Source organism: Flavobacterium cheonhonense, assembly GCF_035671315.1.
GTDB lineage: Bacteria > Bacteroidota > Bacteroidia > Flavobacteriales > Flavobacteriaceae > Flavobacterium > Flavobacterium cheonhonense.
In genome coordinates this window covers 230687-288357 of record NZ_JAXAVY010000001.1, presented here as the reverse complement: position 1 = coordinate 288357, position 57671 = coordinate 230687, and the positions used below count along the sequence as shown (strand labels likewise).

Below are 57671 nucleotides of genomic sequence, written 5' to 3'. Positions count from 1 at the left end.
CTTTCAATCAAAGCCGTTTCTTCACCACAGATGTAAGCACCGCCTCCGATTTGAACGTACAGGTCTAAGTCGTAACCCGAACCTAATATATTTTTACCCAACCAACCGGCAGCTTTGGCCTCGGCTATGGCTCTTTCTAAAATTTTGTACACCCACATGTATTCGCCGCGGATGTAGATGTAAGACAAATTAGCACCTAAGGCATAACTTGATACAATCATGCCTTCTATTAACAAGTGCGGAATGTATTCCATCAGGAAACGGTCTTTGAAGGTGCCCGGTTCCGATTCGTCGGCATTGCATACCAAATGTCTTGGCTTGCCTGATTTCTTATCGATGAAACTCCATTTCATTCCGGCAGGGAAACCCGCACCACCACGACCGCGCAATCCGGAAGTTTTCACTTCTTCCACTACGTCATCGGGCGTCATTTTTTTCAAGGCTTTTTCTACTGAAGCATAACCGCCTTCACGACGATATACTTCATAGGTTTTAATCCCCGGAACATTGATTTTGTCTAATAATATTTTTCTTCCCATGATATTATTTATCGTGTAAAGTGATTTTTCCGTCTTTGCAATCTTGAATCAATTGATCCACTTTTTCTTGGGTCAAATGCTCTTGGTAGAAGTCGCCCAATTGCATCATTGGCGCGTAACCGCAAGCCCCTAAACATTCTACGCCGCGCACTTCAAACAAGCCGTCGGCGGTAGGTTCGCCCACTTTCACCCCTAATTTAGAGCAAGTATAATCCATTAAATCTTCTACACCGTTTTGGCAACAAGGAGCCGTTTGACAAAACTCAAACATATACTTTCCTATAGGTCTTTGGTTGAACATGGTGTAAAAGGTAACCACTTCGTATACTTCTATAGGTAATATCTCTAAAATCTCGGCAACCTTGTTTTGCAACTCGATACTCAACCAATTGTCGTGGGCATCTTGTACTTCATGCAAAACCGGTAACAAAGCAGATTTCTTTTTATCGGCAGGATAATGACTGATGAGTTCATTGATGCGAGCCATCAACGGTTCAGTAATATTAATCTCTTGTTTGATATGTGATCTTTCCATTTTTAATGTTAGATATTAAATTTTAGATATTAGATATTTCCAATCTGCTTTCTAAAATCTGGATTCTGCAATCTTATTTCTTTAGGCGTCTAATTCGCCGGCAATTACATTTAAACTTGATAAAATAACGATAGCATCCGATAGCATGCCGCCTTTAATCATTTCAGTATAAGCTTGGTAATAGATATAACAAGGTCTTCTGAATTTAAGGCGGTATGGAGTTCGGCTACCGTCGGAAATTAAATAGAAACCTAATTCACCGTTTCCGCCTTCTACAGCGTGGTAAATTTCATCTACCGGAACCGGTACTTCACCCATCACAATTTTAAAGTGATAGATTAAGCTTTCCATATTAGTATATACGTCTTCTTTTGGAGGCAAGTAATAATCCGGAACGTCGGCATGAATTGGTCCTTCCGGCAATTTGGCTAACGCTTGTTTGATGATGCTTAAACTTTCCCAAACTTCGGCATTACGAACGCAAAAACGGTCGTAAGTATCACCCGATTTTCCAACCGGAATATCGAATTCAAAATCGTCATAAGAAGAATACGGTGCGGCTTTACGAACATCGTAGTCAATTCCGGCTGCACGTAAATTGGGACCGGTTAATCCGTATTGCATTGCTTTTTCAGCGGAAATCGGACCTACGTTAACGGTTCTATCGATGAAAATTCTGTTTCTTTCGAATAGGTTTTCGAATTCTTTCCAAGCTACCGGGAACTCTTCTAAAAAAGTATTTAATTTTTTGAAGGCTTCGTCAGACCATTCTCTTTCGAAACCGCCAATTCTTCCCATGTTGGTAGTTAAACGAGCGCCACAAATTTCTTCGTAGATTTCGTATACTTTTTCTCTGAATTGGAATACGTATAAAAATCCGGTATAAGCTCCGGTATCAACTCCCAAAATCGAATTGCAAATCAAGTGGTCTGTGATTCTGGCCAATTCCATCACGATAACTCTTAAATACTGTGCGCGTTTCGGTACTTCAATATTTAATAATTTCTCCACAGTCATCCACCAAGCCATATTGTTGATTGGCGAAGAACAATAGTTCATACGGTCGGTCAATACGTTGATTTGGTAGAAGGGACGGTTTTCGGCAATTTTTTCAAAAGCCCTGTGGATGTAACCCACGGTTGGTTCGGCATCTAGAATTCTTTCACCATCCATCAATAAGATGTTTTGGAAAATACCGTGTGTAGCCGGGTGTGTTGGTCCAAGGTTTAGTATAGAGAGTTCGCTTCCGTCTTCGTTGCGAGTCTGTTCGATAATTTTAGCATAACGATGCTCCGGTGATAGTAATAAATCGGACATTGGAAATGTGTATTGATTTAACAATTAGCTGGTGTTCTTCCGAAGAAGCGGTCGTCTTTGTCGGTTCTTCCGCTGTCTTCCATCGGGAACTCTTTTCGCATCGGGTGAGAAACCATCTCTTCCATATTCAATATGCGTTTCAACTGTGGATGACCTTTAAAATTGATTCCGAAGAAATCCCAGGCTTCTCTTTCCATCCAGTTGGCACACAAAAACAAGTCGGTTACCGTTGCTACTTCTGCCGGATCCGGCAAAAATGTTTTCACGCGGATGCGAACGTTTTCAATCCAATTGTGCATTTGGTATACTACAGCGAATTGGTGTTCGGCATCGTTGTCCGGGAAGTGGATTCCGGTTAAATCGGTTAAAAAGTGAAAGTTTAAATCTTCTTGTTCTTTCAAAAAGCGAATCACTTCGTGTATGGTGTTTGGCGTAGCTTCGAAAGTGAAAATATCGCGTTTCATTTCAAAATTCAGTACATTGTTACCGAAAGCTTGCGCCAATTTGTCTTGTATGTAAGCCGTTTCTAAAGCCATGTTATAGGTTATAAGAAGCTAATAATTCTTTGTATTCCGGTGAATTTCTTCGGCGAACCGATTCGTTTTTCACCAATTCTTGCAATTGCATAACGCCATCTACAATTTGCTCCGGTCTTGGGGGACAACCCGGCACGTAAACGTCAACCGGAATTACTTTGTCAATGCCTTGCAATACAGAGTAAGTATCGAAAACACCGCCTGATGAAGCACAAGCGCCAACAGCAATTACCCATCTTGGTTCCGACATTTGCTCGTAAACTTGGCGTAAAATAGGTGCCATTTTTTTAGAGATAGTGCCCATTACCATTAACATATCGGCTTGACGTGGAGAGAAACTTACTCTTTCCGAACCAAAGCGCGCCAAATCGTAATGAGAAGCCATCGTAGCCATGAATTCAATTCCGCAACATGAAGTAGCGAACGGTAATGGCCAAAGCGAGTTGGCTCTGGCTAAACCTACAACATCATTCAGCTTAGTAGCAAAGAATCCTTCACCAACTACTCCTTCCGGTGGAGCAACCATATTTGTTTTATTTTCCATTTCAGATATAAGATATTAAATATCAAATATTATTTTTAACAGACATTGATCCAAGATTTCAAAACATTTCAAATATTTGAAATCTAAAATTTAATAGTAATTATTCCCACTCCAATGCTTTCTTCTTGATGATGTAGAAGAAACCTACCAGTAAAAGCGACATGAAGATGACCATTTTGATCATGCCTTCCATGCCTAAATCTTTGAAATTGATGGCCCAAGGGTATAAGAAAATCACCTCTACATCAAAAAGAACGAAGAGGATAGCCACCAAGAAATATTTTACAGAGAACGGAATCCTGGCGTTACCTACAGATTCGATACCACATTCGAAGTTTTTGTCTTTGCTTTTGGAGTGTCTTTTCGGTCCTAAAAAACTGGAGCCGATAATGGTTAACACCACGAATCCTACGGCTAAACCTGCTTGCATCAGGATTGGTAAATAATCTAATTGATTAGACTGCATAAGGCTAAAATTTAGGTGTATTTAAAATAGCCACAAATATACGTTGCAATATTGAATTCGCAAAAATGAATGGCTAAACGTTTGTTATTTATTCCTTTAAAAATGTTTATTTAAACTGATTTTAAATAAGGACGTAAAAGACCAAAAAAAAGCGCTCCGAATTTCGGAGCGCTAAACCTAGGTAATCAAAAAATAATATATATTAGTCTTCGATAGCTACTACTTGAGCGGCTACTTTACCTTTTCTTCCTTCTTCTTCTTCGTAAGATACTTTGTCACCTTCGCTCAAACCTTCTGATTTGATTCCGGTAGCATGTACGAAAATGTCTTTTCCTGATTCGTCATCAGTAATAAAACCGTAACCTTTTGATTCGTTAAAGAATTTTACTTTACCTGTGCGCATTTTGTAATAAAAAAAAATTAATAATGCTCAAAGATATACTTATTTGCAACATAGCCAACAAATTGTCTTAAAAAAAATAAAAAAACAACAATAAATTAAAATTTTAATTGAATGATTTTCAATGAAATATTTGAAACATTCTAAAAATGCAAATAAAAACGCCATCATTTATAAACTTTTAAATGATGGCGCTCTGTTAAAATGAGAATATGATATTTATTCCGATAGATTCAATTTGATGTGTAATTCTTGTAATTGAGCTTCGTCAATTGATGATGGTGCATCAATCATCACATCGCGTCCGGAATTGTTTTTAGGGAAAGCGATAAAGTCGCGGATGGTTTCTTGTCCGCCCAAAATAGCCACCAATCGATCTAAACCAAAAGCCAATCCACCGTGTGGCGGGGCGCCAAATTGGAACGCATTCATCAGGAATCCGAATTGGGCTTCGGCTTGTTCCGGTGTAAATCCTAACAAGCTGAACATTCTGCTTTGTAATGCTTTATCGTGTATACGAATTGAACCACCACCAATTTCATTTCCGTTCAACACCATATCGTAAGCGTTGGCACGTACTTTACCCGGTTCGGTTTCAATAAGGCTCATGTCTTCCGGCTTAGGTGAAGTAAACGGATGGTGCATAGCGTGGTAACGACCGCTTTCTTCGTCCCATTCCAACAAAGGAAAATCCACTACCCAAAGTGGAGCAAATTCGTCCGGTTTGCGCAAGCCTAAACGAGTGGCTACTTCCATACGCAAAGCAGAAAGTTGGGTTCTGGTTTTATGCGCGTTACCGGATAATACCAAGATAAGGTCACCGGCTTTGGCGTTGGTGGCTTCGGCCCATTTTTTCAAATCGCTTTGGTCGTAAAATTTATCTACCGAAGATTTGAACGTTCCGTCTTCTTCACATTTTACATACACCATTCCTGAAGCACCTACTTGCGGACGTTTTATCCAATCAATCAAGGCGTCAATTTCTTTGCGCGTGTAGGAAGCACAGCCTGGTGCTGCAATTCCAACGACCAATTCGGCTGAATTAAACACACCGAAATCTTTGTGTTGGGCCACAGCGTTTAACTCTCCGAATTTCATTTCAAAACGAATATCCGGTTTGTCATTACCGTAAGTTTTCATGGCGTAATCGTAGGTCATTCGAGGGAATTGGGCTACGTCAACACCTTTTAATTCTTTTAATAAATGACGGGTTAAGCCTTCAAAAACGTTTAAAATATCTTCTTGCTCAACAAAAGCCATTTCACAATCGATTTGGGTAAATTCCGGCTGTCTGTCGGCTCTTAAATCTTCATCACGGAAACATTTCACAATTTGGAAATATTTGTCCATGCCACCAACCATCAATAATTGTTTGAAAGTTTGAGGCGATTGAGGTAAGGCGTAAAATTGGCCTTCGTTCATTCGGCTTGGCACCACGAAATCGCGTGCGCCTTCCGGAGTTGATTTGATGAGATATGGTGTTTCTACTTCACAAAAATCTAAGTCGGATAAATACTTGCGTACTTCCATCGCAACTTTATGACGGAACAATAAGGAGTTTTTTACCGGATTTCTTCGGATGTCCAAATAGCGGTATTTCATGCGAATGTCTTCGCCACCGTCGGTTTCGTCTTCTATGGTAAAAGGAGGAAGTAAAGCTTCATTTAAGATGTTTAATTCGGATACCAATATCTCAATATCACCGGTAGCCATATTTGGGTTTTTGGACTCGCGTTCAATCACGGTACCTTTCACCTGAATGACAAATTCTCTACCCAAAGATTTGGCTTTGTCGAAAACAGCTTTGTCCGTTCTCTGCTCATCGAAAATGAGTTGGGTAATACCGTAACGATCGCGCAAATCCACCCAAATCATGAATCCTTTGTCACGAGATTTTTGTACCCAACCGGCCAGGGTAACTTCTTTATTGATATCAGCGCTGTTGAGCGCACCGCAGTTATGACTTCTATACATCTAAATAGCTGTTTTTTTGTTCCTAAAATTTGACCTTTGGGTCACGGTTGCAAAAGTAAAAAACTAAAATCAATTACAGAGTCTAAAATGGACTCGAAATTTTTGGCAGTAAATTCAGCAATAGATTTTAAAAAAGCTATATTTGATTCTTCTAAAATTAAAATCAATTACTATGAAAAATTGGATTTCAGCAGCTTTGTTGTTTTTTGTTTCGATGACTGTTTTCGCACAGGAAACCTTGACGATTCAAGTTGATATTACCAACCGTAAAGGCGATGTGGTTTATTTGCGTGAAGGCAGAAAAAACATCCAGGAAATTAAGGCCGATGACAAAGGGGTATTCAAATCAACTTTTGCCATCAAAGAAGGCATGTATACTTTTTTTGACGGAAACGAATATGCGCAGTTGTTTTTAAAACCGGGATACGATTTAAAAATGACTTTAGATGCTACTAAGTTTGACGCAACTTTGCAGTTTTCGGGCACCGGTGCTAAAGAAAATAATTTCTTGGCCGCACAAACTTTGATAGATCAAAAAATCGATTTTGACAGCCTATTGGCTCTGGATGAAACCAATTTCAACAAAGCCATTGAAGAGAAAAGAAATGCTGATACCGCTCGGTTAGAAAAAGCGGCTCTAGAAGCCAATTTTGCGACCTTATTTAAGAATAGCCTGGAAGCCAATTTGAACGGATTAAAGCAATACCATACTCAAATTATGGCCAACAAAAAGCTTAACAATACAGCGGCCCCCAATTTTGTATATGAAAATCACAAAGGCGGCACTACGTCTTTGGAAAGCTTAAAAGGAAAATATGTTTATGTAGACGTTTGGGCGACTTGGTGTGGACCGTGTAGAGCAGAGATTCCGTTTTTGAAAGAGTTGGAAAAAAGTTACCACGGGAAAAACATCGAGTTTGTGAGCATTTCTGTAGATGTGGATAAAGACCATGAAAAATGGAAAACCTTTGTAACCGAAAAGGAATTGGGTGGTACCCAATTGTTTGCTGATAAAAACTGGAATTCTGATTTTATCAAAGCTTTCGGGATTGAATCAATTCCGCGTTTTATCTTGATTGATCCCAAAGGAGTAGTTATTGATGCCGATGCAGCGCGTCCGTCAAATCCTAAATTAAAAACTCAATTGGATGGTTTGGTGAAATAATTACCTCATTATCTGATCGATATAGAGCCTCGTTTTTTGCGGGGCTTTTTTGCGAGCCAATGTTAAATTTTCTCCAATGTTACCAAATTGTTAAGCAAAAGTTTGTTTAATGTAAAATAATATCTATATTTGTTTCTGTAATGTAAACAATTAAAACCTACGATTATGAAAAAGATATTGATTTTGGGAGCGTTTTTACTGGTTGGAGTTGGTTTTGCCCAAACCACTAAGCCGGTTTTAGAACAAGAAGGAAATTTGGTTAAGGCTACTTATTATTACGATAATGGTAAAGTACAACAACAAGGATATTTTAAAGACGGTAAACTAACTGGTCAGTGGATTGCGTTTGATGAGCAAGGCAATAAAAAATCTATTGGAGAGTATGTAAACGGTGCCAAATCCGGAAAATGGTTTTTCTGGAATGATAAAGCTTTGAGCGAAGTAGATTATTCAGATAGTCGTGTAGCTGCGGTTAAGTCTTGGGCGCAACAAGCGATAGTGAACAAATAAATTGCTTTTACGGCAATCAAAAAAAGGACTTCAATTGAAGTCCTTTTTTTATTGTCCTTTGTATAATTTATCGTGTCGGATTAATTCCTTGAAAGAATTGATGGATTGGTTCATGGTTTCTAAATACGACTCGCCTTTCTTTTGTTCGGTCCATAACATGATTTGGTAATATTCTTTTTTGCCTTCTACTAAAGCATAGCGATAAAAAATATCATAGCCTTCAACATTTCCGGTGACAGAAAATATTTTAGCTTTTCTGCCATTGATTTCAGTGTTTTTTTCATTAAAGATTTTGATGTTCTTGATGGCATTTTTCAAATTCAGTTGGATGGCTTTATAATAACCTTCTAAATCCGGAGTCATATCTACGTCATTGGTAGTGACTGCTGTATCGAAAGTTTCTTTGGGTTCGTCCATTACAATCACATAAAACTCCTTAAAGGCATTTTGATATTGTAACGAGGCATCATCATTAAGATTGTCTACCTTTTCAAAACTATCCGGGATATCAAGCGAATATTTATCGGCTATGGTAATCGTTTTAAATTCTTCTTTAACATCGCAGGAAATGACTACTAAAGCCATTAGGAAGAGTATTTTTTTCATCAGATAAATTTTGCGCAATATAAAAAAAGGAACCCAAATCGGGTTCCTTTTTCATTTTAAAAATCTGAAATTAAGCTTCTAAAGCTTTACGCGCCAATCTACGATCGCGCAACCAATATTTGGTTCGTTTTACTAAGAAGAACATTACCGGTACCATTACTAAGGTTAGGATAGTAGCATAAGTCAATCCGAAGATGATGGTCCAAGCCAATGGTCCCCAGAAAATTACATTGTCTCCACCCATATATAAGTGCGGGTTCAAATCGGTTACCAAGCCAAAGAAGTCAAAGTTCAATCCGATAGCCAACGGAATCAACCCTAATACTGCCGTTAAAGCGGTTAACAGTACCGGACGTAAACGCGATTTTCCACTTTCGATAATCACTTCTTTAATTTCGTCTAAGTTCAAATCGTCATGCGATTCCACTTCTTTCTCACGCACTTTTTGGTCTAAAAGCAAGACGAAGAAGTCCATTAATACGATACCGTTCTTCACCACAATTCCCGCCAATGAGATGATTCCCATCATGGTCATCAGGATTACAAAATCCATATTGGCAATCACGTAGCCGTAGAATACACCACTGAAACTGAGCAATACGGTGAACAAAATCACTATGGTTTTCGAAACCGAGTTGAACTGTAATACAATGATAATGGTGATTCCGGCCATGGCCAAGAACAAGGCATACATCAAGAAGCTTTGGTTTTTACCTTGCTCTTCCTGAACTCCCGAGAACGAGTAGGTGATGCCTTTCGGCAAATTGTACCCTTTCAATTCGGTAGCGATTTGCTTGGTGATTTCGTCTCCGTTGTATCCGGTCAATACGTTAGAATACACCGTCATGATGCGTTTGTATCCTTTGCGTTTGATTTGGTTATAAGTATATGTTTTCTCTGTTTTGGAAACCGCAGAAATCGGCACTTGCATCATCTGACCGTTGTTTTGATTTCTAAAGGTCAGCGATTGGTTGAACAAGATGTTTTCATTTTTGCGTTGGTCTTCCTGCATACGCACTACGATGTTGTAGTCGTCATCGCCTTCTTTGTAAGTCGATATCTCTTGTCCGTAAACCGAACGACGCAAATTGAATCCTAATTGACCTGTAGAAACTCCGGTACTTCCGGCGTTAACACGGTCGACAATCACTTCTAATTCCGGACTTTGTTTGTTTACATCCACACTCAATTTCTCGATACCCGGAATGTTTTTACTATTGATAAAGGCCATCATTTTGTCGGCTTCCACTAACATCTGGTCGTAATTAGAACCGGTTAATTGGATACTGATCGGATAACCTGCCGGCGGACCATTAGAGTCTTTTTCAACGGTTACTATAGCTCCGGCGATGCCTTTTACTTTGCTTCTAATTTCTTCTAAAACATCAGAAGTATTTACGCCGCGACGGAATTTAAACTCCGAGAAGTTTACCGTTACTTTTCCTTTGAAAGGAGTTTCCGAAGCGGAACCGGCATCTACATTCGGATTTCCGGCACCAACACCCACTTGTGAAACGATACTTTCGGCCAAGTAGTTTTCGTTAGGATTTTTTTCGTCTATGTATTTACTTAAGATGTTGATTACTTGTTTTTCTACAAACAAGGTCGCCTTGTTGGTTTTTTCAATATCGGTTCCTTGCGGATATTCAATATATACGATAGCTTGATTCGGGATATTATCCGGGAAGAACAATACCTTTCTCGGGAAAATACCTAATAGTATAAACGACAAGAATAACATCGCAATGATACCACCAAGGGCATACCAAGCATTTCTTCCGGTTAGTATTTTGGCTAAGAAAGCTTTGTATTTTTCTTCCATTCTCGGGAAGAAATCGTGTTGGAAGTCTTGTGTCCATTGGTACAGTTTCCATTTGTACAACCACATTAAGCCTAAAGCGATTATGGCTAAATGTCCGATACCACGACCTAATTTAGAATCGTATACATTCCCAAGAATCACAAATAGGATTCCTATTGCTCCGAAGATGATAGAGTACGTTTTTGCCGAACGATTGGTTACATTTCTATCTTCAATATCCATAGAACCACCGGTCATGGCAGCGTTTACAATCATCGCTACAAATAACGAAGCGCCCAAAGTAACCGAAAGCGTTAACGGGAAGTAAATCATAAATTTACCCATAGTGCCCGGCCATAAGGCGAATGGTAAAAACGCCATTAAGGTTGTAGCGGTTGAGGAGATTACCGGCCAGGCGATTTCCCCGATACCGATTTTCGAGGCTTGTACACGCGGCATGCCTTTCTTCATATTGGCAAATACGTTGTCTACAACCACAATACCGTCGTCAACCAACATTCCCAATCCCATAACCAAACCAAACAACACCATAGTGTTCAAGGTCATACCAAATGCTGATAAAATGGTGAAAGCCATCAACATGGATAACGGAATAGCAGCACCAACAAACAACGAGTTGCGCAATCCCATAGTAAACATCAATACAATCATTACCAATACAATTCCGAAAATAATATGGTTGGAAAGCTCGTCAACTTGGTGTTCAACGCGCGATGATTGATCGTTGGTCAAGTCGATTTTCAAATCTTTCGGCAAGTAATTTTCTTGTGCTAATTTGATTCGTTCTTTGACTTGCTCAATAGCCGAAATCATGTTTTGACCCGAACGTTTCTTTACGTTCAACATTACCACTTCTTTTCCTTTTTCACGGGCGTAAGTGGTTTTTTCTTTTTCTTTAAAACTTACTTTGGCGATGTCTTTTAAGTATACTGAACCGCCGTATGATTTTACGATTACATTTTCCAGTTCTTTCGGATCTTTAATTTCTCCTACGATTCGGATATTATTACGCGAACCTTGAGAAATTAAGTTTCCGCCCGAAAGCGTCATGTTTTCGTATTTCACTGCATTTTGGATGTCGTCGAAAGAGACTTGAGCAGCGGTCATTTTGAAGATATCAACCGCAATTTCCACTTCTTTGTCGTCAACCCCTAAGATGTCCACTTTTTTCACCTCGGCAATTTCTTCAATATCGTCTTGAAGCAATTCGCCGTATTTTTTAAGTTGTTGCGTGGTGTAGTTTCCTTTTAAGTTGATGTTCAAAATTGGCACTTCTTCCGAAATATTCAACTCAAAAACACTCGGTTCTACTTTACTGCCGTTGTCTAAGTTCGGCCAATCGGTATCGGCTTTTACAATATCAACCTTGTCTTTGATTTTGGTTTTGGCTTCTTCAATGCCCACTTTATCACCAAATTCCACTATAATCATTCCGTAATCTTGGAAAGAGCTGGCGGTGATTTTTTCAATTCCACTGATGTTTTTGAATTCTTTTTCCAGTGGCTTAACGATGAGCTTTTCAACGTCTTCTGCCGAGTTACCCGGGAAAACAGAAGAAACATATATTTTATTTTCGATGATTTCAGGGAAATCTTCACGAGGCATAGTTACATAGGCAATCAAACCGGTAACCACAATCAGCAAGGTGAAAATGTACACCGTTACTCTGTTGTCTATCGCCCAACTCGAAATTCCGAATTCTTTATTTTGATGTGACATATAGTTTAGTTATAAGTTATGAGTTATAAGTTATAAGTTAAAGATTGAGAACAACCCAGAACTTAAAACTTAGAACCTATAACGATTTTAGAAATTTAGTTTCATTCCGTCAGAGATGTTGTTGATACCATCTGTAACAATAATGGCATTAGGCGCAAGACCGCTTAGGATTTCGGTTACGTTATCCGAAGATTTTCCGGTAGTAACGATTACTTTTTTAGCCGTTCCGGTTTTGCCGTTGCTGTTTTCTACAGTGTAAATGAATTTGGCTCCGTCTCCGTCTTCTTGGATGATTCCGGTTGGCACTACAGTAGCTTCTTTGCTTACATAATCGATGATTTTTAACTTCGCTACCTGATTCGGTCTCAATAAGTTTTCCGGATTTGGCACGCTAACTTCAATGCCGAAACTACGGTTGTTCGGGTTGATAAAGTTACCAACCTGACGCACTTTTCCTTTGTAGGTTTTTCCTAAAGAAGACAAGAATACATCTACTTCGGTACCGATTTTTAGTTTGCCGATGTACGTTTCAGGAACGCTGGTAGAAACATACATATTGCTTAAGTTAACAATACGCATTAAACCTTGTTGGCTTGGCGCTACTACTTCACCTTTTTCTACAAATACTTCGTCGATGGTTCCGGTAAATGGCGCGCGGATAACCGTTTTAGCCAATTGGGCTTTGATTTGTGCTACGGCTTTTTGGGCAGAAACCATTTGCGTTTGCGCTTGCAAGTACTGAATTTCAGAACCGATTTTTTTATCCCAAAGGTTTTTCTGTCTTTCAAAAGTAGTTTTGGCTAAGGCGTATTGGTTTTCGGCGCTGGCCAATTGCTGACTCATACCGGCATCGTCTACGCGACCTAAGATTTGTCCTTTGGCTACTTTTTGTCCGGCTTTAACCGTTAAAGACGTTAAAGTTCCGCTGTATTCCGGTTGGATTATGATGTTTTCTTTGGTGTCCACACTTCCTTGGATGTCAAGATAGTGCGTAAATACTGTGTCTTTAACCGTTTGTACGGCTACTAAGGCTTCTTCTTTTTTCACGTCTAAAGTAGCCAATGCTTCTTCAATTTTAGCAATTTCTCCCTGTAAAGCTGTTTTTTTAGCTTGTAAAGCCGTTACGTTTTTCGCTGCAATCAGTTCGTCTACGTTTTGGGCGTTTTCTTTGTTCCCGCAAGCGTAAAGGATTACGGCCAAAAGGGAAAGTATAAGTGTCTTTTTACTCATGCTGTAAATATTTTTTATTGGGTATTCGTGAATCTTCGATTTCATGTTGGTATGGATTAGTTTTTATTGATGATTTTTTCTAAAGTTGCTTTTTTGTTAATGATGTCCACCATCGATTGTAAGTAAGTTTGTTGGGCCGTGTACAACTGTCTTTGAGCTTCACTGAAGTCGAAACTGGAGGACAAACCTTCGGTAAATTTGATTTGTTGTTTTTTCTCGATGCGTTCCGCCAAGTTCAAATTACTTTTGGATGTGGCATATTCTTCGATGCTGAATTCAAACTCGCTTTTGGCTTTTTCGTATTGTAATTTCAGTTGCTGCTCGGTAGCAGTAAGTTGTGTTTTGGCTTGTTCCAAGGCGATTTTGGCTTGTTGCGTTCTGGCGCTTCTACCAAAGCTGCTGAAAATCGGCACATTTAAACTAATGCCTAAATTTGAGTAGTTTAACCATTTTTGGTCTTTTTGGAAAAATTTAAACTGGTCGTTAAAAGCGTTGTATCCAAAATTTAAATTGGCAGCCAACGACGGCAAGGCTTTACTTCTTTCCAATTTTAACTCTAATGTTTTTTGTTCTTGGAAGTTGGACGCCATCAAGTAATCGATGTTGTTGGTTACTGCAAATTCACTCTGACCGAAAGCCAAGTCCAAATTAGAGCTTGAAAGACTGTCTAATTTATCGGTTAATGTAAGTTCTGCATTGATGTCGATGCCTAAGGTAAACTTCAACATTTTATGAGCTACCTCCAATAATCTTTTGGTATTGTTCAAATTGCTGTTGATGGTTGCCAAAGTAATTTGAAGTTGCTCTACATTTTCTTCTTCGATTAAACCGTTTTTGTAGGTTTGCTCGGTATCGAACAAAGTTTTGGTTAAGGTAGCCTTGTTTTTTTCTAAAATACTAATACTTTCTTGGGCTAACAATACGTTGCCATAAGCATTGATAACCAATTCTCTGATTTCGGAGTTGGTTTTAACTTTGGCATTTTCGTAGTACTTCAAATAGGTTTTTGAAGCCTGAAGCGCTACTATATAAGAACCGTCAAAAATAAGTTGGCTTAAAGTTGAACGCGCTGTCATGTTGTGTTTGGTGCCGAAAGCGACTGTGGCAAATTCACCCGGATTTCCCCCGAATAACTCGGCCGGCACGACTGATTTTTGCAGTTCAAAGTTGTTTTGGTAGTCAACACCCGCATTAATTTGCGGCAAACCGCTGGCTGTAGTTTCCCACTTTTTTTGTTTGGCCGCTTCAATATCTCTATTGGCATTGATAGCCGAATAGTTGTGTTGAATAGCGTGCTCGATAGCCTGTTGTAAGCTGAACGAATAGCTTTCTGTTTTGTCTTGGGCCAGTACGCTATTCACGAGCAAGAGCAAAGTAATAATGATGTTCTGTTTCATGGATTGATGATTATGTAAATAATTGTAAATGTTTTTCAAGTTCTGTAATGCCTTTTGGAGTGGCAATGGCTCTGGTGTGGTATTCGAGCGCTTTGAGTTCCATTTCGTAGGCATCTTTTTCTAAGGCTGTATTTTCATTAATTGAAAATATTAAGGTGTAATAAAAATTGACGGCTGCTTCAATATCGGTTTCCTTGCGGTATAAACCTTCGGCTATTCCTTTTTCAATGTTTTGGCGAAACATGTGGCTACAATCTTCAATTTCATTGGCTACCATTTTTTGGTAAATTTCCGGATAATGTTTTTTGAGCTGATAGGCCGGAGACTGATCAAAGGATTGAAACATTTGTTTGAACATTTCCCGCATTTGAAAATTCTCGGCGATGGCGTTGTGGTTCTGAGCCATAACTTCGTCCATCATGGCGTGAATTTTTTGATGAACCACTTCAGTGCCTTCTTCAATCAAGGCTTCCTTGTTGCTGAAATATTTGTAAATCGTTTTTTTAGAAATACACATTTCACAGGCAATATCATCCATCGTAACACTCTTGAATCCTAACTTCAAGAACATGTCCGTAGCTTTTTTGATGATTTTATCTTTCATGAGAATGTTAAAATTATGGGGCAAATGTAAAACGGAAACTTTTAACACTAAAATAGTTTCCATAGTATTAACGTAAATTTAACATTAGTTAAAAATGAGCTTTTTTGTAAAGCAGTCAGAATAGCCTAAATTAGCCCACTCAGAGATTAACTTCTGAATCAATCAAATAAATACCTGTACATGCGAGCCATTTCTCAATATCAAGATATTATTCAAGCACATTTTGAGGCTTTAAACCTGACTAAAGAGCCTAATAATTTATACGAACCTATCCGTTATATCTTGTCACTCGGCGGGAAAAGATTGCGTCCGGTGTTAACATTAATGGCTACCGAAGTATTTGATGTTGATTGCGAAAAGGCTATCCCGGCGGCTACGGCAGTTGAGGTGTTTCATAATTTTTCGTTGATACACGATGACATCATGGATGACGCGCCATTGCGAAGAGGTAACGAAACCGTACACGAAAAATGGGATTTGAACACCGGCATACTTTCAGGCGATGCCATGTTGATTTTGGCCTATCAATTTTTTGAAAATTACGAGCCTGTAGTCTTTAGAGATTTGGCCAAGTTGTTCAGTAAAACAGCTTTGGAAGTTTGTGAAGGCCAACAATACGACGTTGATTTCGAAACGAGAGACGACGTGACCATTCCGGAATACTTGAAAATGATTGAATATAAAACTGCGGTTTTAGTCGCTGCAGCCATGAAAATGGGTGCGATTGTAGCCGAAACTTCAACCGAAAATGCGAATGCGATTTACGATTTCGGATTAAATTTGGGCATTGCTTTTCAATTGCAAGACGATTATTTAGACGCTTTTGGTGATCCGGAAACCTTTGGGAAGCAAGTAGGCGGCGATATCATCGAAAACAAGAAAACTTATTTGTACCTGAAAGCCTTAGAGTTTTCCAAAGCCGAAGAGAAAGAGCAGTTGTTGCATTTATTTTCCATTCATCCATCCGATAATACGGATAAAATTCAGTCGGTGAAACAAATTTTTACCCAAACCGGAGCCGATGCTGCTACACAACAAGCCATACAGGGTTTTACTTTAAAAGCCTTTCAAACGCTGGATAAAATGAACATCAGCGAAGATAAAAAAGCCATTTTAAAAGCTTTCGGAAACAAGTTGATGAGTAGAAACGTGTAGATTGAAGAATGTAGCTTGCTGATTGAAGATTTAAGAATTGCTATCTTTGTTTAGCGAGAATCCATCTGCCATCTTAAATCGTTAATCTTAAATCACCAATCAACTTGTTTATAGCGCCAATTAATACTGACCAATTACTCTCCGAGGCAGAGAAAGAAAACCTGTACTCAAAACTGATTGAGCAACTCAATAAGGATTTCAATTTTGCCAACGAAGCGATTGATTTTCCCCAAAGCACTTCACCTTACGAATTGAAAGTGCAACTCCACGAAAAAATTTATCGTTTGATTCAGTACAAATACACCGAATTACTCAATTTGCTTTATATTATTGATGTTCCTGAAGAAAACATCAAACAACTGCAAGGCATGGATACGACTGAATTGTCCGAGCAAATCGCCTATTTAATTTTGCGAAGAGAATGGATGAAGGTTTGGTTTAGAAACCGTTATTAGAATTTTTCAAAAAGCAGGTTTATCAAGCCGCTAACAATACCACTGCCTAAATCGCAAGCGCCATTAGGATTGAAAGAATCTATCTTCGTTCCATCAAAATTATAAATCGGAAATGACTTAGTGTTGCTCAAATAATACTGCTCACCTACATTGACATATTGGTCATTCATTTGTGTCATCGGATTGTAAAAAGTAAGCCAATACTTGTCGGCGTAATTTTTACGGTCTAAAAGATTCAATCCAAAAGGAATATCCTTCAGACTGAGTGAAGGAGAAATAGTCGTAAAAGTAAGGTTGGATTTTCCCAATACCAACGAAACCGGTTGCTGTGAAAATCCTATAAAATTTAACAGTAAAAGCGAAAAGCAAAATAGTTTTTTCATCTCTAAAAATAAATTCTAACAAAAGGCATCAAAGCATCGCCGTACAAATCCTTGTCTTTGTCAAAAAGTAAATTAAAACGGGCGCCAATAGTTACATTATCAGCTCTATAGCCACCTCCAACATACAAACCGGTGTTCCAAAAACTGCGTTTTACATTATCGTATAAATCGGTGTAGGTAGTGTTAACATGCACTTGCTCCAATTCCAATGAGAGCTGAATTTCCTCTATCGGATTAAACAAACCGATGAGTGTACCGCCTACCACATTGGAATCGTAAAAATTCTTTTGTTTTAAGCGACTGTATTGCAAACCGGTGCCCAAAGCAAAGTGCTCGTTGAAGTTGTAAATGGCACTTGGCGCAACTGTTATATCCGTAAAATCGTTACCAATGGCCAAGCCTAATCCGCCGCCAAATTGCACGTTGTCCCAAAAACTATCCGTTTTCGCCTTAGGCAGGTTGGCTTCTTGCGAAAATCCGCTGATCGGAAACCATAACAACAGTAGTAATGACAGTAAATTTTGACCGCTTTTAACAGTATTTTTTTTCATAGCGATGTATATAGTTATTTAGCGTTATAAATATACTAAAATGATTGAAAGATTATTACAAATGTCATACTTTTGCAACTGATTTTCTAATACTAAGACTATTTACAGCTTCAATCATGGATAGGTTTTCCTTTTTAAACGCAGCACACACCGAATTTTTTGCCGATTTATACGAACAATACCTTCAAAATCCCGATAGCGTTGAGCCAAGTTGGAGAGCCTTTTTTCAAGGCTTCGATTTTGGTATGACCACTTACAATGAGGAACAAGCCGAAGGTTTAGCGGTTATTGCCTCAAACAGCAATCAAGATTGTAGTATTGTATCCGATAAACTGCAAAAAGAATTCAATGTTTTACGATTAATTGACGGCTACAGAACCCGAGGACATTTGTTTACCCAAACCAATCCGGTGCGCGAAAGAAGAATTTATGAGCCTAATTTAGACATCGAAAATTTCGGTCTGACAGCAGCAGATATGGATACCGTGTTTGACGCGGCCAAAATTTTAGGAAAACAACCTTCTACTTTAAAGCAAATTTTAGAGGTTTTAAAGCGTATGTATTGCCAACATATTGGCGTGGAATACATGCACATGGAAAATCCGATTTTTGTGAATTGGGTTCAAGAAAGATTGAATAAAAACGACAACCAACCCGATTTTAACGCGGAACAAAAGAAACATATTTTAAGCAAACTAAACGAAGCTGTTTCTTTCGAAAACTTCTTACACACCAAATACGTAGGGCAAAAACGTTTCTCATTAGAAGGTGGCGAAAGTGTTATTCCGGCTTTAGATGCAGTAATCGAAGCAGCAGCCGAGAGAGGTGTAGAGCATTTCGTAATGGGAATGGCTCACCGCGGCCGTTTGAATACGTTGGCTAATATTTTCGGAAAAGCAACTCAAGATATTTTCTCTGAATTTGACGGAAAAGATTACGATAAAGAATATTTCGACGGCGACGTAAAATACCATTTAGGATTAACCTCTGAAAGAAAAACCCAATCGGGCAAAAAAATCAACATCAATTTAGCACCGAATCCATCGCATTTGGAAACAGTAGGAGCTGTAATTGAAGGAATTACCCGAGCCAAACAAGACAAATATTTCCCGAACGATTTCTCCAAAGTATTACCTATCGCTGTACACGGTGATGCTGCAGTAGCCGGACAAGGGATTGTTTATGAAATTGTACAAATGGCCCAATTAGACGGATACAAAACCGGTGGAACCATTCACATTGTCATCAACAACCAAGTTGGATTTACCACTAACTACTTAGACGCACGTTCGTCTACGTATTGTACCGATATTGCTAAAGTAACTTTGTCACCGGTATTACACGTGAACGCAGATGATGCCGAAGCCGTAGTCCACGCCATGTTGTTCGCTTTAGATTTCCGTATGCAGTTCGGAAGAGACGTATTCATCGATTTGTTAGGCTATAGAAAATACGGCCACAATGAAGGCGATGAACCTCGTTTTACCCAACCATTATTGTACAAATTAATCGCTCGTCACAAAAATCCGAGAGATATTTACGCTGAAAAATTAATCACAGCCGGTATCGTTGATGCTGCTTTTGTGACCAAAATAGAAAACGAATACAAAGCCAAACTCGACGAGAATCTTCAAGCTTCCCGCAAAAAAGATTTGACCATCATCAAGCCTTTCTTGCAAGACGCTTGGGAAGGTTTTGTACAGGTTTCCGATGACGAAATGCTGAAGAAAGTCGATACCAAGTTCGATAAAAAGAAATTAGACGCTATCTTGGAAACCATTTCCACGTTACCGTCTGACAAAAAATTCATCAGTAAGATTACCAAAATCGTAACCGACAGAAAAACCATGTACGACAACGATGCTATCGATTGGGGAACCGCCGAATCTTTGGCTTACGGATCATTGCTTACAGAAGGTTATGATATTCGTTTGTCCGGGCAAGATGTGGAAAGAGGAACATTCTCGCACCGTCATGCCGTGGTTAAAGTAGAAGACAGCGAGGAAGAAGTAATCTTATTAAACGCTTTAAAAGATAAAAAAGGGAAGTTCAACGTGTTCAACTCGTTCCTTTCGGAATATGGTGTTTTAGGATTTGACTATGGGTATGCCTTAGCCAATCCGAATGCCTTAACCATTTGGGAAGCACAGTTTGGAGATTTCTCTAACGGCGCCCAAATCATGATCGATCAATACATTTCCTGTGGCGAAGACAAATGGAACAACCAAAACGGTATCGTATTGTTATTGCCTCACGGATATGAAGGACAAGGTGCAGAGCACTCCTCAGCGCGTATGGAACGTTATTTACAGTTGTGTGCCAGACACAATATGTTCGTAGCCGATTGTACCACGCCGGCCAACTTCTTCCACTTGTTGCGTCGCCAAATGAAAACCAAATTCCGCAAACCGTTGGTTGTATTCTCGCCTAAGAGTTTGTTGCGTCACCCATTGTGTGTGTCCACTCGTGAAGAATTGTATAACGGTCAATTCCAAGAAGTGATTGATGATGCGTCAATCGACAAGAAAAAAGTAAAAACAGTAGTGTTCTGTACCGGAAAATTCTATTATGATATTTTAGCCGAAAGAGAAAACTTAGGCAGAAATGACGTAGCTTTGGTTCGCATTGAGCAATTGTTCCCGTTACCGACAGAGCAATTAAAAGAAGTGATTGCGAGTTACCCGAATGCCGAAGATTTCGTTTGGGCACAAGAAGAACCGAAAAACATGGGTGCTTACAGCTATATGTTGATGAATTTCGACTTGGTGCCATGGCGATTGGCTTCGTTAAAAGCCTATGCCGCTCCGGCCGCCGGTAGTCACACAAGAGACAGAAGAAGACATTCCGATGCGATTAGAATGGTATTCGACAAGAATTTATTTAGATAATTAGGAGCTTAATCCCGCTTTCCGCAGTATCTTTTTTGTCACCTCGAGCGCAGTCGAGAGGCAATGGATAAAAAAAGGATACTTGCTGCACACGAACGAAGTGACTGCCGAAGGAATCGGGGCTAGTAAATAAAGTAGAAAACAACACTATAAAATTATAAAAGATGATTTTAGAAATGAAAGTCCCTTCACCGGGAGAATCGATTAAAGAAGTAGAAATTGCCACTTGGTTAGTGCAGGATGGTGATTATGTAGAAAAAGACCAAGCCATCGCTGAGGTAGATTCAGATAAAGCGACTTTAGAGTTACCGGCAGAAGCCAGCGGAATTATCACGCTAAAAGCCTCTGAAGGTGACGCAGTAGCCGTTGGCGCAGTAGTTTGTTTAATCGATACCAGTGCTGCTAAACCTAGCGGTCCCGAAGCTTCGGGAGCTCCGGCAGCAGTCGAAGTTAAAGTTGAAGCACCAAAAGCAGAAGCGCCTAAAAAAGAAGAAGTAAAAGCAGCTCCTGCTCCGGCCACTACTTATGCGGCGCAAGCACCATCTCCTGCGGCTCGTAAAATATTAGAAGAAAAAAACATCCAACCATCCGATATAGTAGGCACCGGAAAAGGCGGTCGCATTACCAAAGAAGATGCGGTTAACGCTGTGCCATCAATGGGAACACCTACCGGTGGTAACCGCGGTACCGAAAGAACCAAATTGTCTATGTTGCGTCGTAAAGTAGCGGAAAGATTAGTTTCGGCTAAAAACGAAACCGCTATGTTAACTACGTTCAACGAGGTGGATATGACCAACATCTACGCATTGCGTGATCAATACAAAGAAGAGTTCAAAGCCAAACACGGTTTAGGATTAGGCTTTATGTCGTTCTTCACCAAAGCGGTAACACGTGCGTTACAATTATATCCGGATGTGAACTCAATGATTGACGGTCAAGAGAAAATCTCTTATGACTTCTGTGATATTTCAGTAGCCGTTTCCGGACCGAAAGGCTTGATGGTACCGGTAATGAGAAACGCCGAAACCTTATCATTCAGAGGTGTAGAAGCCGAAATCAAGCGCTTAGCCTTAAGAGCGCGTGACGGACAAATTACCGTTGACGAAATGACCGGCGGAACTTTCACTATATCAAATGGTGGAGTTTTCGGAAGTATGTTATCAACGCCAATTATCAATCCACCGCAATCGGGTATTTTAGGAATGCACAACGTAGTGGAAAGAGCTATCGTTAGAAACGGGCAAATCGTTATTGCTCCGGTAATGTACGTGGCGTTATCTTATGACCACAGAATCATTGACGGACGTGAGTCGGTTGGATTCTTGGTAGCGGTAAAAGAAGCGTTAGAAAATCCGGTAGAAATTTTGATGAATAACAACCCTAAGAAAGCTTTAGAGCTATAGGGTTTCTACCTGCCTCGGATGAGGCGCCTATATATATGTAAATCCCGTCTTGTTGTAAACGAGACGGGATTTTTTGGTTAAAGTTTGCTCCTTTTTTTTAAAATGAAAGAGAGCATAAAAGCGATTCTTACTTCTAATTCATAAAAAGCAACGGTTTATTATTTATTTTAGCGGTTTGAATTTTGTTGCATTTTTCGCTTTCCCCATGTATAGAATTATTTGTCATTGTCTCCTACTATTGTCTTTTTCCTCGGTATTGGCTCAGGGATTAAGCGAGTCTGAAATTAAAATCACCCGACGAATACAAGAAAATCTTATAGCAGCTCCCGAAAAAGCTCATGCTGAAGCGTTGGAAGTTAGCCATTCAAAAAATGAGTTGTTTCGTTTTTATGGTAACTATTATATCGCCAATTACTACTATAATAAATCCGATTATACCTCTTCTAGAAAACAGCTTCTTTCACTAATAAGCAATATTGAAAAAAGTAACATTCCCAAATCAAGCAAAGTGTATCAAGATTTGATAGGTATGTGTGTCAACAAACTTTTTTACCTCTACAAGAATTTAGGAGAGTACGACTCGGCTTTGTTTTATTTGGATAAATATAAAAAACAGTTGCCCGAAAATCGGTTTAACGAGCAATACGGCTTGATAAAAGTAGCGATGGGCGATTATGTTAACGGAATCGCATTGTTGAAGAGAGAATTAAAGACATCGCCACACCTCAAATTGGGAGTAGGCGAAAAAAAAGCGATGAATAAAAAATTATTTGCAGATAAATACAACTTCATTGGGGAAGCATACCAACAGTACTTCATACAGACGAAGAAACCTATTTTATTGGATTCCGCAAATTACCACTTCACGATAGCAGCCAAAATGTTACTGCAAGAGCACTTTTATCCTGATTACACTAAAGCATTGTTGTATATGCGAGAGGCTAAAAGTGCAGCTTTAGCAGGAGATTACCATCAATCATTGGCATTGTACCGAAAAGGGAAAAAGTTTCAGGTTATTCAAGAACATGTCAGGACTGTACAGATGTTTGATTTAGGGATGGCCGATTGTTTTTATCATGTAAAGCAAATTGATTCCGCGTTTTACTACGGGGAAAGATTCATAAAAAGTTATGAGCAGACTAAGGTGTCTAATGAAAATTTATTGATGGCGTATAACATCATGACGCAATGTTATAATGAAAAAAAGGACACTAAAAATGCCTATCGTTATGCCCAAAAAAGCTTAGCCTTAATTCAATCTGTTGAAGGCATTAAAAGTAAATCTTTGAATTTTTTGCACAACTATGATTTAGCGGTCATCAAAGCGGAATCTAATCAAATAATAGCCTCTAAGAATTATTTTAAATTTTCGCTTTTCAGTATACTGGTCGTATTAGGAATCGTTATTTTCAGTTTTTATTACTACTACAAGAATCAGAAAGAAAAGCACAATCAATTTTTAAAAATCATTCAAAATCTGAAAGAGTCTAAACAGACCGAGAATGCCCAAGCGGAGCTCAAAATTGCAATTACTGATGCGCAACCTAAGGCACTTCTAGACGAGGAACTCGTCGAAAAATTAGCCTCTGGACTCAAAAAACTGGAACAGAAAGAAGCTTATTTGGATCCAAATTTTAAGTTAGCTTTTGTAGCCAAAAAATTAAATACAAACACGGCCTATTTGTCACAATATTTCAATCAGGTCATGCAAAAATCTTTTTCGGAATACACCCAAGAATTACGCATTCATTATGTGCTTCAAAAGTTAGTTGACGCTCCTTATTTTCGCAAATATACTTTGCAAGCCATAGCCGAAGAAGTAGGATATAAAGATGCTAACACCTTGGTTCGTGTTTTTAAAAAGCAAACCGGACTTTCTCCTAATTACTATATTGAAAAGCTGGAAAACAAAAATTAAGTACTTTAAAATCAATTAAATAACTCTAATTTATCAGTTGATTATTTATAAATAGTCCAATACATTAATTGTTCCGATAGTACACTTCTAATAGTTTTGAGCAAAATAAAGTCAGAGTGACAGAAGACAATAGTAGATAAATGTGAAAAGTCTAGTAGCTGAATTGTGCCCATAATTCCAAAAACTTTCTCACTTATTCTTGTACCATTCTTCTCAACCAATTGATTTTATTTTTCAAATAACCATTCTTATCTGGAAGAAATTTACGTCTAAACTATTAATGAATTAAAATGAAAAAAAGAGCCATTCTTTTGGGATTAGTATTGTGTTCTGTTGTCACAACTAATGCGCAATTATTAAACAAATTAAACAAAGCAAAAAACACAGCCAATCAAGCATCAGAAGTGGTTGAGACTGTAGAGAAAGGAAAAGAAGCAGTCAAAAAAGGCGATAAAAGCAAAAAAGGCGGCGGTGGCGGTTTCTCGGCTGGGTTAAAGTTAGATTGGACACAGTTCAAACAAACACCGGCAATAACTATGAGCTCACTCCTTTACGGAACCACGGCTGGTACAATTAACAGTTATACTGCGACTTTCATTCCTAATAAAACAGTAAGCGGAAAAACGGTTAATGCTTTTTCGGATCAATCGGAGTATTTGAGAATCAAAGTGTTCAAAAACAACCAATACATGAACTATTTTGAGTATTCCGGTGACCAAGTTTTTGACGATGGAAAGAAAACAAAATTCAATGAGCCAAGCAGCCGCTACCAACGTGATGGCGAATGGGTAGGACATTCTGAATCATTTATTACAGACTGGGGACCGGGCAATTACCGATTGGATTTTTATGCCGGTGATAAAATGTTTTATTCCTTTGACTTTGAATTGGTAAAATTAACCAATAATGATGCTTATGCGGCGATGAATGAAATGTATGTGGTTCGTGGACCATGGAATAACTTCGCTTATTTGAATCATGCCGATACCGGAAATCTTCTTTTTGGTTTTTACCTAACTCACGAAGAATTTATGCCGAATCCATCGAACAGTAGAAAAACAAACAAAAGCGTAAAATGGTCTGTAAACATGTTTAAAGACAACAAGTTGTATGCACAACATTACGGGAACGGTCCAAACACGGCTCAAGTAGAACAAGCCAAATGGAACGAGAATCAGTGTGCGTTCAAATTGGTTGGCAAACCGGGCGAAATTAAATTTGCTGACTTAACCGATGGTAGTTACAGAATCGAACTAACTGTAGAAGGAGAAGCCAAACCAAGAATTTACAAGTTCACGGTTAAAGACAAAAAAATAGTGTTGATTCCGGAACAAGACCGATCAAAAAATACAGATCCAACCCGACTTATAGAAGGATGGAACGACTATTTTTGGTTGAAATTGGAAAAATAATACCAATCTGGAAAACCATTTTTTGTTGGCAAATATCATGCTGACTATCCAAAAAAGTCCCTTAAGTAATTTTTGACAGGAATAGAGACACTATACTTCCAGCCATATTTTGTCTGGTTAGAGGTTAAACTCTATTGTTCGCCTAGATTGCTTAAGGGACTATTCAATTAAAACTTAATTAAAACTACATGAAAAAACTTTACTTGCTCGGATTGATATTGTTCAGCTTTATTTCTTTCGGACAAAATTACAATTACACTATTTATAACACCTCTAATTCCGGAATTGGAAGTGATTACGTTGGAGATATAAAAACAGATGCCAACGGGTTACTGTGGATTTCCTCCTTTAGCGGTGTTTCAACTTTTAACGGTACTACTTTTACCAAATACAATACAGGAAACTCGGGTATTGCCTCTAATGCTATCCTCGAAATCGAAATTGATGGTTTGGGAAGAAAATGGATGGCTTCTCAAAACAATGGAATCATCTTATTAAACGGAACCACTTGGACCAATTATACCAGCTCCAATTCGGGACTTCCTAACAACGCGATTGTTTGTATCGACGTAGATAGCAATAACAATCTTTGGGTAGTAACAACTTCCGGTCTTACCAGATTTAATGGTACTACTTGGACGACTTATAATGCATTGACTAATATTAACTCCATCGAGATTGATTATGCTAATGGCATTTGGGTAACCAACAACGGCAATTTGTACAAATTCAACGGCACCGATTACAATTTCATTGCCCAAGGCACAGATAAATTATTAAAAGCCTATGGTGATCTGATTTACGTTGCTGGCTTTGATAGTTTCTTGACCTATACTATTGAAGGAACTTTTTTTAGCAACTACTACCAGAGTAATTCGTGTTTGGCAGGCTATCAATTGAATGCCTTAGATGTAGATAGTAACAATAAGGTATGGATTGCCTTTAACGGAGATGGTGTGCAAAATTTCACCAACTGTGTTACCTATAACACTTCAAATTCAGGGTTGCCTGATAATTATTTTAGTGCACTCAGAACCCAATCTTCCGGGGTTATTTGGGCAGGAACTTTGCAATTAGGTTTGGTGAAAATGACACCAAGCGCTACCACTTGTAATCCTCCAACGAATTTAGCAGTGTCCAACATAACGTCTACTACTTGTCAATTAACTTGGACAGCTCCGGCATCAGTCCCTGGTTCAGGATACGAAATTTATATTGCACCAACTACTGTTGCCCCGACGACAAACACAACACCAACCTTAACAAGTACTGCTTCTAGTGTGAGTGTTACTAACGGATTAACCGCAGGAACAACTTATTATTACTGGGTTCGTTCCAATTGTGGTTCAGAAAAGAGCACATGGACCTCAGGAGGAAGTTTTACTACTGCTGCTTTAACCGGATGTACTACGGCTACTTACGGGCAATGGCCGGCGGCAACTTATACCCCGTCATGTTCAGGAAGCGCAGAGCAAATCGTAATCAATGCTTACGCCGGTGAATATTCAAAAGTAAATATATTGTCAAATACACAGTATACTTTTTCAAGTTCAGTCGCTACCGATTTTGTCACCATTACCAATGAAGCCGGCAATACTGTTTTAGTAAGCGGATTATCCCCGCTAAGTTGGGCATCTGCTGCAAATACCGGAGTAGTGCGTTATTATTTTCATACCGATGCTAATTGTGGCGCTCAAAATACCAACAGAATCAGGTATATTCAATGCGGAACTCCTGTAAGTTGCGGATTACCATCCGGCTTAACGGTTTCTAATATTACTTCAAATTCATGCCGATTGTTTTGGGTTGCCCCAACACCTGTGGCCAATTCATACGATATTTATTTGAGCACCAATAGTACTGCTCCATTAACTTCCACAAATGCTACCCAAACCAGCGTGGCTAATCTTGTGGGCGCTTTAAACGGACTAACTGCTGCCACTACCTATTATTACTGGATACGTTCTAATTGTAATGGAAACAAAAGTGCTTGGGTGTCAGGAGGAAGTTTTACAACGATTGCAGCATTAACATGTAATGGTGCCATTTATGGATTGTATCCTGACACTACTTTTACCCCTTCATGTACAGGAAATGCAGAACAAATTGTTGCAGACGCATGGGCTGGAGAATATACTAATGTTAATGTACTTTCAAATAGGCAGTATACTTTTACCAGTTCTATTGCAACCGATTTTATAACCATTACCAATGCCACAGGAACTTCGGTCTTAGCAAGTGGACTAACTCCTTTAGTTTGGAATTCAAATACTACCTCTGGCGTTATTAGATATCATTTCAGTACCAATGCCAATTGCGGTACTCAAAATACATCCAGAATTCGTTCAATAACTTGTGCTAATACGTCGTCTTGTAATCCTCCGTCTAATTTCTCGACTACCAATATTACCTCGACTACAGCTACTTTGAATTGGACTGCTGCGACACCTGCTCCGAATACTTACCTGTATTTGTATAATACCACACCTACTATTGGTGGAATTGACGGAAGTACAGTTGCTACTTCAGCAAATTTAACCGGATTATTGCCGAATACAGATTACCATTGGTGGGTTGCCTCAGTTTGTGGTAACACTCAAACGGAATGGGTTTACGGAGGGTTTTTTGTAACGACTGCTGAAACTTGTTTTTCCAAACTTAGCTGTGCTGCTTTGGGCGCTACTGCCATCAAATCGGATGGCTCATTATGGGCTTGGGGTTCTAGTGTAAACGGTTCAATTGGAGATGGAACCAACACCAGCCGAAATTACCCGGTACAAATTGGAAATGAAAATACTTGGCAAAGTGTTTCTGAAACTGCTTTTACCGGTATGGCTATTAAAAATGATGGTTCCCTATGGGGCTGGGGACAAAATATTGGAAACCTCAACTCTACGTCGGGAAGTGCTGTGTTGGCACCTATTCGAGTAGGAACTGACAATAATTGGCAAGCCGTTTCGGCAGGTACTGGCCATACTGCGGCTATAAAAACCAATGGAACGCTTTGGACTTGGGGTTCAAATGGCTATGGACAACTCGGATTATCCACGAGTTTGAATTATTTTGAACCAACACAATTAGGAACCGATACTTGGGCGCATGTTTCTGCTGGATATGATTATACTTTAGCGGTTAAATCAAACGGTACGCTTTGGGCTTGGGGTTACAACAACAAAGGTCAGTTAGGTAACGGAAATTTGAGTAACAGCAATGCGCCGGTACAAATTGGCACTGCAACCAATTGGTCAAAAGTATATGCAGGAAATGGTAGTTCATATGCCCTAAAAACAGATGGTACAATTTGGGCTTGGGGTGATAACCAGTATAGCCAGTTAGGTGACGGAACGGCCACCGATAGAACGACACCTGTACAAATAGGGACAGCAAACGACTGGCAACACATTGGCGTAGGGGGTGCTCATGCCGTGGGTAAAAAGAATAACGGTACTATTTGGGCTTGGGGAATTAATAGTTACTCTCAATTGGGGAATGGCACTACAGTAAGTAGTAGTGTTCCGGTACAAATAGGGACAGCTACAAATTGGTTAACTATTGACGCGGGTGTTTCAACAACATCTGCCATCAAGACTGATGGTACGATGTATGTTTGGGGACGCAATAATTTAGGCCAATTGGGTGATGGAACCAATACACTACGCAGTGTGCCAACAGCCATCAGTTGTCCGACATCTAATCTGGGAATTGACGATACTGTAGTTTTAGAAAATGAAATAAAAGTGTACCCTAACCCAATGAATGAGGTGTTAACTGTTTCAGGTGATCATGAAATTGTATCTCTGGCTGTTTATAATTTACTTGGTCAAGAAGTAATTGTAAAATCGGTTAACGCTCATGAAACGGTTCTTGATGTTTCAAAACTGCCAACCGGAACTTACTTGGTTAAAATAAACGCAGCTAATACTGTAAATACCATAAAAGTGTTTAAACAGTAATACTTTAAAATTCTAAATTTACCAATCCCAAATTCCAAAAGAGTTTGGGATTTTTTTGTTTATTTGTGTTGCATTAGAAATTATTAGGAAGTTGTCCCGCACCTTTTGGTAAAGCCCAAAATCAACTATGAAGAAAAACAAGAAGCAAGCCGCAATAGGATTTATTTTTATCACAATGCTGATTGATATCACCGGCTGGGGAATAATCATCCCGGTGATTCCAAAGTTGATAGCCGAATTGATTCACGGTGATATTAGTGAAGCAGCCAAATACGGCGGATGGTTAACCTTTGCCTATGCGATAACACAATTTGTTTGCGCTCCTTTAATAGGCAATTTGAGCGACAAATACGGACGCCGCCCTATTATCCTGATTTCGCTCTTTGCCTTTGCACTGGATTATTTACTCTTGGCTTTTTCTCCAACCATTGTTTGGCTCTTTGTAGGCCGCATCATAGCCGGTTTAACCGGAGCCAGTATTACCACAGCATCCGCTTATATAGCCGATGTCAGTACGCCGGAAAACAGAGCCAAAAACTTCGGAATGATAGGCGCAGCCTTTGGATTGGGCTTTATCATTGGTCCGGTGCTTGGCGGTTTGTTAGGGCAATACGGTTCCCGAGTGCCGTTTTATGCCGCAGCCGTTTTGTGTTTGCTGAACTTTTTATATGGCTATTTCATCTTGCCTGAATCGTTGTCTAAAGAAAACCGTCGTGCCTTTGAATGGAAAAGAGCCAATCCGATTGGCGCCTTGCTGAATTTGAAAAAATACCCTTCCTTAATCGGACTCATATTAGCCATTTTCTTGTTGTACGTCGGTTCACACGCAGTTCACAGCAATTGGAGTTTCTTTACCATGTATCGCTTTGGTTGGGATGAAAAAATGGTTGGAATTTCGCTAGGTGTAGTCGGCCTTCTTGTCGGTCTCGTACAAGGTGGTTTGGTGCGTTTTACGAGTCCGCGTTTGGGGAACCAGAAAAGTATTTACCTAGGCTTGTCGTTATATACTATCGGAATGTTGTTGTTTGCTTTTGCCACACAAAGCTGGATGATGTTTGCCTTTTTAGTCCCGTATTGTTTGGGCGGTATTGCCGGTCCGGCTTTGCAATCGGAAGTTTCCGGAAAAGTACCGGCTAATGAACAAGGTGAAATTCAAGGGACATTGGCGAGTTTGATGAGTGCCTCAGCCATTATCGGTCCGCCTATGATGACGAACACTTTTTACTTTTTCACCCACGATGAAGCACCGTTTCAATTACCCGGAGCACCTTTTATTTTGGGAAGTTTCTTGATGTTAGTCAGTACGATTTTGGCGTATTATTCGATGAAGAAACATTTTACTTCAGGTACAGGCAGTGATTATAGTAATCAATAATCGCTTTCCCTTCCAATAAAACATCAGCACCGATAATGCCGTGAACCGGTTTGGCTTTGTATTGTTGTAAAGCCTGATTCACATGTGTCATATCGAAAATGATTAAGTGAAAACCATCCGTTTTCCATCGCCCTATTTTTAAATCATTGTTTTTCGCCAATTGCGTAAACATCCCTGTAGCTCCTGCGCCGGCTGCTTTGGTTTTCGATTTTCCGGCGGTAAGGTTAAAAAAGTCTACATTGTCAAAACCGACACAACTGTTGGAAGCACCGGTATCTAAAATAAAATTGCCGGTCACGCCGTTAAGACTCGCTTTAACGAGCAAATGTTGCGTTTTTGAAACTTTAAAATGGATCTTTTTGTACTTTTCTTTCTTCAGCACTTCCTGCAAGTCTTTCATAGCTTTGAATTGGTTTCCAAAAGTAATCTAAATTCCATTATGCTGGAAAATTCTCTGTAAACTTAGTACCTTAGCACCTCAGAATCTTAGCGCCTTTAATTCCAATGATTTTTACCGATACCCACACGCATTTGTATTCCGAAGAGTTTGAAAACGATCGAACCGAAATGATCCAAAGAGCTATCGATGCAGGAGTTTCTCGTTTTTTTATTCCTTCGATTGATTCGACCTATACCCAAAAAATGTACGAGTTGGAAGCGCAGTTTCCACAAAACATTTATTTAATGATGGGATTGCATCCGTGTTATGTGAAACCGGATACTTATTTAGCAGAATTAGCACACGTTGAAACCGAATTGGCCAAAAGGAAATTTCAAGCCATAGGCGAAATCGGAATCGATTTGTATTGGGATAAAACCACTTTAGCCATTCAGCAGGAAGCCTTTCGCCGACAAATTCAATGGGCTAAAAAGTATCAATTAGGTATCAATATCCATTGCCGAGACGCTTTTGACGAAGTTTTTGAATTACTGGAAAGTGAGCAGTCAGAAGATTTGTTTGGTATCTTTCATTGTTTTACCGGCGATTTTGAACAAGCCCAACGTGCCATCAACTTGAACATGAAGTTAGGGATTGGCGGTGTGGCCACGTTTAAAAACGGGAAGATAGATCAGTTTTTAAAAGAAATCGATTTGCAACATATTGTATTGGAAACCGATTCGCCGTATTTAGCACCGGTACCGTATCGCGGCAAGCGAAACGAAAGTAGTTATACTTTGCTGGTAGCCGAAAAGTTAGCCCAAATTTACGAGCTTCCGGTAGCCGAAATTGCACGAATTACCACAGAAAATTCCAAAGCCGTTTTCGGGATTTAATCATTTTATAACGGGCATTTGAGATTTTTTTTGTTCATTTGTTCTACAAACAAGCCAATACGAACATGTCAAAGTTTGATGCTATCCGACCTTATTATGATGCCGAGGTAAACCAAGCCATTTTATCAGCGATAAATCATCCGATGATGAAGGCGTTGATGAATTTTGCCTACGAAAATGAAGACGATTCGGTTTGGAAAGAACAGTTGAAGCGCACGCATTCTATCCGCGATTTCCAAATCAATTTTGCCTACAAGGCGGTTAAGAAAGTTTTAGAGAAAAGCTCAGACGGACTTTCTACTTCGGGTTTTGAAAAATTAGAACCCAATACCTCGTATTTGTTTATTTCCAACCACCGCGATATTATTTTAGACACGTCATTGTTGAACGTATGCCTACACGAACACGGGTTGGTCATGACGGCCTCAGCCATTGGCGACAATTTGGTCAAAAAGGATTTTTTAAAAACCTTATCTAAGCTCAATCGTAATTTTTTAGTACAACGTGGTTTGCCACCGAGAGAATTATTGGAAAGTTCCAAATTGATGTCGGAGTACATCGGTCAGTTGCTACTGCGCGAAAACCGTTCGGTGTGGATTGCCCAACGGGAAGGCCGAACCAAAGATGGGAACGATGCGACGCATAGCGGTGTTTTAAAAATGTTGGCCATGGCTTCCGGTGAGGCGACTATGCTGGATTATTTTAAAAAACTAAAAATTGTACCGGTTTCTATTTCCTACGAATACGACCCAACAGATGCCTTAAAGATGCCGCAACTTATGGCCGAAGCCAATGCGGAAAAATACATCAAAGACAAGAACGAAGATTTTATTACCCTCTTAAGTGGGATTATCGGACAAAAAAAACGCATTCATATTCACGTTGGCGAAGTTTTAACGAATGAAATCGATAAAATTGCATGTGAGTTCGACAATACTAATAAGCAAATTCAGGCGCTGGCTCAAGTTATAGATGATGCTATTTTGCAGACTTACAAGCTTTGGCCTACCAATTACATCGCTTACGATTTGCTTTTTAAAACGGATCAATTCAAAGCATTTTACACAGAAAACGAAAAATCCCTTTTTGAAAGACGTTTAGAAATGCGCATTGATGAAACCAATCCGCAAATGGTAGAAGGTTTTTTAGCTATGTATGCCAATCCGGTAGTCAATAAAATGAAGTATGAAAACGCAGGCTAAACCCAATATTTTACTCATCTACACCGGTGGTACTATCGGAATGATGAAAGATTTTGAAACGGGTGCGCTCAAGGCTTTCAACTTCAAGAAATTGCTGCAAAAAATCCCCGAACTCAAGCAACTGGATTGTGAAATAGAAACCATTTCCTTTGCCAAACCTATTGATTCGTCTAATATGAGTCCGGACAAATGGGTTCAAATTGCGACTATTATTGAAGAGAAATACAACGATTTTGACGGCTTTGTTATTTTACACGGTTCCGATACGATGTCGTATTCCGCTTCTGCCATGAGTTTTATGCTCGAAAATTTGGCCAAGCCGGTGGTTTTTACCGGTTCTCAATTGCCTATAGGCGATTTGCGCACGGATGCCAAAGAAAACCTGATTACGGCCATTCAAATAGCGTCGTTACGACACAAAGGCAAGCCGGTGATTCAGGAAGTTTGTTTGTATTTTGAATATAAATTGTACCGCGGCAACCGAACTACTAAAATAAGTGCTGAACATTTTAATGCTTTTACTTCGCCTAATTATCCGCCATTGGCCGAGTCCGGTGTGCATTTGAATGTCAATCCGAATGTGATTTTAGCCAAACAATCCAATAAAAAGTTAGTAGTTCATAAAACATTAAATGATGATGTGGTCATTATCAAAATGTTTCCCGGGATTAACGAAAATGTTTTGTCGGCGATTATGGCGACGCCTAACTTAAAAGGGATCGTTTTAGAAACCTATGGTTCCGGCAATGCACCTACTGAAGATTGGTTTATTCAAATTTTGAAGAAAGCTATCAAGCAAGGATTGCAAGTCGTTAACGTTACCCAATGTTCAGGTGGTAGTGTTAATATGGGTCAATACGAAACCAGTACACAACTGAAAAATATCGGCATTATTTCGGGGAAGGACATTACAACGGAAGGCGCAATAACTAAGTTGATGTATCTTTTAGGACAAAATGTTTCACCCACTGTTTTCAAGACCATATTTGAAACGGCTTTGCGTGGAGAAATGCAATAAGAATTTTGCAACACGCTTTTATAAATCATTTTTTTTGTTGTTCTTTGCACCACAAAATTAGAGAGGTGTCCGAGTGGTTGAAGGAGCAAGCCTGGAAAGTTTGTATGTGGGTAACTGCATCGAGGGTTCGAATCCCTTCCTCTCTGCGATGAAAACCGAAGCGAAAGCTTCGGTTTTCTTATTACAGAAAAAAATGGAAAGTTCACTTTCTAGTTTTTTTCTGTAATAAGAAAACAGCCATTGCAAATGGCTTAGTTTTCAACGACAGTTTCCCCATTGCGGATCACCGGAGGTAATCCCGTTCACTTTCTAATTTTTTTTCTGTAAAAAGAAAACAGCCATTGCAAATGGCTTGGTTTTCAACGACAGTTTCCCCGTTTTGGATCACCGCAGGTAATCCCAATCACTTTCTAATTTTTTTCTGTAAAAAGAAAACAGCCATTGCAAATGGCTTGGTTTTCAACGACAGTTTCCTCATTGCGGATCACCGGAGGTAATCCCGAAAATATTCCATATATCTAAAATACTATTGTGATTAGTGAAATTACAGCGATTGTTTATTCCGTTGAAATGCCGTACATTCGCTAAACTTTAGTTCAAGTTATGAGAATCAAAATCCTTTTATTATTCTTGTTTTCCGCAGCAAGTGCCTTGGCTCAGAATGTGGAAACCGATTTTGATGCGCCTGATTCGCTCTTCCGTGAAGACCAATTTTACTTTAACATTACCTACAATACGCTACAAAAAGTTCCCGATGGTTTACAACAGACTAAATTTTCACCCGGATTTTCGGTTGGATTTTTACGCGACATGCCGATAAATGCTTCCAGAACCTTTGCTGTGGCAGCCGGTTTGGGCTATTCGTTGTCGGTTTATAATCAGAATTTAGGGATTTTTGAAAGTAATAATACCACTACATATGAGATTTTAAATGCTGAAGGCGTTTCTGTCTCTAAAGACAAACTTTCTTTACACTATGTTGATTTGCCGGTTGAATTTCGTTGGCGAAACGCAACGCCTGACAATCACCGATTTTGGCGTGTGCATTTGGGAGTTAAACTCAGCTATTTAGTTGCAAATCAATACAAGCTGGTTTCTACTGCCGGAAATTTGACCAACACTAATTTAAACGACTTGAGTAAGTTTAATTATGGACTTTACCTATCTACCGGATGGAATACATGGAATATTTACGCCTATTACGGATTTAATCCCATCTTTACTTCTGATGCCAAAATTGACGGGCAGACTATCGATATGAACACGGCCAAATTTGGCTTGATGTTTTACATCTTATAACCAATAATACAACAATCCGACTTGTGGTAAAACACCACACAAAAACCCAATCAGCAATTCTTTGTTGGTATGCGCTTTCATTACCAAACGGGAGGAAGCCACTAGACCGTTCAGCACTACCAAAAAAGCCACTAGGCTAACGGTATTCAATTCGTTTTTTAAACTCAATCCAATTGCAAAAACAGTCAATGCACTGATGCCAATCATGTGTATGCTCGCTTTTATTTTGGTGTATAACAATAAAAAGGCAACAGCTGCACTGATAATGCCGCCCATAAAGAAATAATGGAGAGAAGGGAATAAGTCCGCTGTAATGCTTTTTTGGATTAATACCGACAACAAGCAGATGTGCAGCACTAACGGAATCTTTCTATGAGACAAATCCGAGAGCATAATGCTATCGATTTTTCCAAAGGTTCGCAACAGGTAAAAAAAGGCGATAGGCAAAAAGAAAGTGATAATAATGACCTGTAAAAACAAAACCATGTATTGTCCGAAAGTCATGTAACGGGAGTCGAGCCAAACAAAAAAAAGGGTTCCCAACAGCGGAACAAAAATAGGGTGTAAGGCATACGAGAAAAACGGGAGAAATTTTTTCAATGTCATTTTGTTGTTTCACAAATATAGCCATTTCAAATTATTTATTTTGAAAGAAAATATTTATATTTGATATGATTGAAGCCAAAATAAAACTGGTTATGGAACACGAAATTACCGTCTCAGATGACAATATCGGAAGTAAAATATTTGTGATTCGACATCAGAAAGTGATGTTGGATAAGGATTTAGCAGCGCTTTATCAAGTCGACACCAAACAGCTAAAGCGTCAAGTCAGAAGAAATATCGAGCGTTTTCCGGAAGATTTTATGTTTGAGTTGACTCAAGGCGAATATGAAATTTTAAGGAGCCAATTTGGCACCTTAAAAAGAGGAGAACACTCCAAATACCTTCCCATGGCCTTTACCGAACAAGGTGTTGCCATGTTGTCGAGTGTGCTGAGCAGTCCGACTGCTATAAAAGTCAACATTCAAATCATTCGGGTTTTTGCCAAAATCAGAGCTTTATATGTCGATACTTTAGACTTAAAATTAGAAATAGAAGCCATCAAGAAAAAACTGTCTCATCAGAGTCAGAACATCGAGTTGGTTTTTAATTATTTAGAGGAGTTGATGGATAAGAAAGACGATAAAACTCCCAGAAAAACTATCGGGTTCAAAACCAAAGATGATTAAATTTTCTTGCGCATTCTGGCCACCGGAATGTCCAATAACTCACGGTATTTAGCAATCGTTCTTCGGGCAATAGGATAACCTTTTTCTTTTAAGATTTCAGCCAATTGATCGTCCGGTAGCGGTTTGGTTTTGTCTTCTTCCTCGATTACCGTTTTCAGAATTTTTTTGATTTCCAAAGTCGATACGTCTTCGCCTTGATCGTTTTTCATCGCTTCCGAGAAAAATTCTTTAATCAGTTTAGTGCCGTAAGGTGTATCCACATATTTGCTGTTGGCTACACGAGAAACCGTTGAGATATCCAATCCAACCAAATCAGCGATATCCTTTAAAATCATCGGTTTGAGTTTGGTTTCTTCACCATCCAAGAAATACTCACTTTGGAAATGCATGATGGCATTCATGGTTACATAAAGCGTTTCCTGGCGTTGTCTGATGGCGTCAATAAACCATTTGGCCGAGTCCAATTTTTGTTTGATGAACTGTACCGCATCTTTTTGTTGGTGCGATTTGTCGCGGGAATCTTTATACGTTTGCAACATTTCCTGATAATCTTTGGAAACGTGTAAGGTTGGCGCATTTCTGCCGTTAAGTGTTAACTCCAATTCACCATCTACAATTCTGATGGTAAAATCGGGTACAATTTGTTCGATAACTCGGCTACTGCTGTCAAACGAACCACCCGGTTTTGGATTTAGTTTTTCGATTTCCTCAATGGCTTTTTTTAGGCGATCTTGGGTAATCTCGTATTTCTGTAATAGTTTTTCGTAGTGTTTTTTAGTAAAAGCATCAAACTGATTTTCGATGATATTGATGGCCAAATCAACGGATTCAGTTGGCGTTTTGTGCTTCAACTGCAATAATAAACATTCTTGTAAGTCGCGCGCACCAACGCCGGCAGGTTCTAATTCGTGGACAATGTGTAAAATCTTTTCCACCGTTTTTTCATCGGTATAGATGCCTTGGGTGAAGGCCATATCATCTACCATATCCGAAATGCTTCTTCGCAAATAACCGTCATCGTCTATACTGCCCACCAAAAACTCGGCAATCTCACGTTGTTCATCGGTTAAAATAAAGGTATTCAATTGGTTGATCAAATCCTGATGAAAGCTAACCGGTGCGGCGAACGGCATTTCGCGGTCGTCATCGTCGTCGCTGTAGTTGTTGGCTTGTAGTTTGTATTCGGGCGTTTCGTCGTCACTTAAATACTCGTCGATGTTGATTTCATCGGTGTCGATGTTTTCGTTATCGTCGAACTCATCGTACTCGTCATTGTTGTCAAATTCGTCTTTCTCATACAATTCCTCTTCTTCTTTTCCGCTTTCCAGAGCCGGATTCTCTACCAATTCCTCTTTCAGCCTTTGTTCAAAAGCTTGCGTAGGCAACTGAATTAACTTCATCAGCTGGATTTGCTGAGGCGATAATTTCTGGGTGAGTTTAAGATTTAGAAATTGTTTGAGCATTTTTTGTTGTATGTTGTAAGTTGTAGGTTGTGAGTTGAAGTTAACATAGAACCTACAACTTACAACCCAAAACATTCTTTAAAATTCTGCATTTTGCGGTGTTCTCGGGAACGGAATTACGTCTCTGATGTTGGTCATTCCGGTTACGAAAAGTACCAAACGTTCAAAGCCTAATCCGAAGCCGGAGTGAACGGCAGAACCAAATCGACGGGTGTCTAAATACCACCATAATTCTTCTTCATCTATGCCGATGGCTTTCATTTTTTCTACCAAAACATCGTAACGCTCTTCTCTTTGAGAACCGCCTACGATTTCTCCGATACCCGGGAACAAGATGTCCATGGCACGAACGGTTTCTCTGCCCGGCTCGGTATTGTCGTTCAAACGCATGTAGAACGCTTTAATCTTGGCCGGATAATCAAACAAAATTACCGGACATTTGAAGTGTTTTTCAACTAGGAAACGTTCGTGTTCACTTTGTAAATCGGCGCCCCATTCTTCAATAAGGTATTGGAATTTTTTCTTTTTATTCGGCGTCGAATCTCTTAAAATATCGATAGCCTCAGTGTAAGAAACACGTTTGAAATCGTTGTTCAAAACGAAGTTCAATTTCTCTAACAAAGCCATTTCGCTGCGTTCCGCTTGTGGCTTTTGTTTTTCTTCGTCTAATAATCGGCCTTCCAAGAATTTCAAGTCATCGGCACATCTTTCTACCGCATAATTGATGACAAACTTGATGAAATCTTCTGCCAAATCCATGTTGTCTATCAAATCGTTGAACGCTACCTCCGGCTCAATCATCCAAAATTCAGCCAAGTGACGAGAAGTATTCGAGTTTTCCGCGCGGAACGTTGGACCGAAAGTATAAATTTGTCCCAAAGCCATAGCGAAGGTTTCGCCTTCTAACTGACCGGAAACGGTTAAATTGGTATGTTTTCCGAAGAAATCTTTTTTGTAATCGATGTTGCCTTCTTCGTTTTTAGGCAAATTATCCAAAGGCAAAGAAGTAACTTGGAACATTTCGCCTGCACCTTCTGCATCAGCTCCCGTGATAATTGGCGTGTTCACGTACACAAAACCTCTGTCTTGAAAATAGGTATGAACCGCATGGGCCAATACCGAACGCACTCTCATAATAGCTCCGAACGCATTGGTTCGCACACGCAAATGCGCATTTTCTCTTAAGAATTCCAATGAGTGTTTCTTAGGTTGCATTGGGAATTTCTCGGCATCGCAATCGCCTAAAATTTCCAATTGGGCAACTTGGATTTCATATTTTTGACCGGCACCTTGGCTTTCTACCAACTTTCCGGTTAAAGCTACAGCCGTTCCGGTGTTGATTCTTTTCAAAGTGGCTTCCGGTGTGTTTTCAAAATCAACTACACACTGTAAGTTATGAATGGTTGAACCATCGTTTAAAGCAATAAACTGATTGTTTCTAAAAGTTCTTACCCAACCTTTAACGGTTACCTCATAATTCGTTTTCTCGCTGCTCAGTAAGTCTTTTACTTTTGAATGTCTCATTAGAATATCAGATATTAAATTTTAAATAGTAGATTTTAGAATCTTAACGCAAATATAAATTATTTATTGTTTTTTTCTAGCGCATCAATTTCTTCGTCGGTATGTTCTAAGATGTCGATGGTTGGTTCCGGTAATTCTTGCTGGTTGGCCAAAGTTTTATTTAACGACAGTACTAACGATGGCAACAATACCAAGTTAGACAGCATTCCGAAAGAAAGCGTTAAAGCGACCAATCCGCCCAAAGCGACCGTTCCGCCAAAGCTCGATAACATGAATACCGAAAATCCGAAAAACAATACGATTGATGTGTAAAACATACTGATTCCGGCATCATCAAAGGTAGCAAAAACCGATTTTTTGATTTTCCAATCGTTGCGAGATAACTCCAATCGGTATTGGGCTAAGAACCGCAGCGTATCGTCGACCGACATTCCGAAAGCAATACCAAACACCAATAAGGTTGACGGTTTTAACGGAATATTTAAAAAGCCCATCAAACCGGCAGTCATTATTAAAGGTAGTAGGTTCGGAATAATCGAAACCAACACCATTTTGAAAGAACGGAACATAATGGCTACCAATGCTCCGGTAAGGAAAAAGGCGAATAACAAGGAAGACAATAAGTTGTCTAGCAAATATTGCGTTCCTTTTTGAAATACCGATGGTTTTCCGGTAATGATGACTTCGTATCTTGGTGACGGGAATAATTTGTCGACTTTATTGCGGATGTGTGCTTCGATGGCGTCCATTTTTTCACCGTTTTCGTCTTTGATAAAAGTGGTCATGCGCGCTACACTTCCATCCGAAGAGATATAACTTTTCAGCTGATTGTCTTTAGTGTTTTTAATGGAGTTCTTGATATAAGGCAATAAAAACATTTCTTCATTGGACGACGGCAACGTATAAAAATCGGGATTTCCGTTGTAATACGCTTGGTTGAAACTTTTGGCAATGTTTACAATCGACAAGGGTTTGGAAAGCTCCGGAATGTCGATGATGGTTTGCTCCAATTCTTCCATTCTGCGCAAGTTGCTGCCTTTCATGGCGCCGTTTTTTCGTTTGGTATCAATCATGATTTCCAAAGGCATCACACCATCAAATTCTTTTTCAAAGAAGCGTATGTCTTCAAAAAAAGCCGTTTTTTTAGGCATGTCTTCAATAATACTGCCCGAAATCCGAATTTTGTTGATACCTATCAAACCGAAAACCAATAAGCAAATTGCGGTGATGTAAACTCCCAATCGGTTGTATTTTACCGTGTTGACAATCCATTTCAAAAATGATGTCAACGATTCGCGTTCCAAATGACCTAAATGTCTTGGGATAGGCGATGGAATGTAGCTGAAAAATATCGGAATCAACAACAAACTCAAGAGATAAATCGCCAAAATATTGATGGTAGTCACTACACCGAATTCACGCAACAACACATTATTGGTAGCAATAAAAGTGGCAAAACCAACCGCTGTAGTGATGTTGGTCATCAAAGTCGCTGTACCGGTTTTGGTAATCACGCGTTGTAAGGATTTGGCTTTGTTGGAATGTTTGTGGTATTCCTGATGGTATTTGTTGATGAAGAAAATACAATTCGGTATTCCGATTACAATCACTAATGTTGGTACCAAAGCGGTCAAAACCGTAATCTCGTAACCCAATAATCCCATTAATCCGAACGACCACATTACGCCGATAATAACCACGATCATCGAGATTAGCGTAGCGCGGAATGAGCGGAAAAAGTAGAAGAAAATCAGTGAAGTAATCAACAAAGCCGCGCCGATGAACAAGCCAATTTCGTCAATGATGGTTTTGGCATTCAAAGTTCGAATGTAAGGCATACCGGAAGTATGGAGGTCAATTTGAGTTGTTTTCTCAAATTTTTCTATGGCCGGAATCAAGTCGTTTAACACGTATTCTTTTCGGGCTTTGGTGTTTACAATTTTCTTGTCGAGGTAAATGGCCGAACGAACCGCACCGGTTTTTTTGTTGAATAACAAGCCTTCGTAAAACGGCAAGCGGGTAAACAATTCGGTTTTGATGGCTTTCAGATACTTTTCATCTTGGACTTTATTCGAATCCACCAATGGTTTGAGTTCGAAAGTCTCCAGCGAATCATTCTTGATTAGTTTTTGCAAGTTGTCTACCGAAACCACCAAACTCACTTCTTTGTGTGATTTGATAGTCGTCATCAACTCGCTCCAAGCGGCGTAAACCTTTGGGGTGAATAACCGATTGTCTTTGGTGGCAATGACAATCAAATTGCCTTCTTCGCCAAATTGATCCAGGAATTTTTGATAGTCTACATTTACTTTATCATCGGCCGGAATCAAATTGGCTTCGGTTTGGGTAAAACGAATGTTTTTCCATTGTAGGGAAAGCAATATGGTAATCAGAATAATACTGCCCAAAATGACAATTCTGTTTCTCAGAATAATTCGGGCTACCAATTCCCAAAAACCAATACCTAACAACTTTTTCATAAAACCTAAAATGGGTTGCAAAGGTAATCAAAACCTCAAAAAATTAGGATGATACAGGGTAAAGTTTTCTTAATTTTTGCTTTAATTTTCAAGCTGATTTTAATTAATAGTTATCGATGTAAAAAAAGTGAAAAAAATACGTGGCTTTTTAGCATCTTTGTAAGCACAAGCACAACTTTTTTCGGATGAGAAATTTAAAAAATACGTTATTTTACCTAGTCATTACCGGTGGTTTTACGGCCTTGATGTATTGGATAATTGAGCAAGGCAAACTCTTGGAAGTTGGCCGAAAAATTGTTTCACCTACTTCTTCCGATAGCCAGTGGATTCAATTCTTGAGTTCGCTGTTTCATAACTTGCAGCATCCGTTGGCGTTATTGCTCGTACAAATCATTTCCATCGTCATAGTGGCGCGTATTTTTGGGTGGATATTCAGAAAAATTGGGCAACCGTCTGTCATTGGTGAAATTATAGCCGGAATTGTACTCGGACCGTCGTTATTCGGATTGTATTTTCCCGATTTAAAAGACGCCTTGTTTCCCGTGGCTTCCTTGGGCAATTTGCAAGTATTGAGTCAGGTTGGATTGATTTTGTTCATGTTTGTCATTGGAATGGAGCTCGACTTAAAAGTGCTCAAAAACAAAGCCAATGACGCTGTTGTCATCAGTCATGCCAGTATTGTTATTCCGTTTGCCTTAGGTATCGGATTGTCTTATTTTATCTATCAAAATCACGAATTTACGCCTGAAGGGGTCGAATTTTTATCATTTGCCTTATTCATGGGAATTGCCATGAGTATTACAGCTTTTCCGGTGTTGGCCCGAATTGTACAAGAACGAGGCATTCACAAAACCCGATTGGGAACCATTGTTATTACCTGCGCCGCCGCCGACGATATCACTGCTTGGTGTTTGTTGGCCGCCGTAATTGCTATTGTAAAAGCCGGCAGTTTTGTGAGTTCGCTGTACATAATAGGTTTGGCGGTTTTGTATGTGTTGATGATGCTTTTTGTGGTGAAACCGTTTTTAAAACGCGTCGGCGATTTGTATGCTAAGAAAGAAAATATTAAAAAATCGGTAGTAGCTATCTTTTTCCTGACCTTGATGGTTTCCGCTTATTTGACTGAAGTGATAGGCATTCACGCGCTTTTCGGAGCCTTCATGGCCGGTGCTATTATGCCCGATATTGCCAAATTCAGGAATGTTTTTATAGAAAAAGTAGAAGATGTTTCTGTGATTTTGTTATTGCCGTTGTTTTTCGTTTTCACCGGTTTACGTACCGAAATCGGATTAATCAACGAACCGTATTTGTGGAAAATTACCGGCTATATCATTTTGGTGGCTGTAGTAGGGAAGTTTTTCGGTAGTGCTTTGGCTGCGCGTTTTGTCGGACAGAACTGGAGAGAGAGCTGGACCATCGGCGCTTTGATGAATACCCGTGGATTGATGGAGTTGGTCGTATTGAACATCGGTTATGAACTCGGCGTTTTATCGCCAAAAGTGTTTACCATGATGGTGATTATGGCTTTGGTAACCACCTTTATGACCGGTCCGGCGCTCGACATCATCAACTTTATTTTTAAAACCAAAGATGTCATTATTCCTTCGGAAGTCAAAAAGAATTCAAAGTTCAAAATCTTGATCTCTTTTGGGAATAACGAAAAGGGCAAATCACTTTTGCGCTTGGCCAACAGCTTGGTAAAAGGACAGCCCGAAGCCGCCAACGTGACCGCAATGCATTTAACCATGAGCGACGAAATGCATGCCTTTAACATAGAAGAATACGAAAAGGAAACCTTTGACCCAATTGTAAAAGAGTCGAAAAAACTCAACCAAGAGATTACTACCATTTTCAAAGCCACCGGAGATATTGAAACCGATATAGCCGATGTGGCTTTTGAAGGCAAATACGATTTGGTTTTGGTAGGTTTGGGAAAATCTATTTTTGAAGGTACGATTTTAGGGAAAGTGTTGGGCTTTACGTCGCGTATCATCAATCCGGATCGTTTGTTGGACAAATTCAAAGGAAAAGAAGGTTTGTTCGAAAATTCGCCTTTCGATGACCGAACGCGACTAATCATCTCCAAAACCAAAACACCGTTAGGAATTTTAATTGACAAAGATTTAAAGCAAGTCGATAAAGTTTTCTTGGGTATTTATAGCGTTGGCGATGTGTTTCTGATTGATTACGCCCAACGATTGATGCAAAACAATAACGCACAAGTGACGATTTTAGATAATAACGACCACACCAAAAACAACTTTTTGATTCAAAATTCATTAGAGGCTTTGGAGCAAAAACACGGTGATAAGTTTGATGTTTTCCAACCCAACCAAATTACCAAACCGTTTCTATTAGAGCAAGATTTGGTGATTTTCAGTTTGGAGACGTGGAAGCATTTGGTGGATGAAGAAGTGTCGTGGTTGCAGGATATTCCTTCGGTGTTGATTGTAAAACCTTAACGAAACCCATTCGGAAATTATAAAGGCTGATAATCCTTGGTTTGTTGTCTTTTTTATAATCCCAAATCAAGTACAAAACTCAACTTAATGGCAATGTTGTCTTCCAAACGCGCCAATTGATTCGGGCCGTAACGGTAAAATCCGGTCAAACCGAAACCTTTGTAAATTTGGTTCAACTCGATGCCCGATTCAAAGAAACCACGGTCTAAAGTCTTGAATTCAATGCCGATATGGTCTTCCGGTTTTTTAAGATTGCCCCAGGCCATACGTGTAACCAACACCAAAGACGGTTTTACTTTTTTGAACAATTCCACGCGTTTGAAGCCGTGTTTGAACTGCAGCATCACAAATTCGGTCGAGAAAAATTCATTGAAATACATCGTTTCAAAGCTGTTTTTACCGGCTATGGTAACTCGTTGCAGCAAATTGTCTTTGGTTAAATTGTTGGGAGAAGTATTGTACAAATGCGTCAACGGTAAGTCGCCGAAAACATAACCGCCTTGGAGCAATACTGCCGATTTTTGGCCGTTGAGGTATTTTTTTTCGTATTCGATGCGCGCATCAATTTTGCTAAACTCGAAGTCGTTATTGAAAAAATTCGACAGTGATTTGGTCAACTGAAAAGTGAATTTCGGATACCGTTTTTCGTATTCAATTTTGCCGTTAGGCGTTTGCATGTAGGCGCTGTTCGGATTCCACTGAATCGAAACCATAGCAGAGGTCATGGCGAAGTTGCGAAACAATTGGTCTTTGTACACAAAGGTATAATCGAATAAAGGCGTGATGTCGCTGTGTGCAATTTGCCAAATACTTTCCGTTTTTGGGATGATTTTGGTTTCTATAAACGCCCGCCAGGTTTGATGGTTGTAAAAGGTGCTGATGTTAATCGGTCGCGGATCATACAACTTGAAAACCCTTTTGTCAATAGCAAAATTGGTACTCGCAATCTCCCGAACATCATCGGTAAAAGAGCCGCCAATCCAGGTGTTTGAGAAGTTGCCTACGCGGATAGCACTGCCTATATGGTATTTGTTTTTTTCGTCTTTCAAACCGTATGCGGCATAGCCTTCTAAACGGAATATTTTGGAAAATTGTTCGTTGGTTACACCGCCCAATCCCAAACGAAATCCCTCGTAATTGTTGTAGCTCAACAAGTAGCGTAAATCAAAATCTATTGGTCCGAAAGGCAAATAACCGTTGATGATTTTTCGTCCGAATTTGATTTTTTTCTCAATTTTTTCCTTCGTTACTACACTGTCTAAAACGACATAGGTTCTTTCGCTTCTGGTGTCTAAACTGTCGCTTCTGTTTTCTTGCCAAAAAGTTTCGTCTCTTTGATTAGCATTGGCTTTAACATCGATGGCAATGGCTGTTTTTTTGATTTTCAATTTCGGATTCACTTGCAAATCGTAGACTTGCATTTCGGAGGCGAGATAGGTAAAATCGGAAGCGTCTTTACGAATTTGATTGTCATCGTCTTCGGCAGCAAACTCAATGCGACCACCCAAAACCGCGGTTGGTTCTTTGCTTTTACCTTTGATGATTTTGAAGTTTTTGCGTGTAGGAAACCAAACTTTTTCTTCACTCAAATACCTAAATTCGTGTGTTCCGGTAATGTTTAAAACGCTTCGAATGCGCATTATTGCTTTGGCTACGGCAAAATTTTCTATATCGATGTACAGCAAACCTTCCAATCCTTTGCGGCTGATTTTATTCTTAAAATACACCACAACCACGTTGCGATTGGCAATGGTAGTAGTATCTAATATTTTGTATCGATATTCTTTAAGGGCTTTATCAGCAATCGGGCTTTTGTATTTGGTTTCGAACAGTTCGTATTTATCGTCGTACACCGAAGACGATTGCAAACTAAAACCCAACAATTCATAAATTGGCTCTTTAAAACCGGCCATTTTGGTGCCGAGTATGGTTTCTTTCAATAGCGGTTTTTCGAATTGAAACTGAGAGACTTTTTCGGTTAAAAACAAATGCTGTTTGGTGATGAGTTTTTTGAATTTGTAGTCGGAGGAATCTATTTTGGCGATTTTGTCTTTGGTTGTAAAATCGGCAAAAACAGTATCTATTTTACCCGAAATAGAATCAGGATTAGCGGTTACTAAGAGTTTGTTATAGGTTTTGTACTGAAAAGCAGTTAGTTTTTTGAGCGGATTGTTGTTGTTTTTATGGGTAATGACTTTTCGAATAAGATCGTTAGCCGGATTTTCAGTGCTTAGGACTACTTCTTGTAATGCATCGGTTTGCGGTGAAAGCAAGATGGTGAAGTAAGGTTTCTTTTCGAATAAGGAAATGGTTTGCGATTGATAACCAACATAAGAAATTTTTAAAATCTCGGGTGGTGTAAGCAAAGTGAAACTGAATTTACCATCGACATCGGCTATGGAAACGGTTCCGTTTTCGGTGGCAATGGTGGCAAAAGGCAGTGCTTTTTTGGTTTGTGAATCTTTTACAATACCGTTAATTTGAAACTGTGCCTGCAGAGACAAGGTGCAAAAAAGAAACAAAAAAGGCAGTAGCTTCATTGGAAAGGAATTGATACAAAACGGCTTACAAAAATAGGAATAAAAAAATCCGTACGAGACGGATTTTAGTATGAATTAACAAAAGTTACACTTTCATAATTTCGGCTTCTTTGATGACCAAATGTTCTTCAATTTTTTTGATATAAGCATCAGTTAATTTTTGAACATCTTCTTCTGCTTTTTTGCAGTCATCTTCCGAAGTACCTTCTTTTTCTAATTTTTTGATTTCGGTGTTGGCATCTTTACGAGCGTTGCGGATACCGATTTTAGCGTCTTCTGCTTCCGCTTTGGCTTGTTTTACCAAGTCGCGTCTTCTTTCCTCTGTTAACGGCGGAACACTAATGATAATGTTGTCACCATTGTTCATAGGGTTAAACCCTAAGTTGGCAATCATAATGGCTTTTTCGATAGGATGCAACATGCTTTTCTCCCAAGGCGTAACGGTAATGGTACGCGCATCAGGAACATTAATGTTAGCTACTTGTGATAATGGGGTTTGTGAGCCGTAATAGTCAACAAACACACCGCCCAACATTTGAGGGGTTGCTTTTCCGGCGCGAATGTTTAAAAATTCTTTTTCCAAATGCGCCACAGAACCGTTCATAGATTCTTTAGTGCTGTCTAAGATAAATTCAATTTCTTCCATTTTTTTAAAAGTTTTATGTTGTAGGTTGTGAGTTGTAAGTTTTTAACATATAACCTACAACATACAACTGACAACTATATTTTAACTACTGTTCCTATGTTTTCGCCTTCGCAAATTTTAAGTAAGTTGCCTTTTTTATTCATATCGAATACCACTATCGGCAATTCGTTTTCCTGACTCAAGGTAAATGCTGTCGTATCCATTACATTCAATCCTTTTTTAAGGACATCATCAAAGGTAATACTTTCAAACTTTACGGCATTCGGGTTTTTCTCCGGATCGGCATCGTATACACCGTCAACACGAGTGCCTTTTAAAATCACATCAGCATGTACTTCAATGCCGCGCAAAACCGCTGCAGTATCAGTGGTAAAATATGGATTTCCGGTCCCGGCACCAAAAATCACGATTCTGCCTTTTTCCAAATGGCGAACAGCTCTTCTTTTGATGTAAGGCTCAGCTATCGCTTCAATTTTCAAAGCGGTTTGCAAACGGGTCAACATGCCTTTGTCTTCCAAAGCACCTTGCAATGCCATACCATTAATCACGGTGGCTAACATCCCCATATAATCGCCTTGTACACGATCCATACCGTTACTGGCTCCGGCAACGCCTCTGAAAATGTTTCCACCGCCGATAACAATGGCAATTTCAACACCTTTGTCGTGGATTTCTTTGATTTCGTCTGCATATTCGGCCAAACGCTTAGGGTCGATACCGTATTGTCTGTCGCCCATCAAGGCTTCGCCACTCAATTTCAGAAGAATTCTTTTGTATTTCATTCTTGTGTGTATTTTTAGTTAGGAGTCATGCTGTTGCTCTTTGAGCTCGAGTCATCAGTTGTGTTAGTTTTGCTTTTGTCACTAAGGCGCAGCCATTGTTTTTGTTGAAAAAAGTTAGGATTCGCTTTCCGGTCAAAAGTGTTGCAAATATAAACATATTCTGTTTTGCTGTAGTATTCGTTAAAAATATTGTTGAGTAACATTTATCACTTTTAAATACTGAAGGGTTTTGTAGCTTTGCAACATCAAATTCACATTTATGGAATCTATCATTCAAAGCAGTGTAGCGAACAGTATAACCTACGAAAACTACAGAAACACCATTGATACCTTGCTGAAAGAAGGCAAGTCAACCGGACATGAGCAATCGGAAGCCTTAACGCATTACTCGGAGCTTAATGTTACTCGAATGAATCGTTTGGACAAAACCATGACTGTGGCAGCGGAATTTGCCGAGCAATTAAAAGAATTAAAAGGCGACTATTTCTGGTTGGTTATTTCAGAAGGTTGGTGTGGCGATGCAGCACAGTTGGTACCCATTTTCCATAAAATGGCCGAGTTGTCTCCGAATATTGAAATGAAAATAGCCCTGCGTGATGACAATGATGCTTTGATGAATTTGTTTCTGACTAACGGCGCCCGAAGTATTCCCAAGTTGATCATCTTAGATAAAAATACTTTAGAAGTTTTAGGCGATTTCGGGCCAAGACCGCAAGAGGCTAAGCAATTGATTTTAGATTACAAAGCGGAACATGGTGTGGTGGATGAAACGGCGAAAACCAATTTGCAATTGTGGTATTTGCATGATAAAGGTTTGTCCACCCAAAAAGAAATTATGGCAGTTATGGCGGCAGCCGAGTTAAAACATGATGTAGTATAAGCCAATCGAAAAACTACCGATCCTTTCCGGGGTAACTTTTGAAAAGCCGTATTGGCACAATTCTATATACAAGCCTAAACCACTGTCGTCGTCTTCCAAGCCTAAGCTGATTTTTTGAAAATTCCCGGAAAGCTTATCACCGGTTAGCGACAGACTTCTGCCATAGCCTATCTCGGAGGTGATTCGGAGGTCTTCGCCTACTTTCGGACTCAAGCGTAGGGAACCAAAAACGGGTGCTACTATCAAGCCTTTGTTGGCTTTCCAATCGATACCAACGTTGATTCCAACGCCAACCCATTTGTCGTAATGTGTTCCGATTCCGGCTCTGGCACTCAAACCATCCAACAAAAACCAAGGTTCGTTTTCTCCGGTGTACGGATTGACTTCACCCGCATATTGATTGACTCTTAAAGGAGACGAAAGTTCAAATTTTTTGTAAAAGGGTTTGTCGTCTTCGGGAAACATTTCCGGTTTTACTGTTACTACTTGGGCAAAACCCAATTGAAATAAACCCAGAAACAACAACCATAATTTAGGCTTCATCGGCATTTATTTTTTGTTCAAAAGCTTCCGGAGTGATTCCGTTTTCCACGGAGTAATCGCCAATTTTAGTGCGGCGCAAAACCGATAAATAACCGCCTGATTGCAATGCCTTTCCAAAATCATAAGCCAAGGAGCGAATGTAAGTACCTTTACTACATTTAACCCTGAAATCAATTTCCGGCAACGCTTTACGAGTAATTTCAAATTCGTAGATGGTGGTTTTTCGGGCTTCGATTTCCACCTCAGAACCTTCACGAGCGTGTTCGTACAAACGCTTCCCATCTTTTTTGATGGCCGAAAATACCGGTGGTTTTTGGTCGATTTCGCCTAAAAACTGTTGAAGCGTGGCTTCGATTAATTCAGCGGTGATGTGTTCGGTTGGGAAAGTGGCGTCAACTTCCGTTTCTCTATCGTACGACGGCGTGGTGGCGCCCAAGACTATGGTTCCGGTGTATTCTTTCGCCTGACCTTGAATGTCCGGAATCATTTTGGTGAACTTTCCGGTGCAAACAATCAGTAATCCAGTAGCTAACGGATCTAAAGTACCGGCATGACCGATTTTGAATTTTTTAGGAAGATCGTATTTTCTTTTTAAAACATATTTCAGTTTATTCACTGCCTGGAAGGACGACCAAGTGAGCGGTTTGTCGATGAGCAAGACCTGACCTTGCAAAAAATCTTCAGCAGTTTTCAATGGCTATCGGTTTAAAGAGAAGTAAATCAGCAAGGCTACACCAGCTATAATTCGGTAATATCCCCAAGGTTTAAAACCGTATTTTTTGATGATGCCGATGAAAAATTTAATGGCGATCACGGCGACTATAAACGCCACGATGTTGCCCACTACAAACAGTTTTAAATTATCGGAAGATTGCGTCAGCAATTCGTAACCTTTAAGCTGAGAAGCTTCATAAGTTTTCAAGAACAACGAATAAGTTGTTACCGCCAACATGGTAGGAACCGCCAAGAAAAACGAAAATTCCGCCGCCGTTTCTCTCGTCAATCCTTGTTGCATTCCGCCAATAATAGAGGCTGCAGAACGACTGGTACCGGGCATCATCGCCAAACATTGCCAAAAGCCAATGGTAACGGCTTTTTTTACGGTAATGTCTTCTTCATGGGCCACTGTCGGATGGTTAAAACGACCGTCAATAAACAGCAGCACAATCCCGCCAAGAATCAAAACAATTGCAATGGGAATCGGGTTGCCCAATACGGCTTCAATCTTGTCGTCGAACAATTTTCCCAAAACCAAAGCCGGAATGACAGCACAAGCCAATTTGAGGTAAAAGCTGAGTTTACTGAAATCGAAAAACTTTCGCCAATACAAAACCACCACCGCTAAAATGGCTCCGAATTGAATCGAAACCTGAAATAATTTTACAAAGTCGTCTTCTTGGATACCGAAAAAGGAGCTGGTAAAAATCATGTGAGCTGTCGAAGAAACCGGCAAGTATTCGGTTAAGCCTTCGATTATGGCGATGAGTATCGCTTGAATGTAATCCATGGTTAGATTGTTAGATTATTAGATCATTAGACCTTAGATAAACACTTCTAAGAAGTCTATCCCGAACCTTCGGGACTAAGGTGTCTAATACGTCTATTTGCTTTTCTTGAAAATCGAATAAATGGTAATCCCGAAACCAATCAAAACAACGGTTGGTGCCAAACGGATTCTGCGAAAATTGAATACTTCATCATTCCATACTTTCGGGTCATCGCTGCCACCGCCACTCATTAGGATAAAGCCCAAAGCAATCACGGCAATACCGATGAGTAATATTTTGTAGTTTACCTTTTCAAAAAGAAAATCCGGCTTTTGCTCGTTGTTTTTCATGTATTATTTCTTTAATTCTTAAATCAAAAATCGTTATTCTTAAATCAACAATCAATAAAGATCGTCTGTTCTTAAATTCAAAAAGCGTTGGGTGGCAAAAAAGGTGCTCAACCAAGTAATCAACATTCCCAAAACCACAACGCCTAATAATACAGCGGCAATGGCCAATTGATTCTCCATAATGCCCAAGTTGTCATAATTGGTTTCAAAATACACCAATACGCCAATCAAGGCAAACACCGCCAATAGCGAACCAATCAATCCGAGAATCAAACTTCTAACAATAAAAGGTTTACGGATGAATGATTTGGTCGCGCCAACCATTTGCATCGTTTTAATAATAAAGCGATTCGCATAAATCGACAAACGCAGCGAACTGTTGATGAGCAACACCGAAATAACCGCAAAAATCCCGCTGAAAATAAGTATCCACAGACTGACTTCCTGAATTTTATCGTTGACTTTATCCACCAATTGTTTGTCGTATACTATATCCGCAATCATCTCGTTCTTGCGCAAACGGTTCTGGATTTTAGCAATACTGTCGTTCACTACATAATCGGCTTTCAAATAAATGTCAAAGGAATTTTGCAACGGATTCACACCTAAGAATTGCATAAAATCTTCCCCTATATCTTTTTTATGCATTTCAGCCGCTTTTTCTTTAGAAACATATTCGTAAGATTTGGCAAATTTGGCCGTTTTCAACTCTTCGTCAAAAGCCTTGATGATGGTATCGTTAGCGTCATTTTTAAAGAAAACAGTCATCGCAATTTCTTCCTTAAAATTGTTGGAAATGCGCTTGGAATTCAACACAAAAAGTCCCAATAAACCCAATAAAAAAAGCACTAAAAAGATACTCAAAACTACCGAAAAATAAGAGGTAATTACCCTGCGTTTCTGAAACTTTTCAAATGATGATGCCATAGACTGTATTTTATGGGGTAAAAATAATAAAGAAAATTGTTTTTCCCCTTTATAACGCACAAACTTTTAACTTTATTATATTAAATGTAAATTTGTCGCTCAAAATTTTTATGAGCGAATGGTTCGGGCATTTTCACCCCGAAGCTTCGGGGCATTTTCCCGCTTTCCGGGTTACACGGTAACCTCTCCAATCGGGGCTAAAAAGTAAACGAATCAAAAAACTCAGCAACTCGGTCACTCAGTGACTCAGCAACTTTAAAGATGACACGAGCTAGAAGAGCGACTGCATGAGACCGATAAAAAACAATATAAACGACGAATGAAATATTTCCACGAAAAAATCGAAGCCAAATGGCAACAGTACTGGGCCCAAAACCAAACCTTTGCTGCCGCTAACAATTCAGACCAACCCAAGTATTACGTACTCGATATGTTTCCGTATCCTTCCGGAGCCGGCTTGCATGTTGGGCATCCGCTGGGTTACATCGCTTCCGATATAGTAGCGCGTTTCAAACGACACAAAGGTTTTAACGTATTGCATCCGCAAGGGTATGATTCTTTTGGGTTGCCGGCCGAGCAATACGCCATACAAACCGGTCAACATCCTGAAAAAACCACTCGTGAAAATATCGCCCGTTACCGCGAGCAATTGGACAAAATCGGTTTCTCCTTCGATTGGAGTAGAGAAGTACGCACTTCTAATCCCGATTATTACAAACACACGCAGTGGATTTTTATCCAGTTGTTTAATTCTTGGTACAACAACGATACTAACAAAGCTGAGGACATTGCCACGCTAATCGCTATTTTCGAAAAAGAAGGAAATGTAACAGTTAATGCCGTTTGCGACGATAATATTGCACCGTTTACCGCAGCCGAGTGGACGGCTTTTACCTCCGAACAACAACAAAAAATACTATTGCAATACCGCTTAACCTATTTGGCCGAAACCGAAGTCAACTGGTGTCCGGCTTTAGGAACCGTTTTAGCCAACGATGAAATTGTAAATGGCGTTTCGGAGCGCGGCGGTCATCCGGTCATTCGCAAAAAAATGACCCAATGGTCGATGCGCATCTCTGCTTATGCCGAACGTTTATTGCAAGGTTTAGAGACTATTGACTGGAGCGAATCCATTAAAGAAAGTCAGCGAAACTGGATCGGAAAATCGGTCGGAGCATCCGTAAAGTTTAAAGTACAAAGTACGAACTACGAAATTGAGGTTTTCACAACAAGACCTGACACCATCTTCGGTGTAACTTTTATGACTTTAGCACCGGAACACGAATTGGTTTCTCAAATCACTACACCGGAACAAAAAGCCGCTGTGGAAGCTTATGTAGAAGCCACTGCCAAACGCTCTGAGCGTGAAAGAATGGCCGATGTCAAAACCATATCGGGAGTCTTTACCGGAGCTTTTGCCGAGCATCCGTTTACCAAAGAACCGATTCCGGTTTGGATAGGCGATTACGTGTTAGCGGGTTACGGAACCGGAGCGGTAATGGCCGTACCGTGCGGCGATGAAAGAGATTATGCGTTTGCCCATTTCTTCAAAGGACAAAACGGGATGCCCGAAATCAAAAACATTTTCAACCAAGATATTTCGCAAGAAGCCTTTGCCGCTAAAGAAGGATTTGAATTGGTGAATTCTGATTTCCTAAATGGATTGGGCTACAAAGAAGGCACTAAAAAAGCCATCGAAGCGTTGGAGCAAATCGGACAAGGAAAAGGCAAAACCAACTACCGTTTGCGCGATGCGGTTTTCTCTCGCCAGCGTTATTGGGGCGAGCCATTCCCGGTATATTACGTAAATGGTCTACCGCAAATGATTGATCCCAAACATTTGCCCATCGTGTTGCCCGAAGTAGAAAAATATTTACCCACCGAAGACGGTCAGCCGCCATTAGGCAACGCCACGGATTGGGCTTGGGATACGGTAAACAACAAAATAGTTTCTAATGAACTTGTCACCCTGAGCGCAGTCGAAGGGCAATCTTCAAACGGAGTTTATCCTTTAGAGTTAAACACTATGCCGGGTTGGGCAGGCAGTTCTTGGTATTGGATGAGATATATGGATGCACACAACGACGCCGAATTTGCCTCAGCCGATGCCTTAAAATATTGGGAAAACGTAGATTTATACATAGGCGGAAGCGAACACGCCACCGGTCACTTGTTGTACTCGCGTTTTTGGAACAAATTTTTAAAAGACAAAGGTTTTGCGCCAACCGAAGAACCATTCAAAAAACTGATTAATCAAGGAATGATTTTGGGGATGAGTGCGTTTGTATATCGTTCGGAAGATTCTAAAAAATTATATTCCAAAGGATTAATTTCGGGTGAAAAAGTACACCCAATCCATGTTGATTTGTCTGTCATCAACGACATCACCAACGAATTAGACATCGATGCTTTCAAAAATCATCCGTTGTATACAGATTATAAAGAGGCCGAATTCATCTTAGAAAACGGCAAATACATCGTAGGACGTGAAGTCGAAAAAATGTCCAAATCCAAATACAACGTGGTTAACCCCGATGACATTTGTAACGATTACGGTGCCGATACTTTGCGTTTATACGAAATGTTCCTTGGTCCGTTAGAACAAGCCAAGCCATGGAATACCGCGGGAATCACCGGAGTGTCAGGTTTCTTGAAAAAATTATGGCGTTTGTATTTTGACGATAACGGTTTGGTTGTGACCAACGACGAGCCGAGTGCCGACATGTACAAATCGCTTCACAAAACCATCAAAAAAGTAACGGAAGATATCGAGAACTTCTCGTTCAATACTTCGGTATCGCAATTTATGATTTGCGTTAACGAATTGGCTTCAATGAAATGCAACCACAGAGCGATTTTAGAACCATTGGCCGTACTTATTTCTCCGTACGCGCCGCACATAGCCGAAGAACTTTGGGAACAATTAGGCCATCAAGGTTCTGTTTCTACTGTTCCTTTTCCGGTTTACGAAGAGAAATACTTGGTAGAATCGGAAAAAGAATATCCGGTTTCGTTTAACGGCAAAATGCGTTTCACCATCAAGTTGCCTTTGGATTTAACCGTAGCTCAAATACAGAAAATCGTAATGGCAGACGAGCGTACCATCAAACAATTGGATGGCAGAACGCCTAATAAAGTTATTATCGTTCCGGGCAAAGTAATCAACTTGGTTGGGTAATAATTTGAGGGATAAGTAAAAAGGGATAAGGGAAAAGTGAACCAACTTTTGCTTTATCCCTTTTTACTTTTTACTCTTTATCTTCACCATTAGCCAACAAAACGTTAAATCCATTTTCAGCAGTAGTATCTCTTTTTATTTTTGAATAACTTAAAAACAAACCTTATGAAAAAAGTATTATTCACTTTAGTCTTATTGTCTTCTTATGTTGGTTTTAGTCAGGTGCAATCGTCAGATTCTACTAAAACCAAAAAAGTTAAAGTAGACGGTTATATCGGATTCAACGGTAACATTAACGACAACATGAATCTCAACAAGAAACTCAGCAATGCCGATTTACCGGAATTGGACAGTTTTGTACCCGAATTGACTTTTGGGTTGAATTTCTTCGGTAAGCAGTATTCCGGCGATGTTGAGTTTGGTTTTTTGTTTGCCAAACCTGAGAAAGACAACAACGAAATGAAATATCGTGGATTCAATACCCGCATGAGAGTACATTATAATTTGGTGAACAAAGAGAAGTTTGCTTTCACCACCGGACTTTCGTTGGCCTACATGGGCAGTCAATACGATATTTATTCCAAAAACAACACCATTGACTTAAACGATTTAGATCCGAACAGCAATAGCGGACACGTGAGTTTTAACAATCAAATGTTGTATTTCGGTCCATCGGTTTCGATGTACTTGTTTAAAAAATCGAGTTTTGAGGTGAAAGTCAACGCCGGTTATGAATTTGCCTTAACCCGCGGACGTTATGATTCGGAATTTGGTAGCGTTTTGAATAATATCGGCGAATCAGGGAACAATCGTTTTGTATTCGGAATTACTTTGTTGTAGTGACAAGCTGTCATTGGTTTAGGTTTGGCGCACCTTTTGAAGCAAGTTTAGAAACTTAAATTCAGAAATTATGTTAGGCTATTATATTTTAATCGGTTTGATTGCTTTGGTGAGTTTTGCGGTAAGTTCAAAACTCAAAAGCAAGTTTGAGGAGTATTCCCATTTGCAGTTGCGCAATGGCATGAGTGGTGCCGAAATTGCCACTCAAATGCTACACGATCACGGCATATACGATGTGAAAGTGATTTCTACACCGGGCCAATTGACAGACCATTACAATCCAACCGACAAAACGGTTAACTTAAGCGAAGGCGTTTACAACCAACGCAATGCTGCCGCTGCCGCCGTAGCCGCTCACGAATGCGGTCATGCCGTACAACATGCCACAGCTTACAATATGTTACAGTTGCGTTCGCAGTTGGTGCCTATTGTTAATGTAGCTTCCGGTATGTCGCAATGGTTAATTATCGGTGGTTTAATTTTAGGCGCAGCCGCCGGTTTAGGTCTAGGATATTACATAGCTGTAGCCGGATTGCTTTTGATGGCGATCGCTACTGCTTTCAGTTTTATTACTTTGCCGGTAGAATACGACGCCAGTAATCGTGCTTTGGCTTGGTTAAAAAACAAAAACATGGTGAGTCAGCAAGAATACGCCGGTGCCGAAGACGCTTTAAAATGGGCCGCCC

Annotated in this window: 48 protein-coding genes and 1 tRNA gene (2 of these 49 running past the window's edge); 21 read left to right on the top strand and 28 right to left on the bottom strand. The window is 39.7% G+C overall.

The genetic code is table 11. The features are described from left to right. The 8 genes from nuoF to aspS form a co-directional block, all read right to left on the bottom strand. Positions 1-539: the 5' end (the start) of an NADH-quinone oxidoreductase subunit NuoF gene (nuoF, locus tag SK086_RS01230; RefSeq protein WP_295337221.1), read on the bottom strand. It extends 829 nt beyond the left edge of the window; only the first 539 of its 1368 coding nucleotides appear in the window; its start codon is at positions 537-539; the stop codon falls past the left edge of the window. 4 nt (positions 540-543) lie between these two features. Beyond that, a complete protein-coding gene (locus tag SK086_RS01225; protein ID WP_290876950.1) occupies positions 544-1074 on the bottom strand; it encodes a complex I 24 kDa subunit family protein in 531 nt (176 codons plus the stop codon). An 81-nt stretch (positions 1075-1155) separates the two neighbouring features. Further along, the gene (gene nuoD, locus SK086_RS01220; RefSeq protein WP_290876953.1) at positions 1156-2391 is read right to left on the bottom strand and encodes an NADH dehydrogenase (quinone) subunit D; all 1236 of its coding nucleotides are present in this window, start codon (positions 2389-2391) and stop codon (positions 1156-1158) included. A 17-nt stretch (positions 2392-2408) separates the two neighbouring features. Then, the gene (locus SK086_RS01215) at positions 2409-2927 is read right to left on the bottom strand and encodes an NADH-quinone oxidoreductase subunit C (RefSeq protein WP_324689176.1); all 519 of its coding nucleotides are present in this window, start codon (positions 2925-2927) and stop codon (positions 2409-2411) included. Between the two features lies 1 nt (position 2928). Continuing rightward, the gene (locus SK086_RS01210; protein WP_324689174.1) at positions 2929-3471 is read right to left on the bottom strand and encodes an NADH-quinone oxidoreductase subunit B; all 543 of its coding nucleotides are present in this window, start codon (positions 3469-3471) and stop codon (positions 2929-2931) included. 100 nt (positions 3472-3571) lie between these two features. After that, the gene (locus tag SK086_RS01205; RefSeq protein ID WP_290877206.1) at positions 3572-3937 is read right to left on the bottom strand and encodes an NADH-quinone oxidoreductase subunit A; all 366 of its coding nucleotides are present in this window, start codon (positions 3935-3937) and stop codon (positions 3572-3574) included. 202 nt (positions 3938-4139) lie between these two features. Then, positions 4140-4340: a cold-shock protein gene (locus tag SK086_RS01200; protein WP_290877209.1), complete on the bottom strand. Its 201-nt coding sequence runs from the start codon at positions 4338-4340 to the stop codon at positions 4140-4142. 216 nt (positions 4341-4556) lie between these two features. Further along, positions 4557-6311: an aspartate--tRNA ligase gene (gene aspS / locus SK086_RS01195; RefSeq protein WP_324689169.1), complete on the bottom strand. Its 1755-nt coding sequence runs from the start codon at positions 6309-6311 to the stop codon at positions 4557-4559. A 172-nt stretch (positions 6312-6483) separates the two neighbouring features. On the opposite strand from aspS, the gene SK086_RS01190 reads away from it, so the two are divergent. Then, positions 6484-7476: a TlpA family protein disulfide reductase gene (locus SK086_RS01190; RefSeq protein ID WP_324689167.1), complete on the top strand. Its 993-nt coding sequence runs from the start codon at positions 6484-6486 to the stop codon at positions 7474-7476. Between the two features lie 165 nt (positions 7477-7641). After that, complete coding sequence (locus SK086_RS01185) at positions 7642-7986, top strand: toxin-antitoxin system YwqK family antitoxin (RefSeq protein WP_324689165.1); 345 nt, start codon at positions 7642-7644, stop codon at positions 7984-7986. 48 nt (positions 7987-8034) lie between these two features. On the opposite strand, the gene SK086_RS01180 is transcribed toward SK086_RS01185, so the two are convergent. The 5 genes from SK086_RS01180 to SK086_RS01160 form a co-directional block, all read right to left on the bottom strand. Next, positions 8035-8592, bottom strand: coding sequence for a response regulator (locus tag SK086_RS01180; protein WP_324689163.1), 558 nt, complete (start codon positions 8590-8592; stop codon positions 8035-8037). A gap of 70 nt (positions 8593-8662) precedes the next feature. After that, on the bottom strand, positions 8663-12133 hold the full coding sequence (locus tag SK086_RS01175; RefSeq protein ID WP_324689161.1) for an efflux RND transporter permease subunit: 3471 nt from the start codon (positions 12131-12133) through the stop codon (positions 8663-8665). Positions 12134-12220: 87 nt separating this feature from the next. Further along, positions 12221-13408, bottom strand: coding sequence for an efflux RND transporter periplasmic adaptor subunit (locus SK086_RS01170; RefSeq protein WP_324689159.1), 1188 nt, complete (start codon positions 13406-13408; stop codon positions 12221-12223). A gap of 11 nt (positions 13409-13419) precedes the next feature. Beyond that, on the bottom strand, positions 13420-14760 hold the full coding sequence (locus tag SK086_RS01165) for a TolC family protein (RefSeq protein ID WP_324689157.1): 1341 nt from the start codon (positions 14758-14760) through the stop codon (positions 13420-13422). A gap of 10 nt (positions 14761-14770) precedes the next feature. Next, positions 14771-15364: a TetR/AcrR family transcriptional regulator gene (locus tag SK086_RS01160; RefSeq protein WP_290876083.1), complete on the bottom strand. Its 594-nt coding sequence runs from the start codon at positions 15362-15364 to the stop codon at positions 14771-14773. 180 nt (positions 15365-15544) lie between these two features. Between SK086_RS01160 and SK086_RS01155 the strand changes: the two genes are divergently transcribed. Continuing rightward, positions 15545-16519, top strand: coding sequence for a polyprenyl synthetase family protein (locus tag SK086_RS01155; protein ID WP_324689155.1), 975 nt, complete (start codon positions 15545-15547; stop codon positions 16517-16519). Positions 16520-16623: 104 nt separating this feature from the next. Beyond that, positions 16624-16974, top strand: coding sequence for a hypothetical protein (locus tag SK086_RS01150; protein ID WP_324689153.1), 351 nt, complete (start codon positions 16624-16626; stop codon positions 16972-16974). Here the strand turns inward: SK086_RS01150 and SK086_RS01145 are convergent. Further along, the gene (locus SK086_RS01145) at positions 16971-17357 is read right to left on the bottom strand and encodes a hypothetical protein (protein ID WP_324689151.1); all 387 of its coding nucleotides are present in this window, start codon (positions 17355-17357) and stop codon (positions 16971-16973) included. The two genes, SK086_RS01150 and SK086_RS01145, sit on opposite strands and share 4 nt — an antisense overlap. A 2-nt stretch (positions 17358-17359) precedes the next feature. Further along, positions 17360-17908: a hypothetical protein gene (locus SK086_RS01140; protein ID WP_290876075.1), complete on the bottom strand. Its 549-nt coding sequence runs from the start codon at positions 17906-17908 to the stop codon at positions 17360-17362. Positions 17909-18024: 116 nt separating this feature from the next. Here SK086_RS01140 and SK086_RS01135 point away from each other — a divergent pair, with 116 nt between their 5' ends. The 6 genes from SK086_RS01135 (at position 18025) to SK086_RS01110 (ending at position 30857) form a co-directional block, all read left to right on the top strand. Further along, the gene (locus tag SK086_RS01135) at positions 18025-20796 is read left to right on the top strand and encodes a 2-oxoglutarate dehydrogenase E1 component (protein WP_324689148.1); all 2772 of its coding nucleotides are present in this window, start codon (positions 18025-18027) and stop codon (positions 20794-20796) included. 164 nt (positions 20797-20960) lie between these two features. Beyond that, on the top strand, positions 20961-22199 hold the full coding sequence (odhB, locus tag SK086_RS01130; protein ID WP_324689146.1) for a 2-oxoglutarate dehydrogenase complex dihydrolipoyllysine-residue succinyltransferase: 1239 nt from the start codon (positions 20961-20963) through the stop codon (positions 22197-22199). A gap of 205 nt (positions 22200-22404) precedes the next feature. Next, positions 22405-24117 carry a helix-turn-helix domain-containing protein gene (locus tag SK086_RS01125; protein WP_324689144.1) on the top strand — a complete coding sequence of 571 codons (1713 nt, stop codon included), beginning with the start codon at positions 22405-22407 and terminating at the stop codon, positions 24115-24117. A gap of 290 nt (positions 24118-24407) precedes the next feature. After that, positions 24408-25529: a hypothetical protein gene (locus tag SK086_RS01120; protein WP_324689141.1), complete on the top strand. Its 1122-nt coding sequence runs from the start codon at positions 24408-24410 to the stop codon at positions 25527-25529. Between the two features lie 188 nt (positions 25530-25717). Next, on the top strand, positions 25718-29482 hold the full coding sequence (locus SK086_RS01115; protein ID WP_324689139.1) for an RCC1 domain-containing protein: 3765 nt from the start codon (positions 25718-25720) through the stop codon (positions 29480-29482). Positions 29483-29609: 127 nt separating this feature from the next. Further along, positions 29610-30857: a TCR/Tet family MFS transporter gene (locus SK086_RS01110; RefSeq protein ID WP_324689137.1), complete on the top strand. Its 1248-nt coding sequence runs from the start codon at positions 29610-29612 to the stop codon at positions 30855-30857. On the opposite strand, the gene SK086_RS01105 is transcribed toward SK086_RS01110, so the two are convergent. Further along, the gene (locus SK086_RS01105; protein ID WP_324689135.1) at positions 30820-31257 is read right to left on the bottom strand and encodes a retropepsin-like aspartic protease; all 438 of its coding nucleotides are present in this window, start codon (positions 31255-31257) and stop codon (positions 30820-30822) included. The genes SK086_RS01110 and SK086_RS01105 overlap by 38 nt on opposite strands. A 104-nt stretch (positions 31258-31361) precedes the next feature. On the opposite strand from SK086_RS01105, the gene SK086_RS01100 reads away from it, so the two are divergent. The 5 genes from SK086_RS01100 to SK086_RS01080 all read left to right on the top strand — a co-directional run bounded on the left by SK086_RS01100 (position 31362) and on the right by SK086_RS01080 (position 35651). Then, on the top strand, positions 31362-32132 hold the full coding sequence (locus tag SK086_RS01100) for a TatD family hydrolase (protein ID WP_324689133.1): 771 nt from the start codon (positions 31362-31364) through the stop codon (positions 32130-32132). Between the two features lie 65 nt (positions 32133-32197). Continuing rightward, positions 32198-33334, top strand: a complete 1137-nt coding sequence (locus SK086_RS01095) for a 1-acyl-sn-glycerol-3-phosphate acyltransferase (protein ID WP_324689131.1) — start codon at positions 32198-32200, stop codon at positions 33332-33334. Then, complete coding sequence (locus SK086_RS01090) at positions 33318-34352, top strand: asparaginase (RefSeq protein WP_324689129.1); 1035 nt, start codon at positions 33318-33320, stop codon at positions 34350-34352. The genes SK086_RS01095 and SK086_RS01090 overlap by 17 nt, the downstream gene beginning before the upstream one ends. A gap of 59 nt (positions 34353-34411) precedes the next feature. Continuing rightward, a tRNA-Ser gene (locus tag SK086_RS01085) sits at positions 34412-34498 on the top strand. A gap of 457 nt (positions 34499-34955) precedes the next feature. Beyond that, on the top strand, positions 34956-35651 hold the full coding sequence (locus SK086_RS01080; protein WP_324689127.1) for a porin family protein: 696 nt from the start codon (positions 34956-34958) through the stop codon (positions 35649-35651). Here SK086_RS01080 and SK086_RS01075 read toward each other — a convergent pair. Beyond that, positions 35646-36257, bottom strand: a complete 612-nt coding sequence (locus SK086_RS01075; RefSeq protein ID WP_324689125.1) for a hypothetical protein — start codon at positions 36255-36257, stop codon at positions 35646-35648. The genes SK086_RS01080 and SK086_RS01075 overlap by 6 nt on opposite strands. A 92-nt stretch (positions 36258-36349) precedes the next feature. Here SK086_RS01075 and SK086_RS01070 point away from each other — a divergent pair, with 92 nt between their 5' ends. Then, the gene (locus SK086_RS01070) at positions 36350-36883 is read left to right on the top strand and encodes an ORF6N domain-containing protein (RefSeq protein ID WP_324689123.1); all 534 of its coding nucleotides are present in this window, start codon (positions 36350-36352) and stop codon (positions 36881-36883) included. On the opposite strand, the gene rpoN is transcribed toward SK086_RS01070, so the two are convergent. The 3 genes from rpoN to SK086_RS01055 form a co-directional block, all read right to left on the bottom strand. Further along, entirely contained in the window at positions 36880-38346 is a 1467-nt protein-coding gene (gene rpoN, locus SK086_RS01065) for an RNA polymerase factor sigma-54 (protein WP_290874378.1), read from the bottom strand. The two genes, SK086_RS01070 and rpoN, sit on opposite strands and share 4 nt — an antisense overlap. A 78-nt stretch (positions 38347-38424) precedes the next feature. Then, entirely contained in the window at positions 38425-39870 is a 1446-nt protein-coding gene (asnS, locus tag SK086_RS01060; RefSeq protein ID WP_324689120.1) for an asparagine--tRNA ligase, read from the bottom strand. A 59-nt stretch (positions 39871-39929) separates the two neighbouring features. After that, positions 39930-42350 carry an efflux RND transporter permease subunit gene (locus tag SK086_RS01055; RefSeq protein WP_324689118.1) on the bottom strand — a complete coding sequence of 807 codons (2421 nt, stop codon included), beginning with the start codon at positions 42348-42350 and terminating at the stop codon, positions 39930-39932. A gap of 185 nt (positions 42351-42535) precedes the next feature. On the opposite strand from SK086_RS01055, the gene SK086_RS01050 reads away from it, so the two are divergent. Then, positions 42536-44812, top strand: coding sequence for a cation:proton antiporter domain-containing protein (locus SK086_RS01050; RefSeq protein WP_324689115.1), 2277 nt, complete (start codon positions 42536-42538; stop codon positions 44810-44812). Positions 44813-44865: 53 nt separating this feature from the next. Here SK086_RS01050 and SK086_RS01045 read toward each other — a convergent pair whose 3' ends face one another. The 3 genes from SK086_RS01045 to pyrH all read right to left on the bottom strand — a co-directional run bounded on the left by SK086_RS01045 (position 44866) and on the right by pyrH (position 48780). Next, a complete protein-coding gene (locus SK086_RS01045; protein WP_324689113.1) occupies positions 44866-47352 on the bottom strand; it encodes a DUF5686 and carboxypeptidase-like regulatory domain-containing protein in 2487 nt (828 codons plus the stop codon). An 85-nt stretch (positions 47353-47437) separates the two neighbouring features. Continuing rightward, on the bottom strand, positions 47438-47998 hold the full coding sequence (frr, locus tag SK086_RS01040; RefSeq protein ID WP_324689111.1) for a ribosome recycling factor: 561 nt from the start codon (positions 47996-47998) through the stop codon (positions 47438-47440). A gap of 74 nt (positions 47999-48072) precedes the next feature. After that, positions 48073-48780: a UMP kinase gene (gene pyrH, locus SK086_RS01035; protein WP_290874088.1), complete on the bottom strand. Its 708-nt coding sequence runs from the start codon at positions 48778-48780 to the stop codon at positions 48073-48075. 259 nt (positions 48781-49039) lie between these two features. On the opposite strand from pyrH, the gene SK086_RS01030 reads away from it, so the two are divergent. Further along, positions 49040-49660 (top strand): thioredoxin family protein, encoded by a 621-nt coding sequence (locus tag SK086_RS01030; protein WP_324689108.1) that lies wholly within the window; start codon positions 49040-49042, stop codon positions 49658-49660. Here SK086_RS01030 and SK086_RS01025 read toward each other — a convergent pair. From SK086_RS01025 to SK086_RS01005, 5 genes are all read right to left on the bottom strand, one after another. Continuing rightward, positions 49640-50203: a hypothetical protein gene (locus SK086_RS01025; RefSeq protein ID WP_324689106.1), complete on the bottom strand. Its 564-nt coding sequence runs from the start codon at positions 50201-50203 to the stop codon at positions 49640-49642. The genes SK086_RS01030 and SK086_RS01025 overlap by 21 nt on opposite strands. Then, a complete protein-coding gene (gene truB, locus SK086_RS01020) occupies positions 50193-50897 on the bottom strand; it encodes a tRNA pseudouridine(55) synthase TruB (protein WP_324689104.1) in 705 nt (234 codons plus the stop codon). The genes SK086_RS01025 and truB overlap by 11 nt, the downstream gene beginning before the upstream one ends. A 3-nt stretch (positions 50898-50900) precedes the next feature. After that, positions 50901-51710, bottom strand: coding sequence for an undecaprenyl-diphosphate phosphatase (locus SK086_RS01015; RefSeq protein WP_324689102.1), 810 nt, complete (start codon positions 51708-51710; stop codon positions 50901-50903). A 93-nt stretch (positions 51711-51803) separates the two neighbouring features. After that, complete coding sequence (locus SK086_RS01010) at positions 51804-52040, bottom strand: DUF3098 domain-containing protein (RefSeq protein ID WP_290874069.1); 237 nt, start codon at positions 52038-52040, stop codon at positions 51804-51806. A 51-nt stretch (positions 52041-52091) separates the two neighbouring features. Beyond that, positions 52092-52967, bottom strand: coding sequence for a cell division protein FtsX (locus SK086_RS01005; protein ID WP_324689099.1), 876 nt, complete (start codon positions 52965-52967; stop codon positions 52092-52094). Positions 52968-53286: 319 nt separating this feature from the next. Here SK086_RS01005 and leuS point away from each other — a divergent pair, with 319 nt between their 5' ends. The 3 genes from leuS to SK086_RS00990 form a co-directional block, all read left to right on the top strand. After that, a complete protein-coding gene (gene leuS, locus SK086_RS01000) occupies positions 53287-56145 on the top strand; it encodes a leucine--tRNA ligase (RefSeq protein ID WP_324689097.1) in 2859 nt (952 codons plus the stop codon). 165 nt (positions 56146-56310) lie between these two features. Beyond that, the gene (locus tag SK086_RS00995) at positions 56311-56985 is read left to right on the top strand and encodes a hypothetical protein (RefSeq protein ID WP_324689095.1); all 675 of its coding nucleotides are present in this window, start codon (positions 56311-56313) and stop codon (positions 56983-56985) included. A gap of 70 nt (positions 56986-57055) precedes the next feature. Further along, on the top strand, positions 57056-57671 hold the 5' portion of the coding sequence (locus tag SK086_RS00990; protein ID WP_324689093.1) for a zinc metallopeptidase. It continues 86 nt past the right edge of the window; the window shows 616 of its 702 coding nt (coding positions 1-616); the start codon lies at positions 57056-57058; the stop codon falls past the right edge of the window.

Coding starts and splice junctions, on each gene's coding strand:
- SK086_RS01225 (WP_290876950.1), bottom strand. CDS start 1,074: ATGGAAAGATCACATATCAAACAAGAGATTAATATTACTGAACCGTTG.
- nuoD (WP_290876953.1), bottom strand. CDS start 2,391: ATGTCCGATTTATTACTATCACCGGAGCATCGTTATGCTAAAATTATC.
- SK086_RS01215 (WP_324689176.1), bottom strand. CDS start 2,927: ATGGCTTTAGAAACGGCTTACATACAAGACAAATTGGCGCAAGCTTTC.
- SK086_RS01210 (WP_324689174.1), bottom strand. CDS start 3,471: ATGGAAAATAAAACAAATATGGTTGCTCCACCGGAAGGAGTAGTTGGT.
- SK086_RS01205 (WP_290877206.1), bottom strand. CDS start 3,937: ATGCAGTCTAATCAATTAGATTATTTACCAATCCTGATGCAAGCAGGT.
- SK086_RS01200 (WP_290877209.1), bottom strand. CDS start 4,340: ATGCGCACAGGTAAAGTAAAATTCTTTAACGAATCAAAAGGTTACGGT.
- aspS (WP_324689169.1), bottom strand. CDS start 6,311: ATGTATAGAAGTCATAACTGCGGTGCGCTCAACAGCGCTGATATCAAT.
- SK086_RS01190 (WP_324689167.1), top strand. CDS start 6,484: ATGAAAAATTGGATTTCAGCAGCTTTGTTGTTTTTTGTTTCGATGACT.
- SK086_RS01185 (WP_324689165.1), top strand. CDS start 7,642: ATGAAAAAGATATTGATTTTGGGAGCGTTTTTACTGGTTGGAGTTGGT.
- SK086_RS01180 (WP_324689163.1), bottom strand. CDS start 8,592: ATGAAAAAAATACTCTTCCTAATGGCTTTAGTAGTCATTTCCTGCGAT.
- SK086_RS01175 (WP_324689161.1), bottom strand. CDS start 12,133: ATGTCACATCAAAATAAAGAATTCGGAATTTCGAGTTGGGCGATAGAC.
- SK086_RS01170 (WP_324689159.1), bottom strand. CDS start 13,408: ATGAAATCGAAGATTCACGAATACCCAATAAAAAATATTTACAGCATG.
- SK086_RS01165 (WP_324689157.1), bottom strand. CDS start 14,760: ATGAAACAGAACATCATTATTACTTTGCTCTTGCTCGTGAATAGCGTA.
- SK086_RS01160 (WP_290876083.1), bottom strand. CDS start 15,364: ATGAAAGATAAAATCATCAAAAAAGCTACGGACATGTTCTTGAAGTTA.
- SK086_RS01155 (WP_324689155.1), top strand. CDS start 15,545: ATGCGAGCCATTTCTCAATATCAAGATATTATTCAAGCACATTTTGAG.
- SK086_RS01145 (WP_324689151.1), bottom strand. CDS start 17,357: ATGAAAAAACTATTTTGCTTTTCGCTTTTACTGTTAAATTTTATAGGA.
- SK086_RS01140 (WP_290876075.1), bottom strand. CDS start 17,908: ATGAAAAAAAATACTGTTAAAAGCGGTCAAAATTTACTGTCATTACTA.
- SK086_RS01135 (WP_324689148.1), top strand. CDS start 18,025: ATGGATAGGTTTTCCTTTTTAAACGCAGCACACACCGAATTTTTTGCC.
- odhB (WP_324689146.1), top strand. CDS start 20,961: ATGATTTTAGAAATGAAAGTCCCTTCACCGGGAGAATCGATTAAAGAA.
- SK086_RS01125 (WP_324689144.1), top strand. CDS start 22,405: ATGTATAGAATTATTTGTCATTGTCTCCTACTATTGTCTTTTTCCTCG.
- SK086_RS01120 (WP_324689141.1), top strand. CDS start 24,408: ATGAAAAAAAGAGCCATTCTTTTGGGATTAGTATTGTGTTCTGTTGTC.
- SK086_RS01115 (WP_324689139.1), top strand. CDS start 25,718: ATGAAAAAACTTTACTTGCTCGGATTGATATTGTTCAGCTTTATTTCT.
- SK086_RS01110 (WP_324689137.1), top strand. CDS start 29,610: ATGAAGAAAAACAAGAAGCAAGCCGCAATAGGATTTATTTTTATCACA.
- SK086_RS01105 (WP_324689135.1), bottom strand. CDS start 31,257: ATGAAAGACTTGCAGGAAGTGCTGAAGAAAGAAAAGTACAAAAAGATC.
- SK086_RS01100 (WP_324689133.1), top strand. CDS start 31,362: ATGATTTTTACCGATACCCACACGCATTTGTATTCCGAAGAGTTTGAA.
- SK086_RS01095 (WP_324689131.1), top strand. CDS start 32,198: ATGTCAAAGTTTGATGCTATCCGACCTTATTATGATGCCGAGGTAAAC.
- SK086_RS01090 (WP_324689129.1), top strand. CDS start 33,318: ATGAAAACGCAGGCTAAACCCAATATTTTACTCATCTACACCGGTGGT.
- SK086_RS01080 (WP_324689127.1), top strand. CDS start 34,956: ATGAGAATCAAAATCCTTTTATTATTCTTGTTTTCCGCAGCAAGTGCC.
- SK086_RS01075 (WP_324689125.1), bottom strand. CDS start 36,257: ATGACATTGAAAAAATTTCTCCCGTTTTTCTCGTATGCCTTACACCCT.
- SK086_RS01070 (WP_324689123.1), top strand. CDS start 36,350: ATGGAACACGAAATTACCGTCTCAGATGACAATATCGGAAGTAAAATA.
- rpoN (WP_290874378.1), bottom strand. CDS start 38,346: ATGCTCAAACAATTTCTAAATCTTAAACTCACCCAGAAATTATCGCCT.
- asnS (WP_324689120.1), bottom strand. CDS start 39,870: ATGAGACATTCAAAAGTAAAAGACTTACTGAGCAGCGAGAAAACGAAT.
- SK086_RS01055 (WP_324689118.1), bottom strand. CDS start 42,350: ATGAAAAAGTTGTTAGGTATTGGTTTTTGGGAATTGGTAGCCCGAATT.
- SK086_RS01050 (WP_324689115.1), top strand. CDS start 42,536: ATGAGAAATTTAAAAAATACGTTATTTTACCTAGTCATTACCGGTGGT.
- SK086_RS01045 (WP_324689113.1), bottom strand. CDS start 47,352: ATGAAGCTACTGCCTTTTTTGTTTCTTTTTTGCACCTTGTCTCTGCAG.
- frr (WP_324689111.1), bottom strand. CDS start 47,998: ATGGAAGAAATTGAATTTATCTTAGACAGCACTAAAGAATCTATGAAC.
- pyrH (WP_290874088.1), bottom strand. CDS start 48,780: ATGAAATACAAAAGAATTCTTCTGAAATTGAGTGGCGAAGCCTTGATG.
- SK086_RS01030 (WP_324689108.1), top strand. CDS start 49,040: ATGGAATCTATCATTCAAAGCAGTGTAGCGAACAGTATAACCTACGAA.
- SK086_RS01025 (WP_324689106.1), bottom strand. CDS start 50,203: ATGAAGCCTAAATTATGGTTGTTGTTTCTGGGTTTATTTCAATTGGGT.
- SK086_RS01015 (WP_324689102.1), bottom strand. CDS start 51,710: ATGGATTACATTCAAGCGATACTCATCGCCATAATCGAAGGCTTAACC.
- SK086_RS01010 (WP_290874069.1), bottom strand. CDS start 52,040: ATGAAAAACAACGAGCAAAAGCCGGATTTTCTTTTTGAAAAGGTAAAC.
- SK086_RS01005 (WP_324689099.1), bottom strand. CDS start 52,967: ATGGCATCATCATTTGAAAAGTTTCAGAAACGCAGGGTAATTACCTCT.
- leuS (WP_324689097.1), top strand. CDS start 53,287: ATGAAATATTTCCACGAAAAAATCGAAGCCAAATGGCAACAGTACTGG.
- SK086_RS00995 (WP_324689095.1), top strand. CDS start 56,311: ATGAAAAAAGTATTATTCACTTTAGTCTTATTGTCTTCTTATGTTGGT.